This window comes from Streptomyces sp. NPDC002845, assembly GCF_053591955.1.
The window spans coordinates 1-49,004 of record NZ_JBSFUU010000075.1; the positions used below are offsets into that span (position 1 = coordinate 1).

Annotated in this window: 49 protein-coding genes and 3 pseudogenes; 25 read left to right on the forward strand and 27 right to left on the reverse strand. The window is 69.9% G+C overall.

The window, feature by feature from the left end:
• Positions 1-124: 124 nt before the first annotated feature.
• Positions 125-397 (forward strand): annotated as a pseudogene (locus ACWD3C_RS37270) (tetratricopeptide repeat protein); the annotation flags it as partial.
• Here ACWD3C_RS37270 and ACWD3C_RS37275 read toward each other — a convergent pair.
• Complete coding sequence (locus ACWD3C_RS37275; RefSeq protein WP_451151167.1) at positions 394-894, reverse strand: ATP-binding protein; 501 nt, start codon at positions 892-894, stop codon at positions 394-396. The pseudogene ACWD3C_RS37270 and the gene ACWD3C_RS37275 sit on opposite strands and share 4 nt — an antisense overlap.
• Before the next feature lie 221 nt (positions 895-1,115).
• Here ACWD3C_RS37275 and ACWD3C_RS37280 point away from each other — a divergent pair, with 221 nt between their 5' ends.
• Both ACWD3C_RS37280 and ACWD3C_RS37285 read left to right on the forward strand, forming a co-directional pair.
• On the forward strand, positions 1,116-1,967 hold the full coding sequence (locus ACWD3C_RS37280) for a helix-turn-helix domain-containing protein (RefSeq protein WP_451151169.1): 852 nt from the start codon (positions 1,116-1,118) through the stop codon (positions 1,965-1,967).
• A gap of 18 nt (positions 1,968-1,985) precedes the next feature.
• On the forward strand, positions 1,986-2,177 hold the full coding sequence (locus ACWD3C_RS37285; RefSeq protein ID WP_451151171.1) for a hypothetical protein: 192 nt from the start codon (positions 1,986-1,988) through the stop codon (positions 2,175-2,177).
• A 15-nt stretch (positions 2,178-2,192) separates the two neighbouring features.
• Here ACWD3C_RS37285 and ACWD3C_RS37290 read toward each other — a convergent pair whose 3' ends face one another.
• On the reverse strand, positions 2,193-2,627 hold the full coding sequence (locus ACWD3C_RS37290) for a PPOX class F420-dependent oxidoreductase (RefSeq protein WP_451151260.1): 435 nt from the start codon (positions 2,625-2,627) through the stop codon (positions 2,193-2,195).
• A gap of 127 nt (positions 2,628-2,754) precedes the next feature.
• Between ACWD3C_RS37290 and ACWD3C_RS37295 the strand changes: the two genes are divergently transcribed.
• Complete coding sequence (locus ACWD3C_RS37295) at positions 2,755-3,588, forward strand: helix-turn-helix domain-containing protein (RefSeq protein ID WP_451151173.1); 834 nt, start codon at positions 2,755-2,757, stop codon at positions 3,586-3,588.
• A 111-nt stretch (positions 3,589-3,699) separates the two neighbouring features.
• Here ACWD3C_RS37295 and ACWD3C_RS37300 read toward each other — a convergent pair whose 3' ends face one another.
• Positions 3,700-4,725 carry an ATP-dependent 6-phosphofructokinase gene (locus ACWD3C_RS37300; RefSeq protein ID WP_451151175.1) on the reverse strand — a complete coding sequence of 342 codons (1,026 nt, stop codon included), beginning with the start codon at positions 4,723-4,725 and terminating at the stop codon, positions 3,700-3,702.
• A 356-nt stretch (positions 4,726-5,081) separates the two neighbouring features.
• Between ACWD3C_RS37300 and pta the strand changes: the two genes are divergently transcribed.
• The 3 genes from pta (at position 5,082) to pyk (ending at position 10,068) form a co-directional block, all read left to right on the forward strand.
• Positions 5,082-7,157, forward strand: coding sequence for a phosphate acetyltransferase (gene pta / locus ACWD3C_RS37305; protein ID WP_451151177.1), 2,076 nt, complete (start codon positions 5,082-5,084; stop codon positions 7,155-7,157).
• A gap of 106 nt (positions 7,158-7,263) precedes the next feature.
• Complete coding sequence (locus ACWD3C_RS37310; protein WP_451151179.1) at positions 7,264-8,469, forward strand: acetate kinase; 1,206 nt, start codon at positions 7,264-7,266, stop codon at positions 8,467-8,469.
• A gap of 168 nt (positions 8,470-8,637) precedes the next feature.
• Positions 8,638-10,068, forward strand: a complete 1,431-nt coding sequence (pyk, locus tag ACWD3C_RS37315; protein ID WP_451151181.1) for a pyruvate kinase — start codon at positions 8,638-8,640, stop codon at positions 10,066-10,068.
• A 116-nt stretch (positions 10,069-10,184) separates the two neighbouring features.
• Here pyk and ACWD3C_RS37320 read toward each other — a convergent pair whose 3' ends face one another.
• The 4 genes from ACWD3C_RS37320 to ACWD3C_RS37335 all read right to left on the reverse strand — a co-directional run bounded on the left by ACWD3C_RS37320 (position 10,185) and on the right by ACWD3C_RS37335 (position 14,679).
• Positions 10,185-11,636, reverse strand: a complete 1,452-nt coding sequence (locus tag ACWD3C_RS37320) for a hypothetical protein (protein ID WP_451151183.1) — start codon at positions 11,634-11,636, stop codon at positions 10,185-10,187.
• Positions 11,626-12,246: a DUF6114 domain-containing protein gene (locus ACWD3C_RS37325; RefSeq protein ID WP_451151185.1), complete on the reverse strand. Its 621-nt coding sequence runs from the start codon at positions 12,244-12,246 to the stop codon at positions 11,626-11,628. Before ACWD3C_RS37325 ends, ACWD3C_RS37320 begins: the two co-directional genes overlap by 11 nt.
• Positions 12,247-12,403: 157 nt before the next feature.
• Positions 12,404-13,039, reverse strand: a complete 636-nt coding sequence (locus ACWD3C_RS37330) for a DUF6230 family protein (protein WP_451151187.1) — start codon at positions 13,037-13,039, stop codon at positions 12,404-12,406.
• A gap of 659 nt (positions 13,040-13,698) precedes the next feature.
• Entirely contained in the window at positions 13,699-14,679 is a 981-nt protein-coding gene (locus tag ACWD3C_RS37335; RefSeq protein ID WP_451151189.1) for a tetratricopeptide repeat protein, read from the reverse strand.
• A gap of 205 nt (positions 14,680-14,884) precedes the next feature.
• On the opposite strand from ACWD3C_RS37335, the gene ACWD3C_RS37340 reads away from it, so the two are divergent.
• Positions 14,885-15,541, forward strand: a complete 657-nt coding sequence (locus ACWD3C_RS37340; RefSeq protein WP_451151191.1) for a TetR/AcrR family transcriptional regulator — start codon at positions 14,885-14,887, stop codon at positions 15,539-15,541.
• Positions 15,542-15,835: 294 nt separating this feature from the next.
• Here the strand turns inward: ACWD3C_RS37340 and ACWD3C_RS37345 are convergent, their stop codons facing one another.
• Positions 15,836-16,165, reverse strand: a complete 330-nt coding sequence (locus tag ACWD3C_RS37345) for an ATP-binding protein (RefSeq protein ID WP_451151193.1) — start codon at positions 16,163-16,165, stop codon at positions 15,836-15,838.
• A gap of 143 nt (positions 16,166-16,308) precedes the next feature.
• Between ACWD3C_RS37345 and ACWD3C_RS37350 the strand changes: the two genes are divergently transcribed.
• Together ACWD3C_RS37350 and ACWD3C_RS37355 are read left to right on the forward strand one after the other, a co-directional pair.
• Positions 16,309-17,190, forward strand: coding sequence for a helix-turn-helix domain-containing protein (locus ACWD3C_RS37350; RefSeq protein ID WP_451151195.1), 882 nt, complete (start codon positions 16,309-16,311; stop codon positions 17,188-17,190).
• Between the two features lie 11 nt (positions 17,191-17,201).
• A complete protein-coding gene (locus tag ACWD3C_RS37355; RefSeq protein WP_451151197.1) occupies positions 17,202-17,435 on the forward strand; it encodes a DUF397 domain-containing protein in 234 nt (77 codons plus the stop codon).
• Here the strand turns inward: ACWD3C_RS37355 and ACWD3C_RS37360 are convergent.
• The 9 genes from ACWD3C_RS37360 to ACWD3C_RS37400 form a co-directional block, all read right to left on the reverse strand.
• Entirely contained in the window at positions 17,356-18,093 is a 738-nt protein-coding gene (locus ACWD3C_RS37360) for a tyrosine-type recombinase/integrase (protein WP_451151199.1), read from the reverse strand. The genes ACWD3C_RS37355 and ACWD3C_RS37360 overlap by 80 nt on opposite strands.
• Before the next feature lie 60 nt (positions 18,094-18,153).
• Positions 18,154-19,854 carry an acyl-CoA mutase large subunit family protein gene (locus ACWD3C_RS37365; RefSeq protein ID WP_451151201.1) on the reverse strand — a complete coding sequence of 567 codons (1,701 nt, stop codon included), beginning with the start codon at positions 19,852-19,854 and terminating at the stop codon, positions 18,154-18,156.
• 85 nt (positions 19,855-19,939) lie between these two features.
• Positions 19,940-20,278: a DUF3817 domain-containing protein gene (locus ACWD3C_RS37370; RefSeq protein ID WP_451151203.1), complete on the reverse strand. Its 339-nt coding sequence runs from the start codon at positions 20,276-20,278 to the stop codon at positions 19,940-19,942.
• A gap of 156 nt (positions 20,279-20,434) precedes the next feature.
• Positions 20,435-20,947, reverse strand: a complete 513-nt coding sequence (locus ACWD3C_RS37375) for a MarR family winged helix-turn-helix transcriptional regulator (protein ID WP_451151205.1) — start codon at positions 20,945-20,947, stop codon at positions 20,435-20,437.
• 99 nt (positions 20,948-21,046) lie between these two features.
• Positions 21,047-21,679 carry a TetR/AcrR family transcriptional regulator gene (locus ACWD3C_RS37380; RefSeq protein ID WP_451151207.1) on the reverse strand — a complete coding sequence of 211 codons (633 nt, stop codon included), beginning with the start codon at positions 21,677-21,679 and terminating at the stop codon, positions 21,047-21,049.
• Positions 21,676-22,356, reverse strand: coding sequence for a DUF4166 domain-containing protein (locus tag ACWD3C_RS37385; protein ID WP_451151209.1), 681 nt, complete (start codon positions 22,354-22,356; stop codon positions 21,676-21,678). Before ACWD3C_RS37385 ends, ACWD3C_RS37380 begins: the two co-directional genes overlap by 4 nt.
• Complete coding sequence (locus tag ACWD3C_RS37390; RefSeq protein ID WP_451151211.1) at positions 22,353-23,117, reverse strand: hypothetical protein; 765 nt, start codon at positions 23,115-23,117, stop codon at positions 22,353-22,355. The genes ACWD3C_RS37385 and ACWD3C_RS37390 overlap by 4 nt, the downstream gene beginning before the upstream one ends.
• Positions 23,118-23,311: 194 nt before the next feature.
• Complete coding sequence (locus ACWD3C_RS37395; RefSeq protein WP_361279343.1) at positions 23,312-23,605, reverse strand: MTH1187 family thiamine-binding protein; 294 nt, start codon at positions 23,603-23,605, stop codon at positions 23,312-23,314.
• Positions 23,602-23,955, reverse strand: a complete 354-nt coding sequence (locus tag ACWD3C_RS37400) for a DUF3817 domain-containing protein (RefSeq protein ID WP_451151214.1) — start codon at positions 23,953-23,955, stop codon at positions 23,602-23,604. The genes ACWD3C_RS37395 and ACWD3C_RS37400 overlap by 4 nt, the downstream gene beginning before the upstream one ends.
• A 189-nt stretch (positions 23,956-24,144) precedes the next feature.
• On the opposite strand from ACWD3C_RS37400, the gene ACWD3C_RS37405 reads away from it, so the two are divergent.
• The 4 genes from ACWD3C_RS37405 to ACWD3C_RS37420 all read left to right on the forward strand — a co-directional run bounded on the left by ACWD3C_RS37405 (position 24,145) and on the right by ACWD3C_RS37420 (position 26,802).
• Positions 24,145-24,777 (forward strand): AIM24 family protein, encoded by a 633-nt coding sequence (locus ACWD3C_RS37405; protein WP_451151216.1) that lies wholly within the window; start codon positions 24,145-24,147, stop codon positions 24,775-24,777.
• Between the two features lies 1 nt (position 24,778).
• A complete protein-coding gene (locus ACWD3C_RS37410) occupies positions 24,779-25,429 on the forward strand; it encodes an AIM24 family protein (RefSeq protein WP_451151218.1) in 651 nt (216 codons plus the stop codon).
• A complete protein-coding gene (locus ACWD3C_RS37415; RefSeq protein WP_451151220.1) occupies positions 25,426-26,229 on the forward strand; it encodes an AIM24 family protein in 804 nt (267 codons plus the stop codon). The genes ACWD3C_RS37410 and ACWD3C_RS37415 overlap by 4 nt, the downstream gene beginning before the upstream one ends.
• A gap of 96 nt (positions 26,230-26,325) precedes the next feature.
• Positions 26,326-26,802, forward strand: a complete 477-nt coding sequence (locus ACWD3C_RS37420) for a MarR family winged helix-turn-helix transcriptional regulator (RefSeq protein WP_451151222.1) — start codon at positions 26,326-26,328, stop codon at positions 26,800-26,802.
• Between the two features lie 13 nt (positions 26,803-26,815).
• Here ACWD3C_RS37420 and ACWD3C_RS37425 read toward each other — a convergent pair.
• Positions 26,816-26,996: pseudogene (locus tag ACWD3C_RS37425) on the reverse strand (ATP-binding protein); the annotation flags it as partial.
• A gap of 104 nt (positions 26,997-27,100) precedes the next feature.
• On the opposite strand from ACWD3C_RS37425, the gene ACWD3C_RS37430 reads away from it, so the two are divergent.
• Complete coding sequence (locus ACWD3C_RS37430) at positions 27,101-27,316, forward strand: hypothetical protein (protein WP_451151224.1); 216 nt, start codon at positions 27,101-27,103, stop codon at positions 27,314-27,316.
• A 398-nt stretch (positions 27,317-27,714) separates the two neighbouring features.
• Here ACWD3C_RS37430 and meaB read toward each other — a convergent pair whose 3' ends face one another.
• Both meaB and ACWD3C_RS37440 read right to left on the reverse strand, forming a co-directional pair.
• Complete coding sequence (gene meaB / locus ACWD3C_RS37435) at positions 27,715-28,671, reverse strand: methylmalonyl Co-A mutase-associated GTPase MeaB (RefSeq protein WP_451151226.1); 957 nt, start codon at positions 28,669-28,671, stop codon at positions 27,715-27,717.
• A 91-nt stretch (positions 28,672-28,762) separates the two neighbouring features.
• Positions 28,763-29,965 carry an acetyl-CoA C-acetyltransferase gene (locus ACWD3C_RS37440; RefSeq protein ID WP_451151228.1) on the reverse strand — a complete coding sequence of 401 codons (1,203 nt, stop codon included), beginning with the start codon at positions 29,963-29,965 and terminating at the stop codon, positions 28,763-28,765.
• Between the two features lie 148 nt (positions 29,966-30,113).
• On the opposite strand from ACWD3C_RS37440, the gene mce reads away from it, so the two are divergent.
• From mce to ACWD3C_RS37475, 7 genes are all read left to right on the forward strand, one after another.
• The gene (gene mce / locus ACWD3C_RS37445; RefSeq protein WP_451151230.1) at positions 30,114-30,554 is read left to right on the forward strand and encodes a methylmalonyl-CoA epimerase; all 441 of its coding nucleotides are present in this window, start codon (positions 30,114-30,116) and stop codon (positions 30,552-30,554) included.
• A 301-nt stretch (positions 30,555-30,855) separates the two neighbouring features.
• Positions 30,856-34,704: a polarized growth protein Scy gene (gene scy, locus ACWD3C_RS37450; protein WP_451151232.1), complete on the forward strand. Its 3,849-nt coding sequence runs from the start codon at positions 30,856-30,858 to the stop codon at positions 34,702-34,704.
• A 184-nt stretch (positions 34,705-34,888) separates the two neighbouring features.
• On the forward strand, positions 34,889-35,827 hold the full coding sequence (locus tag ACWD3C_RS37455) for a cellulose-binding protein (RefSeq protein WP_451151234.1): 939 nt from the start codon (positions 34,889-34,891) through the stop codon (positions 35,825-35,827).
• Positions 35,828-35,904: 77 nt separating this feature from the next.
• Positions 35,905-36,855 (forward strand): ATP-binding cassette domain-containing protein, encoded by a 951-nt coding sequence (locus ACWD3C_RS37460; protein ID WP_451151236.1) that lies wholly within the window; start codon positions 35,905-35,907, stop codon positions 36,853-36,855.
• A 2-nt stretch (positions 36,856-36,857) separates the two neighbouring features.
• Positions 36,858-37,628 carry an ABC transporter permease gene (locus tag ACWD3C_RS37465; protein WP_451151238.1) on the forward strand — a complete coding sequence of 257 codons (771 nt, stop codon included), beginning with the start codon at positions 36,858-36,860 and terminating at the stop codon, positions 37,626-37,628.
• 306 nt (positions 37,629-37,934) lie between these two features.
• Positions 37,935-39,116, forward strand: a complete 1,182-nt coding sequence (locus tag ACWD3C_RS37470; RefSeq protein WP_451151240.1) for an ABC transporter ATP-binding protein — start codon at positions 37,935-37,937, stop codon at positions 39,114-39,116.
• The gene (locus ACWD3C_RS37475) at positions 39,113-39,955 is read left to right on the forward strand and encodes an ABC transporter permease (protein ID WP_451151242.1); all 843 of its coding nucleotides are present in this window, start codon (positions 39,113-39,115) and stop codon (positions 39,953-39,955) included. The genes ACWD3C_RS37470 and ACWD3C_RS37475 overlap by 4 nt, the downstream gene beginning before the upstream one ends.
• Positions 39,956-40,100: 145 nt before the next feature.
• On the opposite strand, the gene ACWD3C_RS37480 is transcribed toward ACWD3C_RS37475, so the two are convergent.
• Positions 40,101-40,445, reverse strand: a complete 345-nt coding sequence (locus ACWD3C_RS37480; protein WP_451151244.1) for an ATP/GTP-binding protein — start codon at positions 40,443-40,445, stop codon at positions 40,101-40,103.
• 235 nt (positions 40,446-40,680) lie between these two features.
• On the opposite strand from ACWD3C_RS37480, the gene ACWD3C_RS37485 reads away from it, so the two are divergent.
• Positions 40,681-41,709 (forward strand): LLM class flavin-dependent oxidoreductase, encoded by a 1,029-nt coding sequence (locus ACWD3C_RS37485; RefSeq protein ID WP_451151246.1) that lies wholly within the window; start codon positions 40,681-40,683, stop codon positions 41,707-41,709.
• 137 nt (positions 41,710-41,846) lie between these two features.
• On the opposite strand, the gene ACWD3C_RS37490 is transcribed toward ACWD3C_RS37485, so the two are convergent.
• Entirely contained in the window at positions 41,847-42,239 is a 393-nt protein-coding gene (locus ACWD3C_RS37490) for an SCO5389 family protein (RefSeq protein ID WP_451151248.1), read from the reverse strand.
• A gap of 331 nt (positions 42,240-42,570) precedes the next feature.
• On the opposite strand from ACWD3C_RS37490, the gene nucS reads away from it, so the two are divergent.
• Positions 42,571-43,242 (forward strand): endonuclease NucS, encoded by a 672-nt coding sequence (nucS, locus tag ACWD3C_RS37495; protein ID WP_451151250.1) that lies wholly within the window; start codon positions 42,571-42,573, stop codon positions 43,240-43,242.
• A 69-nt stretch (positions 43,243-43,311) separates the two neighbouring features.
• Here the strand turns inward: nucS and ACWD3C_RS37500 are convergent, their stop codons facing one another.
• From ACWD3C_RS37500 to ACWD3C_RS37510, 3 genes are all read right to left on the reverse strand, one after another.
• The gene (locus ACWD3C_RS37500; RefSeq protein ID WP_451151252.1) at positions 43,312-45,897 is read right to left on the reverse strand and encodes an ATP-binding protein; all 2,586 of its coding nucleotides are present in this window, start codon (positions 45,895-45,897) and stop codon (positions 43,312-43,314) included.
• Positions 45,898-46,181: 284 nt separating this feature from the next.
• Positions 46,182-46,505: an STAS domain-containing protein gene (locus ACWD3C_RS37505; RefSeq protein WP_020136551.1), complete on the reverse strand. Its 324-nt coding sequence runs from the start codon at positions 46,503-46,505 to the stop codon at positions 46,182-46,184.
• Positions 46,506-46,687: 182 nt separating this feature from the next.
• Positions 46,688-47,536, reverse strand: coding sequence for a 3-hydroxyacyl-CoA dehydrogenase family protein (locus tag ACWD3C_RS37510; protein ID WP_451151254.1), 849 nt, complete (start codon positions 47,534-47,536; stop codon positions 46,688-46,690).
• 233 nt (positions 47,537-47,769) lie between these two features.
• Here ACWD3C_RS37510 and ACWD3C_RS37515 point away from each other — a divergent pair, with 233 nt between their 5' ends.
• Positions 47,770-48,342: a cob(I)yrinic acid a,c-diamide adenosyltransferase gene (locus tag ACWD3C_RS37515; protein WP_451151256.1), complete on the forward strand. Its 573-nt coding sequence runs from the start codon at positions 47,770-47,772 to the stop codon at positions 48,340-48,342.
• Between the two features lie 4 nt (positions 48,343-48,346).
• On the opposite strand, the gene ACWD3C_RS37520 is transcribed toward ACWD3C_RS37515, so the two are convergent.
• Together ACWD3C_RS37520 and ACWD3C_RS37525 are read right to left on the reverse strand one after the other, a co-directional pair.
• On the reverse strand, positions 48,347-48,541 hold the full coding sequence (locus ACWD3C_RS37520) for a DUF5708 family protein (protein WP_451151258.1): 195 nt from the start codon (positions 48,539-48,541) through the stop codon (positions 48,347-48,349).
• Positions 48,538-48,912 (reverse strand): annotated as a pseudogene (locus ACWD3C_RS37525) (hypothetical protein); the annotation flags it as partial. The gene ACWD3C_RS37520 and the pseudogene ACWD3C_RS37525, both read right to left, overlap by 4 nt.
• Between the last annotated feature and the right edge of the window lie 92 nt (positions 48,913-49,004).

Sequence of the window (49,004 nt, forward strand, 5' to 3'; positions counted from 1 at the left end):
TCACAAACGTTCATGATCGCGGTGGCCGTCCTCATGCCCTCACCCACCCCGGCAAGGCGCTGACCAGTGCAGACGTCGGAACTACAGCTGCCGTGACCGATCCGGCGAGGGCCAGACGTGGCAAGCTCTCGGCTGTGCTCTGCGACTGATGGGGCAGCTAGAGGAGGCGATCGAGGCGCAGAACAAGGCCCTGGAGATCTGCCGCAGGTTCAACGATTGCTTCACGGAAGGCCGTGCCCTCCAAGAACTGGCCTGTTCCCACGTGTCTTCCGGTCACTTCGCCGATGCGCGCGCCTTCTGCCTCCAGGCGGCCGAAGCCTTCACCCGCGCCAACGTCCCCACCGAAGCCGCCCAAGCCCGCGCCTGGGCCGCCGCACTCGACGAGCCCGACCCCTAACCCACGTACCCCCGAGCCCCGTCCATCGGCAACACCGCCCACATCCGCGTCCCACCCCCCGGCTCCCGAGCCGCCCCGAAACCCCACTCCCCCTCACACGCCCGCACCACACACCCCAACACACGCAACGCCGCCCGCCGCCGCGCGTCGCAGGCCGCCGCGAGCCGGGGATGGGTGTGCCGCGCGTGACCGTCGTAGAGGATCACCCGCAACGCCCCGTCCCGGAACCGCAGCGACAGGTACACCTCGGCGCCGGGCGTGAACCGCCAGGCGCAGCCGACGAGTTCGGCGACCACCTGCACCGCCGGGTCGGCCATGTCGTCCGCCCCGTGCGCCGCCAGCACAGACCGGGTCGCCGCCCGCGCGACCCGCGAGCTCACGGGCCCGGCGGACAACGTGAAGCTGTACGCGAGTGTCTCGGGCGAGGGCGGAGCGGCCTCGATGTCCGGCCACTCGGTGAAAACGGGACAGGTGGACGCAGGAACCAGTACGGACATGGACAAGCAACTCCCTTGGCTTCAAGCCGATCTGACGGCCACGCGGGCAGGCTCACGCAACGCGTTACGGCCACACCCTGCCGTAAGCGAACTGTCACCGACTGTAGGACTTGAAGGGGGACGTGTGCCACCTAGACAAACCTATTGCCTCCGCCGAATTGGACCCACCCAACGCGCACAGTGCAAACTGACCCCCGACCAACCGGGGAGAAAGATCACCGATGCCGACAAGGCCCGCACCGACGGAACGCCAGAAGCGCCTGGGCGCCGAGCTGCGCAGGATGCGTCTGGCGGCCGGCCAGACCACGGAGTACGCCGCCGGACTGCTGGGGCTGGACCGTACGAAGGTGTCCAACATGGAGTCGGGCGTCCGGGCCACCTCGCCGGAGCGCATCCGGATACTCGCGAGCAACTACGAGTGCGCGGACGAGGGGTACATCGAGGCGCTGGTCGCCATGGCCGATGTACGCAAGCGGGGCTGGTGGCAGCAGTACAGGGGCACCCTGCCCCAAGGACTGCTGGACGTCGCCGAGTTGGAGTGGTTCGCCACCCGGCTGCGGAGCTACCAGACCGTGCACATCCCGGGGCTTCTGCAACTCGGCGAGTACGCCCGCGCCATCTTCGCCGCCGCGCTCCCGCCCCTGCCCAGGTCTGAGGTCGAACTCCGCGTCGTGCAACGCCTGCGGCGGCAGCAGGTACTCGACCGCGAGGGTCCCGTCGAGTACGTCGCGTACGTCCACGAGTGGGCCCTGCGCATGCAGTTCGGCGGGCGCCGTGCCATGCGCGAGCAGCTACAGCACCTCTGCCAGACCTCCGAGCGCGAGAACGTCGAGCTGCGCGTGCTCCCCGTTGAGGCCGGGGCCTTCCCCGGTGCCGGACACGCGGTGCTCTACGCCCACGGGGCGGTCCCCCATCTCGACACCGTGCAACTGGACTCCGCCCACGGTGGCGAGTTCACCCACTCAGAGGCTCAGCTCGCCAAGTACCGGGCCCACATGGACTGGTGGCACACCCATACGCTGAGCCCGAAGGACTCGCGGGAGCTGATCCACTCCATCGCCCGCCAACTCTGACGCACCGGAGAAGCCGCCATGCCTGACATCACCTGGGAAGAACCCTTCTGCGCCGAGGGAAACAACTGCTTCCGCATAGGCACCGACCCCAACGGCAACGCCTACATAGCCATCGCCGGCCACGAAGGCCACTACCTCACCGACACCCGAGAAGCCCTCCGCACCCTCATCCTCGACATCAAGGCCGGAAAGGCAGACCACCTTCTGTAGCCGAAGGCACAGCACTCACTCCGGCAACACCCCGGGACGGAACGGCTCCACCCCCACCACCCGCCGCACCCTCACCGGCTCGATCAACAACATCACCCGCCGCTCCCCGGGCAGGAGCCACGGATAACGCTCCTCCCCGATGTACTTCTGCGTCAGCCGGTCCATGGCCCGTTCCGCCTCCTCCCCCTCCACGAAGCGGACGACCCGCCCCCGTATCTCGGCCCGGTCGTAGGGGTTCTCGGAGTCGTGATGCGAAAGGGAAACGTACGGATTGCGCCGAAGATTCTCCTCCTTCACGCGCCCGATCGACGTGTTGACCATGACGTACTCGCCCTCGATGTCCACCCACATCGGCGACACCTGCGGAGCACCATCCGCCCCCACGGTGGCCAGGTGCCAGAAGTTGGGGGCGAGCAGCCGCTCCCGAATGTGCCCACTGAGCTTGTCCACTTTGCCCTCGCCATTGCTGACCACGCGACACCACTCCTCCGACCGAACCGCCACCTGATCGTCCACGACCAGCCCTACCCACCGCCCCCGAGCCGCACCCACCCGTAGGTTCCTACGACCCGTGATTGTGGCCGAACAGACCGTAGTCACCGCAGCCCCACCCCCATACGTTGTGCGCGTGCACCGACGCTCAGCCCACCACGGGCACCCACAGCAGCCGCAACCCGCACAGAACCCACAGCACTCACCGCAACAACCACCGCAGGACGCACAACAACCCGCCCCGCCCTTCAACGCCCCCGCCGCCCGCAGACTCCGCACAGCCCTCGGTATGGGACCCGAGCACGTGGCATACGGAATGCGCACCTCGTACGGGCTCCCCTACGTCACCCCGGACCTGGTCATGGCCTGGGAGCACGGGACAGTCGCCCCGAGCAGCCCCGAACTCACCGCACTCGCGGGGGTGTTGTGGTGCACGCAGGGTGAACTGATAGGCGCGCCCCGGACGTTGCGCGAACACCGCCTGGCCTGTGGCCTCGCCGCCGAGGACGTCGCCCGTGACGTCGGCCTCGACCTCCTCGCGTATCTGCGCATGGAGGAGACCAACCAGTGGCGGGGCAACGACCGCCAGGCCTCCGCTCTCGCCGAGGTGCTCGGCCTCTCGCTCCCCGACCTCGTCGCCGTCACCGGGCGCGAGGCGAAGCTCGGCGAACTCCTCCGCAGCGCGGTCACCACCCGCTGGCAGGCGTACACGCGACCGGCCGCCAAGCTGCTGTCACTGGACCGGCACTTCCTGGAGGGCGTCCTCCAGGAGATGCACACCGACTACCAGGGCCGCACGACCGCCAGTCTCACCTGGGCCAACGGCACCGCCGCGACCGACTCGAGCGACGCCGGACGCGAGTACCTGGAACAAATCGTCGAGCACTTCTGGACACTGGTCCAGCGAACGACGTACTAGGCATAAGACGACGTACTAGAGGCCCCCCAGACCCTCAGAAACCCCCAAGGGCCCGCCCCAAAACCCCCAGAACCCCCAGAACCTCCAGAATCCCGAGAACCCCCAAAACCCCTAGAACACCGACTCCGCCTCATCCATACGATCCTTCGACACCGTCTTCAACTCGGTCACCGCCTCCGCCAGCGGCACCATCACGATGTCCGTCCCCCGAAGCGCGGTCATCCTGCCGAACTCACCCCGGTGGGCGGCCTCCACCGCGTGCCAGCCGAACCGTGTCGCCAGGACCCGGTCGTACGCGGTCGGGGTGCCGCCCCGCTGGACGTGGCCGAGAATGACCGGCTTGGCCTCCTTGCCGAGGCGCCGCTCCAGCTCGTACGCCAGTGCCGTACCGATGCCTTGGAAGCGCTCGTGCCCGAACTGGTCGATCTCGCCCTTGCCGTAGTCCATCGTGCTCTCGGCCGGGTGGGCGCCCTCGGCGACACAGATCACCGCGAACTTCTTGCCCCGCGCGAAGCGCTCCTCGACCATCTTCACGAGGTGGGCCGGGTCGAACGGACGCTCGGGCAGGCAGATCCCGTGGGCGCCCGCCGCCATGCCCGACTCCAGGGCGATCCAGCCCGCGTGGCGGCCCATGACCTCGACGACCATCACCCGTTGGTGGGACTCGGCAGTCGTCTTCAGGCGGTCCATGGCCTCCGTGGCGACCCCCACCGCCGTGTCGAAGCCGAAGGTGCGGTCCGTGGACGAGATGTCGTTGTCGATCGTCTTCGGGACGCCGACCACCGGCAGACCGGCGTCCGCCAGCATCCGCGCCGCCGTCAGGGTCCCCTCGCCGCCGATCGGGATCAGCGCGTCGATGCCGAACCGGTGGGCCATGTCCTGCGCGTTCTCGCAGGCCTCCTGGAGGCGGCCGCGCTGGAGGCGGGAGGAACCGAGGATCGTGCCGCCGCGCGCCAGGATGCCGCTGACCTCGTTGAGGTCGAGCGTGCGGTAGTGGCCGTCGAGCAGGCCGGCGTAACCGTCCTCGAAGCCGATGACCTCGTCGTCGTAGTGCGTGACCGCTCGGTGCACGACCGACCGGATCACTGCGTTCAGGCCCGGACAGTCGCCGCCTGCGGTGAGAACTCCGATGCGCATCGTGCTGTGTCTCCTGCTCGTCCTGCTCGGTGCTGGTACTGATGAGCCAGTCCGATTGTTTCACGGCTCACAGGGCACTGCGGTTTCCACTCGGTCGATCCCGACGCCCGCCCTCGGGCCCTCTCCGGCCTCTTCCGCTCCCCTCCACTCGCCTCCCCTCGCCTCCCCTCGCCTCCCCTCCGCCCCCTCCACTCGCGCCATCCTGACGGGCGCCTTATCCAGCTGCAGAGGTATTGTCAAGAGGGTTCCGGCCACCGCGTCGGGTGATTTTTGCGCCCCCGCCCCAGGCATGAACCACACACGAACCAACCACGAACCACCCACAAATCAGACATGAAACGGAACGGAGAGCACGCGTGACGCGCAGCGTGTACGTGACCGGGATCGACCGCGGCGACGGCCGCCAGGTCGTGGAGCTGGGGGTCATGGAGCTCCTGACCCGTCAGGTCGACCGGGTGGGGGTGTTCCGCCCGCTCGTCCACCACACCCCCGACCGGCTCTTCGAACTGCTGCGCGCCCGCTACCGCCTCTCCCAGGACCCGACGACGGTCTACGGCCTGGAGTACGAGGCGGCCTCGGCCCTCCAGGCGGAGCGGGGGACGGACGAGCTGGTGTCCACGCTCGTCGACCGTTTTCATCGCGTCGCACGTGACTACGACGTCGTCCTCGTCCTCGGCACCGACTACGCCGACACCCAGTTCCCGGACGAGCTCGCGCTGAACGCACGCCTGGCGAACGAGTTCGGGGCGTCCGTCATCCCCGTCGTCGGCGGGCGCAAGCAGACCGCCGAGTCCGTCCGCGCCGAGACGCGCAACGCGTACCGCGCGTACGACGGACTCGGCTGTGACGTCCTCGCCATGGTCGTGAACCGGGCGGCGCGGGAGGACCGCGCGGAGATAGCCGAGCGGCTCGACTCCCGCCTGCCCGTGCCCAGTTACGTACTCCCCGACGAGCCCGCCCTCGCCGCGCCGACCGTCGCGCAGATCACCAGCGCCCTCGGCGGCAAGGTCCTCCTCGGCGACGACTCGGGGCTCGCGCGCGACGCGCTGGGCTTCGTCTTCGGCGGGGCGATGCTGCCGAACTTCCTCAACGCCCTGACCCCCGGCTGCCTGGTCGTCACCCCCGGTGACCGCGCGGACCTCGTCGTCGGCGCCCTCGCCGCCCACAGCGCGGGCACCCCGCCGATAGCCGGGTTGCTGCTCACCCTCGACGAGCGGCCCAGCGAGGAGATCCTCACCCTCGCCGCCCGGCTCGCCCCGGGCACCCCGGTGATCTCGGTGGCCGGCCTCAGCTTCCCCACCGCGGAGCGACTCTTCGCCCTGGAAGGCAAGTTGAACGCCGCCACGCCGCGCAAGGCGGAGGTCGCCCTCGGGCTCTTCGAGCGGTACGTCGACACCACCGGCCTCCTCGACCGCGTCTCCGCGCCCAGCACCGACCGCGTGACGCCCATGATGTTCGAGCACAAGCTCCTGGAGCAGGCCCGCTCCGACAAGCGCCGCGTCGTCCTTCCCGAGGGCACCGAGGAGCGCGTACTGCACGCCGCCGAGGTGCTGCTGCGCCGCGGGGTCTGTGACCTCAGCCTCCTCGGGCCCGTCGACCAGATCCGCAAGAAGGCCGCCGACCTGGGCGTCGACCTCGGCGGCAGCCAGCTGATCGACCCGCAGACCTCCGAGCTGCGCGACCGCTTCGCCGAGAAGTACGCCGAGTACCGCGCCCACCGGGGCGTCAGCGTCGAGCTGGCGTACGACGTGGTGTCGGATGTGAACTACTTCGGCACGCTCATGGTTCAGGAGGGGCTCGCCGACGGCATGGTGTCGGGGTCCGTGCACTCCACGGCCGCCACCATCCGTCCCGCCTTCGAGATCATCAAGACGAAGCCGGACTCCAAGATCGTCAGCTCCGTCTTCTTCATGTGCCTCGCCGACAAGGTCCTCGTCTACGGCGACTGCGCGGTGAACCCCGACCCGAACGCCGAGCAGCTCGCCGACATCGCCACCCAGTCGGCGGCCACCGCCCAGCAGTTCGGGGTCGAGCCGCGGATCGCGATGCTGTCGTACTCGACGGGTACGTCCGGGACGGGCGCCGACGTCGACAAGGTGCGCGAGGCGACCGAGATCGTGCGCTCCGGGCGGCCCGACCTGAAGATCGAGGGGCCGATTCAGTACGACGCCGCCGTGGAGCCGTCGGTCGCCGCGACCAAGCTGCCGGGGTCCGAAGTCGCCGGTCAGGCCAGCGTGTTGATCTTCCCGGACCTCAACACCGGCAACAACACCTACAAGGCCGTACAGCGCTCGGCCGGCGCGATCGCGGTCGGGCCGGTGCTGCAGGGGCTGCGCAAGCCGGTCAACGACCTGTCCCGCGGCGCGCTCGTGCAGGACATCGTCAACACCGTCGCCATCACCGCCATCCAGGCCCAGACGTCCACCAAGTGACGTACGAGAGGCCGCATTTCCCGGGCCTGTATCGATATGCGGCTACCGCCGCGTGGCCCCACCCCCGGCCGAAAAGACCCAGCCACCCGACAGAAAGCACAGCCCCGTGAGTGCCACCCGCGTCCTCGTCCTCAACTCCGGCTCCTCGTCGGTGAAGTACCAGCTGCTCGACATGCGCGACAGCAGCCGGCTGGCCATCGGCCTCGTCGAGCGCATCGGGGAGGAGAACTCCCGGATCAAGCACACCCTCGTCACGACGGACGAGTCCCGCGAGCGGACGTGGCCCATCGCCGACCACGAGGCCGCCCTCAAGGCCGTCGCCGAGGAACTGGCCCTGGACGGGCTGGGGCTCGACTCCCCCGAGCTGGCGGCCATCGGCCACCGGGTGGTGCACGGCGGCAAGCACTTCACCGAGCCCACCGTGATCGACGGCGCCGTACTCGCCGAGATCGAGCGGCTCATCCCAGTCGCGCCGCTGCACAACCCGGCCAACCTCACCGGGATACGTACGGCCCGGGCGCTGCGGCCCGATCTGCCGCAGGTCGCCGTCTTCGACACGGCGTTCCACACGACGATGCCGGAGTCGGCGGCGCGCTACGCGATCGACGTGAGGACCGCCGACGAGCACCGCATCCGGCGGTACGGGTTCCACGGGACCTCGCACGCGTACGTCTCCCGGGCCACGGCGGAGCTGCTGGGCAGGGCGCCGGAGGACGTCAACGTCATCGTGCTGCACCTGGGCAACGGGGCGTCCGCGTCGGCCGTACGGGGCGGGAAGTGTGTGGACACCTCCATGGGGTTGACGCCCTTGGAGGGGCTCGTGATGGGTACACGGTCGGGTGACATGGATCCGGCGGTCATCTTTCATTTGATGCGCGTTGGCGGAATGTCCACGGACGAGATCGACACTCTCCTCAACAAGAAGAGCGGTCTGATCGGACTGTGCGGCGACAACGACATGCGGGAGATCCGGCGGCGTGTCGACGCGGGTGACGAGCAGGCGCGACTCGCCTTCGACATCTACATTCACCGTCTGAAGAAGTACATCGGCGCCTATTACGCCGTGCTCGGCCGCGTGGACGCGGTCGCGTTCACCGCCGGGGTGGGCGAGAACGCCGCCCCGGTGCGCGAGGCCGCGATCGCGGGCTTGGAGGAGCTGGGCCTCGCGGTCGACGCCGGGCTCAACGCCGTACGCGGTGACGGGGCGCGGCTGATCTCGCCGGCGTCCGCGCGGGTGGCGGTCGCGGTGGTGCCGACCGACGAGGAACTGGAGATAGCGACACAGACGTACGCGCTCGTAGAAGGACGATAGAAGGCTGGACGACAGAAGGCTGGTAGAAGGCTGGTGGGAGGCTCGGAGAGGGCTGATGGAGACGGTTTCGGGGAGGTCCCGGCAATCTCACCTGAGCGGCATTCCGCCCTTTTGTAGCTTCCACCAGCCGGAATATTCCGTAGCGAAACAAACCGATAGGATCGCCCCATGCGCCGTTCGAAAATCGTCTGTACTCTCGGCCCCGCGGTCGACTCCCACGAGCAGCTTGTCGCGCTGATCGACGCCGGCATGAACGTGGCCCGCTTCAACTTCAGCCACGGCACGCACGCCGAGCACCAGGGTCGCTACGACCGGGTCCGCGCCGCCGCCGCCGAGACCGGCAGGGCCATCGGTGTCCTCGCCGACCTGCAGGGCCCGAAGATCCGTCTGGAGACCTTCGCAGAAGGTCCGGTCGAGCTGGTGCGCGGTGACGAGTTCACCATCACCACCGAGGACGTGCCGGGTGACAGGACCATCTGCGGTACGACGTACAAGGGCCTGCCGGGCGATGTCACGGCCGGCGACCAGGTGCTGATCAACGACGGCAACGTCGAGCTGAAGGTCACCGAGGTCGACGGGTCGCGGGTGCGGACGGTCGTCGTCGAGGGCGGTGTCATCTCCGACCACAAGGGCATCAACCTGCCCGGCGCGGCCGTGAACGTGCCCGCGCTGTCGGAGAAGGACGTCGAGGACCTGCGGTTCGCGCTGCGCATGGGCTGCGACCTGGTGGCGCTGTCCTTCGTGCGGGACGCCCATGACGTCCAGGACGTGCACAAGGTGATGGACGAGGTGGGCCGGCGCGTCCCCGTCATCGCCAAGGTGGAGAAGCCGCAGGCCGTCGAGAACATGGACGACGTGGTCATGGCCTTCGACGGCGTGATGGTGGCCCGCGGTGACCTGGCCGTGGAGTACCCGCTCGAAAAGGTCCCGATGGTGCAGAAGCGGCTCATCGAGCTGTGCCGCCGCAACGCCAAGCCGGTGATCGTGGCGACCCAGATGATGGAGTCGATGATCACCAACTCCCGTCCCACGCGCGCCGAGGCCTCCGACGTGGCCAACGCGATCCTGGACGGCGCCGACGCGGTCATGCTGTCCGCCGAGTCGTCGGTGGGCGCGTACCCGATCGAGACCGTGAAGACGATGTCGAAGATCGTCCGGGCGGCGGAGCAGGAGCTGCTGTCGAAGGGCCTGCAGCCCTTGGTCCCGGGCAAGAAGCCGCGTACGCAGGGCGGTTCGGTCGCCCGCGCCGCCTGCGAGATCGCCGACTTCCTCGGCGGCAAGGGCCTGGTGGCGTTCACCCAGTCCGGCGACACCGCCCGCCGGCTCTCCCGCTACCGCGCGATCCAGCCGATCATCGCGTACACCACCGACGAGTCCACCCGGAACCAGCTGGCTCTCAGCTGGGGTGTCGACTCCCACGTCGTGCCGTTCGTGAACAGCACCGACGCGATGGTCGACCTGGTCGACCAGGAGATGATCAGGCTCCGCCTGTTCGACGAGGGCGACATCGTGATCATCACCGCCGGCTCCCCGCCCGGGGTTCCGGGGACGACGAACATGGTCCGGGTGCACCACCTCGGTGGCGGGGCTCGCGACTGACGGTCGGCCCTTCGTCCGTGGTCCGTAGTCCGTAGTCCGTACGACGCTGAGGGCGCCCCCTGTGACAGGGGGCGCCCTCCAGCGTCTGCGGCTCCCGGACGGGTCTGATCGACTGCTCAGTCGGTCATGTACTGGTGCAGCCCCGGCACGGTGAGCGTGCCGCCGAACTGGCCGGCCTGGACGACCCTCACCTTGGTGAAGTAGATGATCGGGATGTCCAGCGGCGGCGGGTGCTCCGGGCTGAACGTCACCGGTATCAGGCCGAGCAGGTTGCCGGAGATGGACTCGGTGTACATGACCGTGTCGCCGTCACGGATGGTGGACGTGGAGCCCTTGGCCGCCTGCACGTGGTGCGTGACTCCGGCCTGCTTGTCCTGCACCGTCTGGTGCAGATCGCCGATGTCGGTGCCGTCGGAGATGACGTACTTCAGGACTTCCTTGACGGTGCCGTTGGCGGTCTTCACCTTGACGACGCCCTCGTAGGAGGCGCCCTTGAGCAGCAGCGAACTGGCGTCCAGGTACCAGGGGTCGTCGGGCAGAGGCGGGATGCCCTGCTCGACGCCGCCCTCGTCGTCGGTGGCGGTCGGGCAGTCGTCCGGGTCCGTGGTGGAGGTCGCGGAGGGGCTGGCGGTGGCGGCGGAGGCGGTTGCCTTCTCGGCTGCCTCGTCAGCCGCCTTCCCGACTTCGTTCCCGGCCTCCTGCACCGGGTCCTCGGCCGTCGCCCCGGACTCCTTCTCCTTGTCCGCCGTGTCCTTGGCCGCGGTGTCGTCGGCCGTCCCGGCGGCCTTGTCGGCCGCTTCCTTCGCGTCCTCGGCCTTGTCGGCGGGGTCCTCCGCGGCCGGGGCCGACGGGGTGGCCGACGGGCTCGGGGTCTCCGCGGGGCTCTCGGACTCCTCATCGTCGGGCGTGAAGATGTCCTTGATCGCCTCGCCGATCTCCTCCAGGACGTTGCCACCGCCGTCCGACGGAGAAGGCGTCGCCGTGGACGGGTCGCCGCCGCTGGAGGGGGACTTGGTGGCTGTCTCGGACGGCGTGGGCTCGGCCTTGTCGTCGGAACCTGAATCCGACGAAGAGTCCTCACCCGAGGAGCCCGCGGAATCCGAGGAATCAGAGGAGTCCGAAGAGGGCGTGTCCGCGGGCTTGTCGTCCGAGGAGTCGGAGCCCGAGCCGGAACCCGAGTCCGAGCCGGAGCCGGAGCCGGAGTCCGCGCCCGAATCCGAAGAGTCCTCCTCGTCCTTCGTCCCGTCGTCCGCCGAGGCGGAGGGCGACGGCGTGGCCGACGCGTCCTCGCCGATCTCGGCGTCCTCCAGAGCCGCGACGCAGTCCTTGTACTCCTCCGCCGTCAGGCTCTTGGACGCCTCCTGGACCGGGTCGTCGGCAATGGCGAGCGTCGGCGTGAAGCCCATCCCCATGAGGACCGCGGTCGGCATCGCCGCCAGGGCTATCGCCTTGCCGGCCGGCATGTGGAACCTGGTGAACAGCGGCTTCCGGGGTGCCGCGTGCCGCGGTCCGGATCTCGCACGGGACTCTCCCACCGAAGTCCCGTCGGTCACCTCGTCAGTCGGCACTGTGCCTCCCGTTCGTCCCGTTCGTCGGGGTCGTACCTGACAGATCGTCGGCCTCGCCGTTCGCCGCCCCGTTCACGGCTCCAGCGGCCGCCGGCTCCGGGGCGCCGTCCGGGTCCCGGGGACCCTGGAGGTCCTGGGGAGCCTGCGGGTCCTTGGGACCATGCGAGTCCTGGGGAGGCGCCGCCGACGGAGCGGCCGCGACCGGCGGTTCCTCGCTGCCGGGCACCCAGGACACGGCCATCGCGCCGCCGATCAGGGCGAGCAGGAAGCCGATGAAGAAACCGCCGAGGTTGGAGACCGGGAGGGACACCAGCCCCAGGAGGATCGCGGCGACACCGGCGAAGGTCCGCACGTGCCGCTGGAACCACAGGCTGACTCCGAGTACGACCAGCAGCACCCCGATGATGAGCGACCCGGCGCCGCCCGTCGTCGCCATGGCCAGCGTGAGATGGCCGAGCTGAAGGTCCGCGTACGGGAAGTACATGATCGGGAAGCCGCCGAGCAGGACGAACAACCCGGCCCAGAAGGGACGCGTGCCCCTCCAGTCGCGGAAGCGCCGCCGGAGGACGCGGAGATAGTCTTCGTTCTGCCCCGTTGACTCGGCGCTCATGGACAACAGCTCCCTGGAACGGCTTGCTGTGAGAAGTTCGCGTACGGGAAAGGGGTATGCGCGAAGGGCGCGTCCGTGCACATACGCGGTTCTCGTTATGTACGAGATGAACGGGCGGGCGAAGAAGCCGAGACCCCCTCACCCGCCCAGGGAGTGCCTAGTAGCACTCGTTGACGCCCTTGTGCAGCGTCATCCTCAAGTTGCTCAGCTTGAAGGTTCCGGCGGTGGTCGCCCACGCCGTCTGCTTCACGTTGGTCAGCGTCGCGGTGTCGGACTGCTGGCCGAACCCGAAGGGGTTGGCCTGCTCGCCGCCGCCCTTCATGCCCGGACCCTTGCTGGCGTCCTTGGCGGCCACACCGATGTCGATGTTGCGGAAGACCGCGTCGGCCGAGAGTTCCTCGACGTCGATGTACAGGTTGTCGGCTTCGACCTTCTTGCCACCCGTACCGGCGGTCAGCTTGAGGCTGACGCTGCCGATGAGCGGGATGCCCGGTGTGACAACCGACTGGCACATGTTGGTGATCTCCGCGCGCTTGAACGCGGAGACGGCAACGGGATGCGCCGTCTTCTCACCCTTGAGGGTGTAGCCCTCGTCGAGGGCCCCGTACTGAGAGAACCCCGTACCGTCGAGCCGGTCCGCCGTCACCTTGAACGACTGCCCCGACACGCTGAACGACGCCGCGAGAGCACCCTGCGCGAGGGCGACACCTATCGCTGCCGTCGCGGCGACGCTGGGCACCATGACCACAGCGAACCGCTTCCATCTGGTCCCGCCACGCACTTGGGACTCCATATTTCCTCCTTCTCGGACGTACATCTCCTGACCCTGACTTGGCCCCTGGAACAGCGGCTCAGCCGGGCAGGGATGGGAGAAGTGCTACGTCCCCGGGAAGGGGAGCGCCCGCGCTCGGCGGCGCGAACCGCGCCCGAATCACCGGCGATCACCCCCGAGCGACAACCACTGGTCGCGCCTGACACACATCACGCACAACCTGCTGGACAGGCTCCGCCGGTCGGGCAGAGACCCCCCTGTCCAAGAGCCGGCGCCACTGCCGCCGGCTCTACTCGGTGGGGACCCAGAAAACCCGTTGACCCGACTGGCTGGCGGGGCACGGGAATGGACCGAGCGACGCCGATCGTGGTCCATTCTCGCCGCCCCCGCAAGGGGGTTCGTTACTCGCTAGTAACGGACGGATAACCGAACAACACCCCGACGACACCGGACAACAACTCAGGGTTGCGTCAAGCGAGTCGACACATCCGTGGATGTCCGGACGGAATCCGACAGATCTACCCCCCTGGCTTACTCCAAGTAACAGCGGCCGCGATTACCAAGATTTGGTAAAGCGCGGCCGCAGTGTCACTCTGTCGCCAAATCCCTTTACCCGAGCACCACCGGCCCCGGCGTTTAGGAACTGGTCAGGGACCGGGTGGACCGGGTGGGGCCGCCCGTCAGAACAGCGCCCGCGCCAGCGCCCGGCGCGCCGCGGTCACCCGCGGATCGTCGGCACCCACGACCTCGAACAGCTCAAGTAGCCGCAGCCGTACGGCATCCCGGTCGTCCCCGGCCGTCCGCTGCACCGCGTCGATGAGCCGCCCGAACGCGTCCTCCACATGCCCGCCCACAAGGTCCAGGTCGGCGGCCGCGATCTGCGCGGCGACGTCGGCGGGGTTATCGGCGGCCGTCTTGCGCACCACCTGCGGGTCCGCACCCTGCACCCGCTGGAGCAACTCGGCCTGGGCGAGGCCCAGTTTGGCCTCGGTGTTGCCCGGGTCGTCGCTCAGCACATTCTTGTACGCCTGGACGGCACCGCCCAAGTCACCCGCGTCCAGGGCCTGTACGGCGGCTTCGAGCAGGTGGTCGTAGGGGCCGGCCGGGGCCTGCGGGGCCGGTTCGACGGCGGCGCCGGGCTCCGCGTCCGGGTTCACCGTCAGACCCGTCAGACCGAAGCGCTGCTCGGCGACCTGCACGAGCTGGTCGAGGGTGCCGCGGATCTGCTCCTCGGGGGCGGCGCCCTGGAAGAGAGGCAGGGCTTGCCCGGCCACAACGGCGAACACAGCCGGGATGCCCTGCACCCCGAACTGCTGCATCAGCATCTGATTGGCGTCGACGTCGATCTTCGCGAGGACGAACCGCCCGTTGTACTCGACGGCCAGCCGCTCCAGCACCGGGCTCAGCTGCTTGCAGGGCTGGCACCACTCGGCCCAGAAGTCGATGACGACGGGCACCTCGGTGGACCGCTGCAGGACGTCCCGCTCGAACCCGGCCTCGTCGACGTCGATCACGAGGTCGGCCGGGGAGACGCCCCCTCCCCCGCCACCCTGCCGGGTCGCTTCAGCGCGCGCCTGCTCCGCCTTCGCCTTGGCCTCCTGGGCCGCCTTCACCGCGGCGAGGTCGACGACTCCGCTCATGGACATGTTCCGTGGCTGCATGCGTCTATCCTCCCCCCTCGACGCGCACGTGTGAAAACGCCGCGAAACCCCGACTGCCTACACAGCCCTTTCGATACGCCCCGTAGCGTATCTGCCTCGGGGTACTCCGCGAAACCACGCACCGGTGATCTCCCTCACGGCTCCCCGGCAAACATGCGCTACGACAGCAAACACGCCCCACGAGAACCCCGGCTATGTTCGACGAATGCAGAGCCGCGCCTCCTCCCCATCGACCCCATCCCCATCCCCATCCGCCCCACGCCCTACAGGTCGCCCGCGCAGCGCCGCCGCGGACACGGCCATCCTGGAGGCGACGCGCGCGGCCCTGGTGGAACTGGGCTGGTCCAAGCTGACGCTCGGCGACGTGGCGACCCGGGCGGGCGTCGCCAAGACGACGCTGTACCGGCGGTGGGCAGGAAAGAACGAGCTCGTGGTCGACGCGGTCGCGGTGCTTTTCGACGAGCTCGAACTGCCCGACCGGGGAAGCCTCGCCGCCGATGTGGAGGGCGTGGTCCTGCAGTTCGCCGCGCTGCTGGAGCGTCCGGAGACCAGGACCGCACTGATGGCCGTGGTCGCCGAGTCGACCAGCGATGCCGCTCTGCGCGACCGCATCCGCTCGTCGATCGTCGACCGCCAGAAACACCTCGTCATAGAGGGTCGCGCCCGCGCCCAGGCCCGAGGTGAGCTGCCGATGGAGAACGACCCGGAGACAGCGGCCCGCGGTTCGGACCTGATCTTCGACGTGATCGCAGGCGCGGTGGTCCATCGCACCCTGGTGAGCTCAAGGCCCGTCGACGCGGACTGGGCCCGCGACTTCACCCGCCTCCTGCTGAGCGGGCTGACCTCAACCTCACCCACCTGAGCTCCTTCCGCCGCCACGCGTCAGCCCCGAACGAACTGCACGTCGCGGGCGGCGTTCCTCCCGCGTTCCTCGCCGTCGGGATACGCCCGCAGCCCCCGCTCCTTGATCCTGGTCGAAGATCTTCTCCGCGTCGGCCTCGATCAGGCCCGGGGCTTCACCAGGCTCCTTCTGAACGGCCTGACCTCATCCGCGACAGCCCGACGTCCCGCCTGTTCAGCTTCTCACCCGGCCAGCTCGCACCAGACCAGCTTTCCGCGCACGCTGGGCGCCCCAAGGGAGTAATGCCCCCACCGATCAGCCAGCTCTTCCACGATCCCCATCCCGCGCCCCCCCTTCACGGTCCGCCCCGCACGGGCGCGGCGCCCGGGGCGGCTCACTGCTGGTGTCCCACACGGAGAGGCGCAGCCACTTCCCCGACCTCTTCACCCGGAGACAGGCGGGGCCGGGCGCGTGCACATGCGCGTTGGTGACCAGCTCACTTACCAACAGCTCGGCGGTGACCAGGAGTTCACCGAGTCCGTGTGCCCGGAGGATCAACCGCAGAGCACCTCGTGCAACGCCGACGGCCAAGGGATTGTGCGGGAGGTTGATGCTGTACTCCCAGTCGTCCTCGTCGTTGTTCATGAGGCCTCCGCTCAAGGGAAGATTCACAACTCGGCTGCGCACAGCACGCGTTGATTGCGATACTGACGGTAGGCATGGGGGATCAGAAATTCCACCTCACACCTCGAAAGAGTGAAGGTCAACTTCAGGAAAGGGATGGGATCTTGGCACTCCGAACCAGGATCAGCGAGCGACAGCGACGCCTCGCGGCCGAGCTGCGCCGACTGCGCGAAGCCCGTGGTATCAGCTCAAACGAGGCCGCTGAGGCCGCCGGGTTCAGGGCATCCTTCCTGAGTAAGGTCGAGGCCGGCCGCACCGCCATCGCGACCGACCGACTTCTCAGGCTGTGCGAGCACTATGGGGTCACTTATGACTCCTATCTCGAGGCCTTGGTCGCCATGTCCGAATCCAGCGGCAAGGGATGGTGGAGCGCCTACCAGGAACGGGTCACTCAGTACGCGCTCAACCTCGCGGAACTGGAGGCCGAAGCAGTCGGCCTCTGCTCGTACGAGCCTCTGCTCATCCCTGGTCTGTTGCAGACCGACGAGTACATCCGGGCTCTGTTCGGGGATGTGCAGCCCAAGCACGCCACGTCCGAGGACGCCATCGCCTTCCGGCTGGAGCGCCAGAGGGTCCTCACGGGTCAGACGGCCCCCACCGTGCACGCGGTAATCCATGAGGCCGCCCTGCGCATGCACTATGGCGGTTCCGCTGTCATGCGCAGGCAGTTGCTGCATCTCATCGAGCTGGCGAGGCTGCCGAACGTGACCATCCAGATCTTCCCGTTCCGCACCCGGACATACCCTGGCGTCAGCACTCCGCTTCTGTACGCGGCACCACACGTGGAGGAACTGGCCACCGTCGTCCTGGACCATCCAGCCGAGCCGATCTACCGTGACACGCAGGAACACCTGTCCCAATACCGCTCGCTCTTCGGCCGGTTGAAGGAATCCGCACTCGCACCAGTCGATCCAAGTGCCGCGCCCGAGGCCCATGCGGTACCGGACTCACTGACGCTGATCCAGCACCTCCTGTACGACCTCTAGAAGGGCCCGAAGTGCTCCACCTCTCCTGGCAGAAGTCCTCGTTCAGCAGCGACGAGTCCAACAACTGCCTCTACCTCGCCGCCACCCCCGACGGCACCCTCCGTCTCCGCGAGAGCGACACCCCGCACGACATCATCGCCACCACACCCGCCCGCCTGGGCCACCTCATACGGGCGCTGAAAGCAGACCGCTCGCCACTGCCGCCGCACGCAGCAGGTCATGCGGATAGCGGTGCGGCATCTTGATGCCCGTGCGGTTGGTGAAGAGGGGACCGCCGTGCGTACTGTCCCGGGGCGGGCGGCGGCGCGGCAGGTAGGCGTTGACGGTCTCGGCGACCAGGGTCGGCAGGGTCACCAGGCGGTGCCCGCCCTCGGAGTACGGCAGCCGCAGCGTGTCGGCGCCCCCGCCGATGTCCCGCACAGTGATGAGGTCGTCGAGGCTGATGGCGAGGACCGCGCCGGCGCGCAACCCGAGGCCGAGTTGCAGGTAGCCGCAGGCGCGGTCCTGGTGAAGGCAGGGCGAATCCCGTCGGCCGCGCTCGTCGAACGCGGCCAGCAGCACGGCGATCTGCCACGGGTCGAGGCCCGCCGGAGTCAACTGGGCCGGATTCGTCAGACGGGGCCGGCGGGCCGCCAGGTTGTACACAACGGCGTCCCTGCTGACCGCGTACGCGTAGAAGGAACGGACCGCGGAGACGCGCCGGGCCGTGGCGCTGTGCGGTGCCCCGGGCTGATGGGCCCACAGGGCGATGTGCTGGGCGGCGACCCGGTCCCAGGGAAGCCCTGCCTCACGGCAGTGCTGGAACCAGTCGCCGGCATGTTCCCGGTAGTTCTCTCGCGTACGCGGGGGATACACGGTCGCCCCCAGCCACGGCTCCAGCAGTTCGTACGGATCCCAGCCCACAGTGCCCTCCTCCGCCGCCCATCCTGGCACGTGGCCTTCGGCACCGTGGCCGGTGTCGCCTCAGAAGCCGGCCGGCTCGGTGTACACCCCCCACTCGTCCCGCAGCGCGTCGCAGATCTCGCCCAGGGTCGCCTCCGCGCGTACGGCGTCCAGCATCGGGCCGATCATGTTCGAGCCGTTCCGCGCGGCCGTGAGCATGCCGTCCAGGGCCGTGCGGACGGCCGTGTCGTCGCGGGCCGCCCTGCGGGTGGAGAGCACGCGCACCTGCTCCCGCTCGACCTCGTGGCTGACCCGCAGGATCTCCAGGTCTCCGGTCACGGAACCGTGGTGGACGTTCACGCCGACGACCCTCTTGTCGCCCTTCTCCAGGGCCTGCTGGTAGCGGAAAGCCGACTCGGCGATCTCGCCGGTGAACCAGCCGTCCTCGATGCCGCGCAGGATGCCGGAGGTGATCGGGCCGACGGGGTGCCGGCCGTCGGGATGCGCCCGCAGCCCCCGCTCCCTGATCTGGTCGAAGATCCGTTCCGCGTCCGCCTCGATCCGGTCCGTCAACTGCTCGACGAACCAGGAACCGCCCAGCGGGTCGGCCACGTTGGCGACACCCGTCTCCTCCATCAGCACCTGCTGGGTACGCAGCGCGATCTCCGCCGCCTGCTCGCTCGGCAGCGCGAGCGTCTCGTCCAGGGCGTTGGTGTGGAGGGAGTTCGTACCGCCCAGCACCGCCGCGAGCGCCTCCACGGCCGTACGGACGACGTTGTTGTACGGCTGCTGGGCCGTCAGCGAGACACCCGCCGTCTGCGTGTGGAAACGCAGCCACTGCGCCTTCTCCGACCGCGCCCCGTACACGTCCCGCATCCAGCGCGCCCAGATCCGCCGCGCCGCCCGGAACTTGGCGATCTCCTCGAAGAAGTCGACGTGCGCGTCGAAGAAGAAGGAGAGGCCCGGCGCGAAGACATCGACATCGAGCCCGCGCGAGAGACCCAGCTCCACATACCCGAACCCGTCCGCCAGCGTGTACGCCAGCTCCTGCGCGGCCGTCGAACCCGCCTCGCGGATGTGATAGCCGGACACGGACAGCGGCTTGTACGCGGGGATCTTCGTCGCGCAGTGCTCCATCAGGTCCCCGATGAGGCGAAGGTGCGGCTCGGGCTGGAAGAGCCACTCCTTCTGCGCGATGTACTCCTTGAAGATGTCGGTCTGGAGTGTGCCGTTCAACAGCCCCGGGTCCACGCCCTGCCGCTCGGCCGCGACCAGGTACATGCAGAACACCGGGACCGCGGGCCCCGAGATCGTCATGGACGTCGTCACGTCGCCCAGCGGGATGTCCTTGAAGAGGACCTCCATGTCGGCCGCGGAGTCGATCGCGACCCCGCAGTGCCCGACCTCGCCGAGCGCGCGCGGGTCGTCGGAGTCGCGCCCCATCAGCGTGGGCATGTCGAAGGCCACGGAGAGCCCGCCCCCGCCGTTGGCGAGGATCGACTTGTAGCGCTCGTTGGTCTGCTCGGCGTTCCCGAACCCGGCGAACTGCCGGATGGTCCACGTCCGCCCTCGGTAGCCGGTCGCGTAGAGCCCCCGCGTGAACGGGTACTCCCCGGGCCAGCCGATCCGCTCGAACCCGTCGTACGTGTCTCCGGGCCGCGGTCCGTACACGGGCTCCACCGGGTCACCGGAGAGCGTCGTGAAGTCGGCCTCACGCTTGCGTGAGGCGTCGTAGCGGGCCTGCCAGCGACGGCGGCCTTCCTCGATGGCGTCAGCGTCCATGACTCCAATTTACTAGGACGTCCTAGTAAATGTCGATGGGAAACCGCCGCACACGTATTCGTACGGCGGTGAAAGCCCTACTGGATCACGCCTTGGCGACCGCGGGCGAGTCCTCCGCGATCTTCGACTCCAGCTCGTGACTGACCTTGCGCTCGACCACGAATGCCGCAGTGGGAATGGTCCCCGCCAGCAGCACCCACAGCTGCTTGCCGACCGGCCACTTCGCCTTGGAACCGAGGTCGAAGGCGAAGACCAGGTAGACGACGTACAGCCAGCCGTGCGCGATGCTGACGACGCGCGTGAAGTCCGCGGCACCGTCCAGGTCGAGCACGTACTTGCCGACCATCCCGAGGGTCAGCAGGACCAGCAGCACACCGGTGACATAGGCCATGACGCGGTAGCGAGTCAGCACGGACTTTTTCATGCGTACGAGCCTAACCGGCCCGAAAATCCCCGCGCGGGCGGGGAGCAGCGTCATGACGCGGTCGTGGGCAAGCACGCTTCAGGACCATCCCACGGGACCATCCCCACGTCGGCGGGGAGCACCGCAACCGACCCACCGCAAGAGTACGCGCACGCCTCAGTCCGCGTCCTGGAAATCCCCAGCCGCCACCCGCAAGGGCCGGAGCATCGCAAAAATCTCGGCGCACTCCTCGCCGTCGTACGCCCCCAGCCCGAAGTCCATCGCCATCAGGTCGCGGGTGGCCGCGTCGCAGACCTCGCGGCCCTTCTCGGTGATGGAGGCGAGGGTGCCGCGGCCGTCGTTGGGGTTGGGGCGCTTGTCGACGAGGCCGGATCTGACCAGGCGGTCCACGGTGTTCGTCACCGACGTGGGGTGCACCATGAGGCGCTCGCCGATCTTGGACATCGGCAGCTCGCCCTTCTGCGAGAAGGTGAGCAGCACCAGCGCCTCATAGCGCGCGAAGGTCAGCCCGTACGGCTTGACCACCGCGTCGACCTCGGCGAGCAGGATCTGCTGCGCGCGCATGATCGAGGTGATCGCGGCCATGGACGGCACGTTTCCCCAGCGCTGCTTCCAGTGTTCGTCGGCGCGGGCGATGGGATCGAACGAGAGGCTGAGGGGCTTCGACACGGCAAAGACCTTACCGGCCGGTCACATGCCGGTCAGCCCCGTCTCGCTTTTCGGGCGGCGGGGGCGAGAACAAAGCCCGTACCCCAGTCGGCGGCAGGCTCAGCGTTGGGACGCTCGCCGCAGCTGGTGCCGTACCGCACGTTGGGCGACCGGCCCGAGGGACTCCAGGGCGGCGACCAGGGTCGCGAGGTGCTGAAGGGCGGCGAGGGCGGAGTGGGCGCCCTCGGGGTCGACGCCCTCGTACAGCTCGATGCCGACGAAGGACGCGGCGACGGCCCGGGCCAGCCCCGAGGGGTCGGCGAAGTCGCCCAGGGGGCTGCCCGCGAGGACCCGCGTGAGGATCTTCTCGATCTCCGTGATCCAGAGGTCCAGCCCCGCCACCGTGGCGGGAGCCAGCCGCGGCTGGGTCTGGGCCCCGGCGAGCAGCTGACCGAGGACGGCCACGTGCCCCTCGGCCCGCTCCTCCTCGTGCATCTCCCGCCCGAACTCCAACAGCTCGGCCAGCGAACCGATCTCCGACAGACGGGGCCGGTAACGCGCCACCCGCTGCTCCGCCCCGTGCCGGCACGCCGCCGCCAGCAACTCGTCCACGGACCCGAAGTGGTAGAAGACGAGCGCCTGGTTCACCCCCGCCGATGCCGCGATCGTCCGCGCGGACGTCTTCGCGATCCCCTGCTCGACGAGCGTCCGCAACGCCCCCTCCAGCAACTTGACCTTCGTCGCCTCGCTCACGCCCGCGCCTCCTCGCGGACGGGCCGCAGGCCGGGGCGTACGCCACACGCGCGGACATCCATGTACGAGGCCGCGAAGGACCCCTCGTACCCGAACAGCGGACCGAAGTGCCGGTTCACCACCCGTACCCGGATCCGAAAGCGCCCCGTCGACTCGTCGAACGACTCCCTCACCTCCGCGTCCCCGCCGATGAGTTCGGGTACGCGTACGTCCACCGGCCCCTCCCGGAACCGGTGCTCACCGGAGCGGATGAGCAGCGAACCGTCGGGCTCCGCGCCGAAGTGCAGGTCACTGGCGAGGTGCTGATGCGTGCCGAGGTAGTCCAGGACACGGTCGCCCTTGGGGCTCAGGACCATCTGGGCGTCGAATCGGCGGGAGCGGCCGGGGAGTTGGAAGGTGCGCACGAAGGTCACCGTCTCACGGCCGAAGCCGTCGACGTACGGGATGTTCTCGATCGTGAAGGGCACGGCGCGGCCCGTGCGGGGGACGAGGATGTTGCGGGTGCCGCCCAGGAGCAGGAACGGCTTGACGAAGCCCCGGCCGTGCCAGACGCGGTCCATCACCCCGCGGCCGACGCATGCCTCACCGCTCGCCAGGCCCACGGAGAAGCGGCGCCGCAGTTCCGGATGGAGGCGGTCGAAGTCGGCGCCCATCACCGTACGGAAGATCGAGGTCATGACCGGCGCTCCAGGGTCGTGAGAAGTCGGGGGGTACGCGCGCGCGTGGGCGGGGTCCGAAGGCAGCGGCGGGCCGCCGGGGTGCCGGGCAGGGGTGGCACGACGAGGGCTGCCAGGACGGCGAGGACCGCGAGTACCGGGGTCGCGAACAGCGTGAGCGGGGCCAGCGGGCCCGCCGTGCCCACGAGCGCCCCGTACGCCAGGCCGGAGCCCGCAAGGGCGATCACCAGGGTCCGTACGGCCAGTTCGGCCAGCCATCGGCGCAGCGCCCGCTCGGGGGTGACGCCCCGCTCCAGCCACAGCCTGAGCCGGTCGAAGGACCAGGCCGTGGCCCAGCCCATGAGGGGGCGGAACAGCAGCCGGTCGGCCACGGCGCCGAAGCGGCCCCAGCGCGGGCGGTAGTCGTAGCCGGTGAGGAAGCGGACACCGTCCCCGTCCGGGACGTACCGCCAGTAGCCGCTGCCCTCGGCGAGGAGCGACAGGGGGTGCGGTGAGGCGAAGCGGAGGGCGGAGGTGCGGGTGCCGTCGGGGCGTTCCTTCTCCCCGGCGGACATGCCCGTTCCGGCGACGGTCAGGAAGGGCAGCACGCGCGTGGCGTACCGGAAGCGCTGTGGCTCGCTCTCCGCGCGCGGGAGGTAGTCGATCTCCGTGAAGCGCAGGTCCCAGCGCTGGTGCCGCGCGGGCTCCTGGGTGCGCGCCCAGAGGTCGTCGAGGTCGGCGCGTATGTGCGCCTCCACGTACAGACCGTTCGGCCCTTTCATCGCAAACCCCCATGCCGACGGCACCTTTTGAGCGACTGCTCAACATCGCCGATGGGCAGACTACATGCTTTTGAGCGGTTGCTCAAATGGCGGGCACAAGAAAACCCCGGCCCGGAAGGGCCGGGGTTTTCCTCTTACGGGCTCTACGGGGTTTCCTCGACAGGGTCTTCCTCGACGAGGTCGTCCTCGCGCACTCAGGCGGACAAGTGCCGCTCCACCGTCTCCACCTTCGACGTGAGGCCGTCCGTCACTCCGGGGCGGATGTCCGCCTTCAGGACGAGCGACACCCGGGGCGCCCGCTCCTCGACGGCGGCGACGGCGCGCTTCACGACGTCCATGACCTCGTCCCAGTCGCCCTCGACCGAGGTGAACATCGCGTCGGTGCGATGGGGCAGGCCCGACTCACGGACGACGCGCACGGCGTCGGCGACGTACTCCCCGACGTCCTCGCCGACGCCGAGGGGCGTCACGGAGAAGGCGACGATCATGCGCCGACGGTCCCTTCCTTGCGAACGCGGGAGGCGATCGCGGCGTCGACCGCGTTCTCGGCCTCACGCTTGAGCATGCGCTCGGCGAAGAAGCCGCCGGCGGGCAGGACGGAGAGGACGAAGTAGAGGGCCGCCCGCCCGAGGGGCCACTTGGCGCGGTTCCAGGCGTCGGCCCAGAAGATCACGTACAGGATGAAGAGGATGCCGTGGATCATGCCCATCACGGGCACCGCGTTGAACTCCGTGGTCCGCTTCAGCACCGAGCAGACGAGCAGGAGGAGGAAGGAGACGGCCTCGGGGGCGGAGACGAGGCGCAGACGGCGGAGGGCGGAGGCGGTCTTGATGTCCACGGGTCGGGTCACCTTCGGTGGGGTCGGCGAGTCGGCACGCTTTGTGAACGTACGCACAAGCGTTTGGCCCATTGTGGCATCCGGCCCAGCGGCCCCCTTCCGGTACCCCTAAGGGGCCGATCAGGGTCGAGATCCACCCACAGGCTCTGTCCCCGTGACCTATCGGACAGCTACCTTCACCCCGTGGCGATGTTCCGACTTCAAGGCAGCAAGGTGCTCGCCGTCGACATGACCGGGGACGCCGTGAAGGCGAAAAACGGCTCGATGGTCGCGTACGACGGGCAGATGGCGTTCAAGAAACTGAGCGGCGGTGGTGAGGGGATCCGCGGGATGGTGACGCGGCGCCTCACCGGTGAACAGATGACGGTGATGGAGGTTAAGGGGAACGGGACGTGCTGGTTCGCGGACCGGGCCTCCGACATCAACCTCGTGAGTCTCCAGGGGGACAAGCTGTACGTGGAGTCGAGCAACCTGCTCGCGGCGGACGGCGGACTGCGCACGGGTACGTCCTTCACGGGGCTGCGTGGCGCCTCGCAGGGCAACGGGCTGTTCACGACGACCGTCGAGGGCCACGGGCAGGCGGCAATCATGTCCGACGGCCCGATGGTCGTGCTGCGGGTGAGCCGGCAGTACCCGCTGACCGTGGACCCGGGCGCGTATGTCGCGCACCAGGGCGATGTCCGGCAGTCCTTCCAGTCCGGTGTGACGTTCCGCACGCTCATGGGTGAGGGCGGCGGCGAGGCCTTCCAGATCCGCTTCGAGGGCGACGGCCTGGTGTACATCCAGCCGAGCGAGCGGAACACGATCGCGGGGGACGTGTGACATGCCTTTCCGTGAGATCAACTCCAAGATGATCGAAGCGACGGTCGTGCCCGGCCAGCGGCTGTTCAGCCAGCGCGGCGCGATGCTCGCCTACAAGGGCGAGGTGTCCTTCACCCCGAACATGCAGGGCGGCCAGGGCGGGGTCATGTCGATGATCGGCCGCCGGGTCGCGAACGAGGCCACCCCGCTGATGACCGTCGAGGGCAGCGGCACGGTCCTCTTCGGGCACGGCGGCCACCACATCGAGGTGATCAACCTCTCCGGGGACACCCTGTACGTCGAGGCCGACCGTCTGCTCGCCTTCGACGGCACGCTGGAGCAGGGCACGATGTTCATGGGCTCGCAGGGCGGGGTCATGGGCATGGTCCGGGGCCAGGTGACAGGCCAGGGCCTGTTCACCACCACCCTCAAGGGCCACGGCGCGGTCGCCGTCATGGCGCACGGCGGGGTCATCGAGGTCCCGATCACCCCGCAGCGCCCGGTCCATGTCGACCCGCAGGCGTACGTGGCCCACCACGGCGACGTGCGCAACAAGCTGTCCACCGCGCTCGGCTGGCGCGACATGGTGGGCCGAGGCTCGGGCGAGGCGTTCCAGCTGGAGCTGAGCGGCAGTGGCGCGGTGTACGTCCAGGCGTCGGAGGAGAAGCTGTGAGCACGTACGGAACTCCGGGCGCCGGTCCCGTGGTCCACGACCCGATGACGCTGCCGAGCGACGACAACGTCGACAGTTACACCTTCTGCGTGGAGCTCAAGGGGAGCCAGTGGTTCCTGCAGAAGGGGAAGATGATCGCGTACTACGGGTCGATGGAGTTCAACGGCATCGGCCACGGGCGCCTCGACCGTCTCGTCCGTACGTCGTTCCATTCGCCTCTGCACGCGAGTGACTGGGTCGTGGCGGAGGGCTCGGGCAAGATGCTCCTCGCCGACCGGGCCTTCGACGTGAATTCGTACGACCTGGAGGACGGCAACCTGACCATTCGCTCAGGCAACCTCCTCGCATTTCAGCCAAGTCTGTCCCTGAAGCAGTCGATCGTTCCGGGTTTTCTCACCTTGATCGGAACCGGGAAGTTCGTGGCGGCGTCCAACGGGCCTGTGGTGTTCATGGAGCCCCCGATCCGGGTCGACCCGCAGGCGCTGGTCGGCTGGGCCGACTGCCCCTCGCCCTGCCACCACTACGACCACGGGTACATGACGGGCGTGCTGGGCGGTCTACGTGCGATGACGGGCATCGGCGGGACCTCCGGGGAAGAGCACCAGTTCGAGTTCGTCGGGGCGGGCACCGTCCTGCTCCAGTCCTCCGAGGCGCTCATGGCCGAGCAGGCCACGGGAGTCGTGCCGCACGAGCCCGGCGTACCGGGCGGCGGCGGGGTACCCGGCTCGCACGGACAGCAGGCCGGGGCACCGCGTCTTCCCGGACAGCTGGGGGACCTCCAGCGTCGCTTCGGGCTGTGAGCGGTAGTCTGCGGAGTGTGACTTCGAACGTGTGCACACAAGTCGCACCAAAACCCTCACTAGTTCGCCTTTCAACATCTTAGGTAGACTTCATTCATGGAGACCGAGACGGCCACGCGCTGGCTGACCGATGCGGAGCAGTGCGCCTGGCGCACCCACCTGGAGGTCAACAGGCTTTTGACCCACCAGCTCGAAAGAGACCTCCAGCCGTTCGGCCTGACAATGAACGACTACGAGATCCTGGTGAATCTCTCCGAGTCGGAGGGCCTACGGATGCGGATGAGCGACCTCGCGTCCGCCACCCTCCAGTCCAAGAGCCGCCTCTCGCACCAGATCACACGCATGGAGAACGCGAACCTGGTACGGCGGGAGAACTGCGAGTCCGACCGCCGGGGGCTGTATGCCGTGCTCACCGAGCACGGCATGGAGACGATGAAGAAGGTCGCGCCCCATCATGTGGCGTCTGTGCGGCAGCACTTCATCGACCTGCTGTCCCCCGAGGCCCTGGCGGAGCTCGACAGGGACCTCAAGCCGATCGCGGAGCATCTGCGCAGTCAGCGTGGACGCCCGTAGGTCACGGACCCGGCTACTGAGCGCCGGGCAGGCGGAGTTCGAACAGGGCTCCGCCTGTCGGCGCTTCGCGGACGGTGAGCGTGCCGCCGTGCCGTACGGCGACGTCGCGGGCGATGGCGAGACCCAGCCCCGCGCCGCCGCCGTCACGGCTACGGGCCTCGTCGAGGCGTACGAACCCGCTCGAAGATCCCCTCCCGGTCGCCCTCGGGCACCCCGTCCGCGTCATCGGCGACCCCGGCCACGGCCCACCGACCGTCCCGCCGCACGGTCACGGCCACCGCCGAGCTCGCCATCGAGCGTGGCCGTGCCGCTGGTGAACTCGGTCTCCGTGTCGATCTCGCCGGATTCGACGGAGGCAGCCGTCGTCGGAGTCGCCCTCACCCGCGTCATCGGCGTCGTCGCCGGGTCCTCGCCGGGGTCCGTCGTGCCGGCCGACGTCTGCGGCCGTACCCCCAGGGGCTCCGCCCCTTCGACCCCGCTGGGACTGCCGCCCCAGACCCCGCTTCGGCCCTGAACGGGCCTCGTCCTCAAACGCCGGACGGGCTGGATGTTGCCGACCGGCGCCGGGAAGCGACCGTGGGCAGGCACCCCAGCAGCGTCGCCCCCAGCGGGTGGGCGGGGGTTGGAGATGGCCGTACCTGCCCTCAAGCACCGGACCGGCCGAATGATGCCGACCCGCATCGCGAAACGCAGCGTCGGGAAGCTCCGCGCCAGGAGCATTCCGAGGCCGGCCTCCTGGCCGACCGAGTCGGGTGGTGGGTGGGCGAAGGCCCGGAGGTCTGGGGGCGGAGCCCCCAGCGGGTGGGCGAAGGCCCGGAGGTCTGGGGGCGGAGCCCCCAGCGGGTGGGCGGAGGTTCGGGACGGCCGTACCCGCCCTCCAACGCCGACGGGCTCAGTGCGTACGTGCCGGCCTCAGCCCCGCGTCAGCCCCGTCACCAACTCGTCCGCCGCCCGGTAGGGATCCAGTTCCCCCGCCACGATCCGCTCCGCCAGCGAACCCAGTCGGCGGTCGCCGTGCAGGTCGGCGATTCGCTCGCGCAGGGCCGTGACGGCGATGGTCTCCACCTCGACGGCGGCGCGGGTCAGCCGGCGTTCGGTCAGTACTCCCCGCTCCTCCATCCACGCCCGGTGCTTCTCCAGCGCCTCGACGACCTCGTCGATGCCCTCCGCGCGCGCGGCGACCGTCTTCACGATCGGCGGACGCCAGTCGCCGGGGCTGCGGGACTCGCCGAGGCCGAGCATGTGGTTGAGCTCGCGGGCGGTGGCGTCGGCACCGTCGCGGTCGGCCTTGTTGACGACGTAGACGTCGCCGATCTCCAGGATTCCGGCCTTGGCCGCCTGGATGCCGTCGCCCATGCCAGGGGCCAGGAGGACGACCGAGGTGTCGGCCTGGGACGCGATCTCCACCTCCGACTGGCCGACACCGACCGTCTCGACCAGGATCACGTCGCAGCCCGCCGCGTCCAGGACGCGGAGCGCCTGCGGGGCCGCCCAGGCCAGGCCGCCCAGGTGGCCCCGGGTCGCCATCGAGCGGATGTAGACGCCGGGGTCGGAGGCGTGCTCCGACATCCGGACGCGGTCGCCGAGCAGGGCGCCGCCCGAGAACGGCGAGGACGGGTCGACGGCCAGGACGCCGACCCGCTTGCCCTGCTTGCGGTACGCCGTCACCAGCGCCGACGTCGATGTCGACTTGCCGACACCCGGTGATCCCGTCAGGCCCACCACATACGCTCCGCCGGTCAGCGGGGCCAGCGTCGCCATGACCTCCCTGAGCTGCGGGGACGCCCCCTCCACCAGGGAGATCAGCCGGGCCACGGCCCGCGGCCGGCCCTCCCTCGCCTGGGCCACCAGTGTGGAGACGTCCTGCATCACAGCTCCGTTCCGAGTAGATCCGAATAGATCCGAATAGATCCCAGTAGACCCGAGTAGACCCGAGTGGAGACGTACGAAGTACGGCTTCTCAGGCCTTGGGTACCCGCACGATCAGCGCGTCACCCTGCCCGCCGCCACCGCACAGCGCGGCCGCGCCGACGCCACCACCCCGGCGCTTCAGCTCCAGGGCGAGATGGAGTACGAGACGGGCGCCCGACATGCCGATCGGGTGCCCGAGGGCGATCGCGCCACCGTTGACGTTCACCTTTTCCGTGGAAACACCAAGGTCGTTCATTGACTGGACGGCGACGGCGGCGAAAGCCTCGTTGATCTCGATGAGGTCGAGGTCCGAGACCTCCAGGCCCTCCTTCTTCAGGGCGTGCCGGATGGCGTTGGACGGCTGCGACTGCAGAGAGTTGTCCGGGCCGGCGACGTTTCCGTGGGCGCCGATCTCGGCGATCCACTCCAGGCCGAGTTCCTGCGCCTTGGCCTTGCTCATCACGACCACGGCCGCCGCACCGTCCGAGATCTGGGAGGAGGAACCGGCCGTGATCGTGCCGTCCTTCGTGAACGCGGGGCGCAGCTTGGCGAGGGACTCGGCGGTCGTCTCGCCGCGGATGCCTTCGTCCTGGCTGAAAACGACCGGGTCGCCCTTGCGCTGCGGGATCTCGACCGGGGTGATCTCGGCCTCGAAGACGCCGTTCTTCTGCGCGGCGGCGGCCCGCTGGTGGGAGAGGGCGGCCACCGCGTCCTGCTCCTCGCGCCCGAGAGCGAGCCGGGTGTTGTGCTTCTCGGTCGACTCGCCCATGGCGATGTTCTCGAAGACGTCGGTCAGGCCGTCGTACGCCATCGCGTCGAGCATCTGCACCGCGCCGTACTTGAAGCCCTCGCGGGACTTCGGCAGCAGATGGGGGGCGTTCGTCATCGACTCCTGGCCGCCGGCCACCACGATGTCGAACTCGCCGGCGCGGATCAGCTGGTCCGCGAGCGCGATCGCGTCGAGGCCCGACAGGCACACCTTGTTGACCGTGAGCGCCGGGACGCTCATCGGGATGCCCGCCTTGACCGCGGCCTGGCGTGCCGGGATCTGCCCTGCCCCGGCCTGGAGCACCTGGCCCATGATCACGTACTGCACCTGGTCGCCACCGATCCCCGCACGGTCGAGGGCCGCCTTGATCGCGAAGCCTCCGAGGTCGGCTCCGGAGAAGGACTTCAGCGAGCCCAGCAACCTCCCCATGGGTGTACGGGCGCCCGCGACGATCACCGAGGTACTGCTGTTCGTTCCAGACATGAGGTGCGATCCCCTTCCAGCTTGGAAAGCCGAGGAGTGAACGAGGGTTTACTTCGAATGTACTGAGGGGTAGTCCATCGCGTCATCGGGCCGACGGTGTGATCGCGCGCACGTTGCGTAACCACCTCCGGAGCGCTGCACTAACACCATGCTGACGCGAATCGACCACATCGGGATCGCCTGCTTCGACCTCGACAAGACAGTCGAGTTCTACCGGGCCACGTACGGCTTCGAGGTGTTCCACTCCGAGGTCAACGAGGAGCAGGGCGTGCGCGAGGCCATGTTGAAGATCAACAATACGGACGACGGGGGTGCCTCCTACCTCCAGCTCCTCGAACCCACCCGCGAGGACTCCACCGTCGCGAAGTGGCTGGCGAAGAACGGGGAGGGGGTGCACCACATCGCTTTCGGCACGGCAGACGTCGACGGCGACGCCGCCGAGATCCGCGGCAAGGGCGTACGCGTCCTGTACGAGGAGCCACGGCGCGGCTCCATGGGGTCGCGGATCACGTTCCTGCACCCCAAGGATTGCCATGGCGTACTGACAGAACTGGTCACTTCGGCGCCAGTTGAGTCACCTGAGCACTGACCCGCGTACATATGGGCCGGTAGGGTTGGGAGCGGCCGCCACCTCGTGCGGGAGGCGGCCGAGGTCCTGCCGCCTTCCGACGACAGGACCATGGGCCTGCGGTCGATGGCGTTCCCTGGGTTTTCCCTCGGTGTCGCCTTCCGACGGCAGGGTCCAAGGGCCGGGGTCCAGGTTTCGGGGGACGAGGGTGAGGGCGCCAGCCCCACCGTTGATCTGACACCATTCCCCGGGGGCCCCGTTCGGCGGATGGACGTGGCTCGTTTGGAGAAGCTTGCGACCAGGGGACGGATGGGACCGCGCAGTGCGGGGCTACGAACGCCAGGAGCGAGAGCCGGCGGCTGACGTCGACCACCTCTCTCGGTTCGAGGCCGAGATGGAGCGGCTGAAGACCGAGCGGGAAAAGGCGATTCAGCACGCCGAGGACCTCGGCTACCAGGTCGAGGTGCTGCGCGCCAAGCTGCACGAGGCGCGCCGCACCCTCATGTCCCGGCCCGCGTTCGACGGGTCCGACATCGGCTACCAGGCCGAGCAGATGCTCCGCAACGCCCAGATGCAGGCCGACCAGCTGCGCGCCGACGCCGAGCGCGAGCTGAGCCAGGCCCGCGCGCAGACCCAGCGCATCCTCCAGGAGCACGCCGAGCAGGCCGCCCGGCTGCAGGCCGAGCTGCACGCGGAGGCCGTGTCCCGCCGCCAGCAGCTGGACCAGGAGCTGGCCGAGCGCCGGCAGACCGTCGAGTCGCACGTCAACGAGAACGTGTCGTGGGCCGAGCAGCTGCGCGCCCGCTCCGAGCAGCAGGCCCGCCGTCTCCTCGACGAGTCCCGCGCCGAGGCCGACCAGGCGCTGGCCGCCGCCCGCGCCGAGGCCGAGCGGATCGCGTCCGAGGCCAGGCAGCGGGTCGAGGGCGACGCGGAGGCGGCCCGGTCCGAGGCCGACCAGATCCTGCGCCGGGCCCGCGCGGAGGCCGAGCGGCTGCTGAACGCGGCCTCCACGCAGGCCCAGGAGGCCACCGAGCACGCCGAGCAGTTGCGCTCGTCCTCGGCCACCGAGTCGGACAGCGCCCGCCGCCAGGCCTCCGAGCTGAGCCGGGCCGCCGAGCAGCGGATGACGGAGGCCGAGTCGGCGCTGCGCGAGGCACGGGCCGAGGCGGACAAGGTGGTCGCCGAGGCGAAGGAGGCCGCCGCCAAGGCCCTGGCGAGCGCCGAGTCGACGAACGAGCAGCGCACGCGGACGGCGAAGGAACAGGTCGCCCGGCTGGTCGGCGAGGCCACCAAGGAGGCGGAGGCCACCAAGGCGTCCGCCGAGGAGGTGGTGGCGGACGCCAAGGCGGAGGCCGAGAAGCTCCTCGCCGAGGCGGCCGAGAAGGCGCGCTCCATCACCGCCGAGGAGACCGCCTCCCAGCTCGCCAAGACGGCCAAGACCGCCGAGGACGTCCTCAACAAGGCGTCGGAGGACGCCAAGAACACCACCAAGGCCGCCGCCGAGGAGGCCGAGCGGATCCGCAGCGAGGCGGAGGCCGAGGCCGACCGGCTGCGCGCGGAGGCGCACGACATCGCCGAGCAGCTCAAGGGCGCGGCGAAGGACGACACCAAGGAGTACCGCGCCAAGACGGTCGAGCTGCAGGAGGAGGCGCGCCGGCTGCGCGGCGAGGCCGAGCAGCTGCGGGCGGACGCGGTCGCCGAGGGCGAGAAGATCCGCTCCGAGGCCCGGCGCGAAGCCGTCCAGCAGATCGAGGAGGCGGCGAAGACCGCCGAGGAACTGCTCGCCAAGGCCAAGGCCGATGCCGATGAGCTGCGTACGACGGCCACGACGGACAGCGAGAAGGTCCGCACCGAGGCCATCGAGCGGGCCACGACGCTGCGCCGGCAGGCCGAGGAGACCCTCGACCGCACCCGCAAGGAGGCCGAGCGGCACCGCGCGGAGGCCGTCGAGCAGTCCGAGGCGGTCAGGGAAGAGGCCGAGCAGGCGGCGCGGGACCTGCGTGAGGAGACCGAGCGCGCGGTCGAGGCCCGGCAGGCGGAGGCCGCCGAGGAGCTGGACCGGCTGCGCGCCGAGGCCGAGCAGCGGCTCACCTCGGCCGAGCAGGCGCTCACCGACGCCCGCGAGGAGGCCGAGCGGATCCGCCGCGAGGCCGCCGAGGAGGGCGACCGGCTGCGGTCCGAGGCCGCCGAGCGCATCCGTACGCTCCAGGCGCAGGCCGAGGCCGAGGCCGAGCGGGTGCGCACCGAGGCCGCCTCCGACGCGTCCGCCTCCCGGGCCGAGGGCGAGGCCGTCGCCGTACGCCTGCGGTCCGAGGCGGCGTCCGAGGCCGAGCGGCTGAAGGCGGAGGCGCAGGACACCGCCGACCGGATCCGCAGCGAGGCGCAGGCCGCGGCCGAGCGGCTGGCGGCCGAGAGCGCCGAGACGCTGTCCGCCGCGCAGGAGGAGGCCGCCCGGCGCCGCCGTGAGGCCGAGGAGCTCCTCGGTTCCGCCCGGCAGGAGGCCGACCAGGAGCGCGAGCGGGCCCGCGAGCAGAGCGAGGAGCTGCTGGCCTCGGCGCGCAAGCGGGTGGAGGAGGCCGAGGCCGAGGCGCTGCGGCTGGTCGAGGAGGCGGACCGGCGGGCCACCGAGATGGTGTCGGCCGCCGAACAGCACGCCCAGCAGGTACGGGACTCCGTGGCCGGGCTGCACGAGCAGGCCCAGGAGGAGATCGCCGGGCTGCGCAGCGCCGCCGAGCACGCGGCGGACCGTACGCGGCGGGAGGCCCAGGAGGAGTCGGACCGGGTCCGTGCCGACGCGTACGCGGAGCGGGAGCGGGCCGCCGAGGACGCGGCCCGTGTCCGGCGGCAGGCGTCCGAGGAGTCGGAGGCCGCCAAGTCCCTTGCCGAGCGCACGGTCGCGGAGGCGATCACCGAGGCGGAGCGGGTGCGTTCGGACGCCTCGGAGCATGCCCAGCGGGTGCGGACCCAGGCGTCGGACACCATCGCCCAGGCCGAGCAGGACGCGTCGCGCACCCGGGCGGACGCCCGCGAGGACGCCAACCGCATCCGCTCGGACGCGGCGACCCAGGCGGACACCCTCATCACCGAGGTGACGGCCGAGGCGGAGCGGCTGACGAACGAGACGGCCGCCGAGGCCGAGCGGGTGCGGACCGAGTCCGTCGCCAAGGCCGACAGGCTCGTCTCGGACGCGACGAGCGAGGCCGAGCGGCTGCGCGCGGAGGCGGCCGAGACGGTGGGCTCCGCGCGGCAGCACGCCGAGCGGGTCCGGGCCGAGGCCGAGCGCGTCGAGGCGGACGCCCTGGCCGAGGCCGAGCGGGTCACCACGGCGGCCCGCGAGGAGGCCGACCGGACGCTGGACGAGGCCCGCAAGGACGCCAACAAGCGGCGCTCCGAGGCGGCCGAGCAGGTCGACAAGCTGATCACGGAGACCGCGGCCGAGGCCGACAAGCTGCTCTCGGAGGCGCAGCAGAACGCGCACAAGACCACCGCGGACGCCGAGGGGCAGGCCGACAGCATGGTCGGCGCGGCCCGCAAGGAGGCCGACCGGCTGGTCTCGGAGGCGACCGTGGAGGGCAACTCCCTGGTGGAGAAGGCCCGTACGGACGCCGACGACCTGCTGGTCGGCGCGCGCCGGGACGCGACCGCGATAAGGGAGCGCGCCGAGGAGCTGCGCGACCGCATCACGTCCGAGATCGAGGAACTGCACGAGCGGGCCCGCCGTGAGGCCACCGAGACGATGAAGAACGCGGGCGACCGCTGCGACGCGCTGATCAAGGCCTCCGAGGAGCAGTTGGAGAAGGCTCAGGCGAAGGCGAAGGATCTGGTCTCGGAGGCCAACTCCGAGGCGGGCAAGGTCCGTATCGCCGCCGTGAAGAAGGCCGAGGGTCTCCTGAAGGAGGCCGAGCAGAAGAAGAACACGCTCATCCGCGAGGCCGAGGAGCTCAAGGCCGAGGCCGTCCGCGAGGCCAGGCGCACGGTCGAGGAGGGCAAGCGCGAGCTGGAGGTCCTGGTGCGGCGCCGCGAGGACATCAATGCGGAGATTTCCCGTGTCCAGGACGTGCTGGAAGCGTTGGAGTCTTTTGAGGCTCCGTCGAGCGGCAAGGACTCAGGCGTCAAGGCGGGCGCCGCCGCGGGTGCGACCCGATCGGGTGGCAAAGCGTCAGACAGCTAGCCAGAAGGGCCGATCCGTGCTTGCCGGGGACCTCGTTTACAACGTTTCTGGCAAGCTTTCCGCCGCTTCGCCACTCAAAAGGGGTGTCATTCTCCAGATCAAACGCGCATCTGCTCGATGACACGCCGCTTCGCCCCCTAGGATTCCACCTATCACCTCACCGGTCTCATTCGACAGGAACCCCATGAGCGACACTTCCCCCTACGGCTTCGAGCTTGTGCGGCGTGGATACGACCGCGCTCAGGTGGACGAACGTATCTCCAAGCTCGTCTCCGACCGTGACAGCGCTCTCGCCCGCATCACCGCTCTGGAGAAGCGCATCGAGGAACTCCACCTCGAAACGCAGAACGCCCAGGCAGCGGTCACCGACGCCGAGCCGTCCTACGCCGGCCTCGGCGCCCGCGTCGAGAAGATCCTCCGCCTCGCCGAGGAGGAGGCGAAGGACCTGCGCGAGGAGGCCCGGCGCGCTGCCGAGCAGCACCGCGAGCTCGCCGAGTCCGCGGCCCAGCAGGTGCGCAACGACGCCGAGTCGTTCGCCGCGGACCGCAAGGCCAAGGCGGAGGACGAGGGCGTCCGGATCGTCGAGAAGGCCAAGAGCGACGCCTCCGCGCTGCGTACCGAGGCCCAGAAGGACGCGCAGTCCAAGCGCGAGGAGGCCGACGCCCTCTTCGAGGAGACCCGCGCCAAGGCCGCGCAGGCCGCCGCCGACTTCGAGACGAACCTCGCCAAGCGCCGCGAGCAGTCCGAGCGCGACCTCGCCTCGCGTCAGGCCAAGGCCGAGAAGCGCCTCGCCGAGATCGAGCACCGCGCCGAGCAGCTCCGCCTGGAGGCCGAGAAGCTCCGCACCGACGCCGAGCGCCGTGCCCGCCAGACGGTGGAGACGGCTCAGCGCCAGGCCGAGGACATCGTGGCCGACGCCAACGCCAAGGCCGACCGGATCCGTTCGGAATCCGAGCGCGAGCTGGCCGCCCTCACCAACCGCCGCGACTCGATCAACGCCCAGCTCACGAACGTCCGCGAGATGCTCGCGACGCTCACGGGCGCCGCGGTGGCCGCGGCCGGCCAGCCGGCCGGGGACGACGAGCCGATCACCCGTGGGGTTCCGGCGCAGCAGTCCCGGTAACACCTGAGCACATCCCCGTGCGAAGCCCCCTGCCGCTTCCGGTGGCAGGGGGCTTTGTCACGTTTTAGCGTGGCCACATGATCGAGATCGAGGGGCTGGCCAAGCGGTACGGCGAGAAGATGGCGGTCAACCACCTCACGTTCACCGTCAGACCGGGCATCGTGACCGGGTTCCTCGGGCCGAACGGCGCCGGGAAGTCGACCACGATGCGGATGATGCTCGGCCTCGACCGGCCGACCGCGGGCGACGTCCGCATCGACGGCAGGCACTACGACCGGCTCAGGGACCCGCTGAAGTACATCGGCGCCCTCCTCGACGCCAAGGCCGTCCACGGCGGCCGCAGCGCCTTCAACCACCTTCTGTGCCTCGCCCAGAGCAACGGCATCCCCCGGGCCCGCGTGCACGAGGTCCTCGACACCGTCGGCCTGACCGCCGTGGCCCGCAAGAAGTCCAAGGGCTTCTCCTTCGGCATGTGCCAACGGCTCGGCATCGCGGCCGCGCTCCTCGGCGACCCCCGGGTGCTGCTCTTCGACGAGCCGGTCAACGGCCTCGACCCCGAGGGCATCCACTGGATCCGCACCCTCATGAAATCCCTGGCCGTGCAGGGCCGTACGGTCTTCGTCTCCTCCCACCTCATGAGCGAGATGGCGCTGACCGCCGACCACCTCGTCGTCATCGGCCAGGGCCGGCTGCTCGCCGACACCTCCATGGTGGAATTCATCCGGCGCAACTCACGGTCGTACGTCCGTATCCGCACCCCGCAGCGGGAAGGGCTGCTCGATGCGCTGTACGGGGCGGGGATCACGGTCGTCCAAACGGGCGGCGGCGTGCTCGAAGTGGACAACGGAAAGCCCGAGCACATCGGCGAGCTGGCCGCGCGGCACCACATCGTGCTGCACGAGCTGAGCCCCCAACAGGCCTCGCTGGAGGAGGCGTTCATGCGGCTGACGGCCGAGTCGGTGGAGTACCACGCGCACACCGGGGCTCCGCCTCAGGAGTGGGGCGACGGCTGGAAGAAGGGGGCCTGAGCATGGCGGCGACCCAGGTGATCCGGTCCGAGTGGACCAAGATCCGTTCCGTGGCCTCCACCGTGTGGACGCTCTCCCTCGCCGTGGTCGTCACCCTCGCGCTCGGCATGCTGATCTCGGCGCTGTCGAGGAACGAGTTCGACAACCTGAGCCGGCGGGACCAGCTCTCCTTCGACCCGACGTTCATCAGCTTCGCCGGCATGAGCCTCGGTCAGCTCGCGATGATCGTGTTCGGGGTGCTCGTCGTCTCGAACGAGTACAGCACGGGCATGATCCGTACGTCCCTGGCCGCCGTCCCGCAGCGGGGCACGTTCCTCTTCAGCAAGCTCGCGGTGGCGACGCTGCTCGCCTTCGTGGTCGGCCTCGCGACCAGCTTCGCGGCCTTCCTCCTCGGGCAGGCGATGCTCGGCTCGCACAAGGCCTCGATCGGCGACCCCGGGGTCCTGCGCGCCGTCATCGGCGGCGGGCTCTACATGACCCTCATCGCCCTGTTCTCCATGGGCGTCGCGGCGATGCTCCGCAGCCCGATGCTCTCCCTCGGCATCCTCATGCCGTTCTTCTTCCTGATCTCCAGCATCCTCGGCAACGTCGACGCCACGAAGAAGATCGGCCGCTACCTGCCCGACCAGGCCGGCAGCAAGATCATGCAGGTGGTCACCCCGACCGACAACGACACGCCGTACGGGCCCTGGGGCGGGCTGGGAATCATGGTGCTGTGGGTGGTGGGGGCTCTGGCCGGGGGGTATGTGCTCCTCAAGAGACGGGATGCGTAGACGCTCCGCTCGGGGGACGGTGCGGGGCGCATTGCCGGTGTACGGGGATGAGTTGCCCGTGTCGCGGGGGTGCGGCGCCCTGCCGTCGCCGGACGGGTCGCCGTCCGTGCGTACCGGACCGGAAGTCGGCACCCCGCGCGCCCCTGACCAGGCACGACGCGTTCCTGACAAAGATCGGTGCGCTTCCCCTGCCTGACCTGCGCACTTTTACTTTCCTTTGACTGGAACCGTCGGCGCCCCGATATCCTCCTAACTCTTACGGGGGCGTGCGCCCCGACGTCCTGAACCTTTCGATGGGTGCGGAGCATGATCGAGGCAGTCGGCCTGACGAAGCGCTACGGCGCCAAGACAGCCGTGTACAACCTTTCCTTCCAGGTCAGGCCGGGCGCCGTCACCGGCTTCCTCGGGCCGAACGGCTCGGGCAAGTCGACGACGATGCGGATGATCCTCGGCCTGGACAACCCCACGGCGGGGTCGGTGACAGTCAGCGGCTACCCGTACCGGAGGCTCCCGAACGCACCCCGACAGGTCGGCGCCCTGCTCGACGCCAAGGCCGTGCACGGGGGCCGCAGCGCCCGCAGCCACCTGCTCTGCCTGGCGCAGCTGTCGGGCATCCCGGCCCGGCGTGTCGACGAGGTGCTCGGTGTCGTCGGTCTGCAGGACGTGGCCCGGAAGCGGTCCAAGGGGTTCTCGCTCGGCATGGGCCAGCGGCTCGGCATCGCGGCCGCGCTCCTCGGCGACCCTCAGGTGCTGCTCTTCGACGAGCCGGTCAACGGCCTCGACCCCGAGGGCATCCTCTGGGTGCGCAACCTGATGAAGTCCCTCGCGGCGGAGGGCCGTACGGTCTTCGTCTCCTCCCACCTCATGAGCGAGATGGCGCTGACCGCCGACCACCTCATCGTGATCGGTCGCGGGCAGCTGCTCGCCGACATGACCATCACGGACTTCATCTCCGCCAACTCCGCCGACTTCGCGCGCGTACGCACGCCCGACACCGAGCCGCAGCTGCGCGAGAAGCTGACGACCGCGATCACCGAGGCGGGCGGGCACGTGCTCCCCGAGGTGGACGGCGCGCTGCGCGTCACCGGGCTGCCGCTGCCCCGCATCAGCGACATCGCGCACGAGTCCGACGTACGCCTGTGGGAGCTGTCGCCCCACCAGGCCTCGCTGGAGGAGGCGTACATGCGGATGACACAGGGCGCGGTCGACTACCGCTCGACGATCGACCAGCGGTCCGGGCTCCAGCAACCGCTGCCGCCCGGCACGCAGCCGCCGATGCCGGTTCCGGGGCAGGGCCAGCCGGGCTGGTACGCCCCGCCGCCGCCCCAGCAGGGCGGCCAGCCCTTCACGATGCCCCAGGGCCAGCCGCCGGCCGGTCCGTACGGCGCCCCGGCTCCGGCCGCGCCGAACCCGTACGCCGCTCCCGCCGCCCCCGCCGCTCCTGCCCCCGCGCCCGCCGACCTGAACAAGCCCGAGGACGCCCGATGAGCACGCCCCAGCCTCCCGTGACCCAGCAGCCCGCGCCCGACTGGCAGGCGGCGCCCGGCGCCTCGTACACCTCCCCGATCCCGGTGACCCGCACCCACCTCGGGCACGCGCTCGCCTCCGAGTGGACGAAGATCAAGTCGGTCCGTTCGACGATGTGGACGCTGGGCATCTTCCTGCTCCTGGTCATCGGCATCGGCTTCCTCGTCGCCGTACAGACCACCGCCGGGGACTACGCCGAGGTCCCGTACACCATCCCGGCCTTCTTCGGTCTGGTCCTCGGGCAGATCTGCCTGATCACACTGGGCGTGCTGGTGATCTCGTCGGAGTACGGCACGGGCATGATCCGTACGACGTTCACGGCCTCGCCGCAGCGGCACCGGGTGCTCACCGCCAAGCTGCTGATCTTCTTCGTCGTCGCGTTCGTGGTGTCGGCCTTCGCCATCGGGCTGGTCGGCCTGTTCACGTCGGGCATGCACGGCGGCTCGTCGGAGGTCCCGTGGGGCGGCACGGTCGTCAAGGGCGCCCTCTACGTCTCGCTGCTCGGCGTCCTCGCGCTCGCGGTGGGTTCGATGCTGCGGCACTCGGCGGGCGCGATCACCGCGATGCTCGGTGTCGTCCTGGTGCCCGCGATCCTGCCCGCGTTCCTGCTGATCTCGGAGAGCATGCGCACGATCGGCGAGAAGATGCTGGACTACAACGCCCCCAACTCCCTCGCCCAGATCTTCTCCCTGGGCACCGAGGAAGGCGGGACCGGCGGCCCCCAACTGGTCCTGCTCGCGGGCGTGACGGCCGCGGCCATCATCGGCGCGTTCGTACTGCTGGAGCGCCGGGACGTCTGACCCGGGCCAAACGCTCCGCTGGAAGTCCGGTGCATCACCTGCGGGCCCGTCGTGGCTGGTCGCGCCCACGCGGCGGAGCCGCATATCGATACAGCCCCGTGCCCCGTACGGGGCGCGGTACCGCATCGTACTTCGCCAAGGCCGCTTAGAACCGTGGTGCGTTACGGGACCGCTGCACCCGCGAGGTGCGGCGGTCCTTCGCGTTCCAGCAGGCCTTGTGCCAGTGGCGGCGGTCGTCGACGCCGGAGTGCTGGGGCCAGGCGACGACGTGCGGCATGCCGGAGGGGATCATCTGGTCGCAGCCCGGGCAGCGGTACGTCTTGCCCTGGGCACTCGCGCCCGCCACATGACGTACGTTCCAGTCCTCGCCCCGCCAGTACTCGGTGGACTGCCAGCCGCCGTAACGGTCGGGCCGGTCGGAGGTGTCCGTAGACGCACTCCGGCCGGACGAAGAACCGGCGCCCTTGGGTCGGTTGCGGCGCGGGGACACAGAACACCTCACGGGGGTATCGCGGAGAGCACGGGCTGCCGTCCAGCCTACGCGGGCGACACCAGGGGTAGCCGTACCTCAGGAACCGCTTCAGAACCTCTCCGCACCCACCCCGCCCGGCGCATTCTCCAGACAATCCGCAAATCTCCTCGCAAGGCCGTGTCTTCGGCACGTGTCACGCGGTTATGCCGGGTGGGGGAGCTCCGGGTCGGAGCCCGAGAAAGCAGGAAGTGCGATGCACGTAGGAAGTTTTGTACTGGCGGCCCAGTTCCCGGGACAGGGCCAAGGGGAGGCGCTGCACCGCGCGGTGCGGTCGGCGGAGGTCGCCGAGGAGGCGGGGCTCGACTCGGTATGGCTGGCCGAGCACCACTTCGTGCCGTACGGGACGTGCCCGTCGGCGATCACACTCGCCGCGTTACTGCTCGGACGCACCCGGCGCATCCGGGTCGGCACGGCGGTCAGCGTCCTGCCCACCACCCACCCCGTCACCCTCGGCGAGCAGGCCGCACTCCTGCATGTGACCTCCGGCGGCCGCTTCTCGCTGGGCGTGGGCCGCGGGGGTCCCTGGGTCGACCTGGAGGTGTTCGGGGCGGGGATCGAGGCGTACGAGAAGGGGTTCCCGGAGTCACTCGATCTGCTGGTGCGCTGGCTGCGCGAACCGTCGGTGGCGGCCGAGGGGGAACGGTTCAGCTTCCGTGAAGTCCCGGTCGTCCCGCGCCCGTCGGAGGACCTGAGCGACGCCCCCGGGCCCGAGGTCGTCGTCGCCTGCACCTCCCCCGCCAGCGTCCGGCTCGCGGCCGAGCGTGGGTTGTCGATGCTGCTGGGGATGCACGTCGGCGACGAGGAGAAGGCCGAGATGGTGGCAATGTGGCGCGATTGCGCTCGTGCGGCGGGGCGTTCGGGAGACGAGATCGCCGCTGCCGCCCATGTCTCGGCCGGCGTCTGCCAGATCGCCGACCGGCGTATCGACGCGGTCGAGGCACTCGCCAAGGCGATGCCGGGGTGGTTGATGCAGGGGCTGGACGCCCATGTCACGATCGACGGCCGCGACCGCGCGATGCGCGACCCGGTGGCGTACACCGAACTCCTCTGCGGGCTGCACCCGGTGGGGACCCCGCGTCTGTGCGCCGACCGGCTGGCCGCCACGTCCGAGCGAACCGGCGTCTCACGGTTCGCCCTCCTCGTCGAGGGGTCGGGGGACCTGGCCGCCACGGAGGAGAACGTACGGCGGTTGGGCGCCGAGGTACTTCCTCACCTCGGCTGAAGCCCCTGTGACCCACCCGTCACCGACCGAACAACCGTCCCCACAAAGGCCGCCGCAGACGAACGGCGGGAGCTTGCCGCCCCGGTACCTGAATGCACCTCCCGCGGACGGGGCGGCAAGCATGCGGCATCACCGCTTCAGCAGTCCCGGAACTCCGGCGACTGGTTCAGCAGCTGACTGCGGACCGAGGTGAAGCGCGCCAGCGTGTCGTCCACCGAGTCGTCCAGCGGGAACACCGCCACCCGGTGGCAGTTCTGAAAGGCCAGCCGAACACCGAAGTGCCGCTGCAGCGCACCGCGTATCGCGTCACTCGCGAGCGCACGCAGCAGCTGGCCACGTGCCTGCTCGTCCGGCGGCGGCGTCTGGTTGTCGGCGAACCTTCCGCCGTCGACCTTCAGCTGGGCCACCAGGGAGCTGATCATCTCCCAGGCATAGGGCAGGGAGGTCCGGACGCAGTCGACGAAGGCGGCTTCGTCGACCTCGCCTCGCTCGGCCTGTTCGAGTAGGGCCGGTGAGACGTCGAGCGACATGGGTTCTCCTCTCGCACCCCCACGGCAGCAGGGGTTGACGGACGGGGCGGGGAATTCGCGATACCGAACACGCTGTGTATACGCACCGCGACCTCCGGCATATACGTTAAGCAACCGGCGGTGACCGCACCAGGAGGAAGCGCGCACAGTGGAGGCCCCTTGTGAACACAATCAGCCATTGCTGAACGGTGGTTGCCAGCGGCACATGCCGGGTGCCCGACGAGCGCCGATGTGCGCCCTACGGAGAGTTGTGGTCCCTCGCGCCGGGCAGTGGGGCCCAAGGGGTGGGCGAATCGCGTACACCCACATGAGTCGAGTAGCGTTGCCGACCATGCGTCTCGTCATTGCCCGATGCTCCGTGGACTACGCCGGGCGGCTCACCGCCCACCTCCCCTCGGCCCCCCGCCTCATCCTGGTGAAGGCGGACGGCAGCGTCTCGATCCACGCGGACGACCGGGCCTACAAGCCCCTCAACTGGATGTCGCCGCCCTGCACTCTGAAGGAGGGCACCGGGGACGAGGACGGCATCTGGACCGTCATCAACAAGGCGGGCGAGAAGCTCATCATCACGATGGAAGAAGTCCTCCACGACTCCTCACACGAACTCGGCGTCGACCCCGGCCTGATCAAGGACGGCGTGGAGGCACACCTTCAGGAACTGCTCGCCGACCGCATCGAGACCCTCGGCGAGGGCTACACCCTCATCCGCCGCGAGTACATGACCGCCATCGGCCCCGTCGACATCCTGTGCCGGGACGCCGAGGGCGCGACCGTCGCCGTGGAGATCAAGCGGCGCGGCGAGATCGACGGCGTGGAGCAGCTCACGCGTTATCTGGAGCTGTTGAACCGCGACCCGCACCTCGCGCCGGTCCGCGGCGTCTTCGCCGCCCAGGAGATCAAGCCCCAGGCCCGCGTCCTCGCCACCGACCGCGGCATCGGCTGCACGGTCCTCGACTACGACGCCCTGCGCGGCATCGAGGACGACAAGCTGCGGCTGTTCTGAGGGGCGGCAACGCCCGTACGGCCACGACCGAGGGCCGGGTCCGGCGACGGACCCGGCCCTCGGCTCTGCTCAGATCACCGACCCGCTCGGCGCATCCGCGCTGTTCTCCGGTGCGCTCGCCGGACTGCTGGACGCCGCGGGCTCGCTGGAGACCGGCTGACTCGTCACGGGCTCGCTAGCCGTGGTGGAGGTCTCCGGCTCGGACTCACTCTCGGTCGGCGTGGGTGTGGGCGTCGGCGTGGGTGTCGGCGTGGGTGTGGGTGTCGTCTCGTCGGGCGGTTCCTCAGTCTCAGAATCCGTGTCCGACGGTGTAGGAGGGCTTGACGGCGACGTCGCGGGCGGTTTGGTCGGCGATGTCGTTGGATCGTCCGGCTTCTCAGTCCCACTCGGGTCGTCAGAAGGCCCGCCGCCCGACGGCGACGGCGTCGGATCGTCCGACATGCCGTGCTCCCCGTCCGCCCCCGGATCCGTGGGCGTACTCGCCACGCTCACGTCGCCGTCGCCGTCCCCGCCGGAGTCACCGCCCGCTTCACCGCCCCGCTCCGCGGGGTCCGCGCCCAGGCCGCCGTCGTTGATGCCGGGGGTGGCCGAGGGGTCGACGCCGACGCTGTTGGACGGCGGGGGCTCGGCGCTGTCGGAGGTGGCGCCGAGGGTCACCACGGTGCCCAGGACGGCGGCCAGGAGCGCGCCGGCACCCACGGCGGCCAGGTTGCGCCGGGCGCTGTCGACCAGGCCCTTGACGGGACCGGCGGACTTGCGGGCGGCCCCGGGCTCGCTGTGGTGGGTGATCAGGGCCGGGGCGTTGCCCGAGGGCGGGGTGAAGGTCGTCGGGACGAAGCCGGACGGTACGCCGCCGGGGGGCGGCGCCGACTCCTCGTGCCGGGCGTCCGGGACCTCCTCGCCCGCGGCCGTGCGGCCCCCGGGCGGGGTCGCCCCGGAGCGGTCGGCGACCAGGGCCAGGGCACGGCGGCCCGCGACCGTGCCGCGCTTGTCGGCGAGGGCGCCGCGCAGCCCGATGGACGCCTCCAACTCGGCGCGGGCCCGGTCGAGTTGCCCGCTGCAGAGCGCGAGGATGCCCAACTCATGGTGGAAATAGGCCTGTTCGCCGACCTCACCGGCGAGCCGCGCGGCCTCGGCGCCTGCCCGCAGCACCCGCTCCCAGGCGCTCCAGTGCAGCCCCGCGGCGAACGCGGGCGCCGCCTGCCGGGCCAGCTGGACGGCGGCGGCGCTCTCCTCGTCCTCGCCCGGCGGTGTCGTCAGGGGCACGAGCACGGCCAGCGCGGTGAGCACGGCGTCGGCCTCGGCGGCGACCCGCTCGGGTGTGACCGACGGGTGTCCGGCCCACCAGGCGTAGTGCTGGGCGGCGGTGACGGCCCGCTCCTCGGCGCCGTCCGCGTATCCGGCGGCCTCCAGCTGGGCCTGCACCCCGGCCGCGAGCCGGTAGCGCGAGCCGACCGGCGAGACCAGGGCGCAGCCGGCCAGCTCGGCCAGGGCCGCGTCGGCGTGGGTGTCGCCCACCAGCGCGGGCAGGTGGGCCTGGTGCGGCACCTCACCGCCGAGCGCGACGGCGAAGCGCAGGGTCTCGCGCGCCGACGGGCTGAGCTGGGAGGCGAGCAGCGAGGCGGGTGCGGCCCCCTCGGCGAGCGAGGGCAGCGGTACGTCGTGGCCGTCCCCGGCGTCGAAGGGCGCGTCGACGGGCGCCTCCTCGAAGACGCCGTACTCGTCGAAGGCGTCCGCGCCGGCCCGCAGCCGGTCGCGTTGCCGCAGCAGCGCCCCGGCCTGCATGAACCGCAGCGGCAGGCCCTCGGACTCGAACCAGAGGTCGCCCGCCCAGTTCGACTCGTCCTCGCCGAGCACCCGCCCGACGGCGCGCTCCAGCAGCTCCAGGCTGCCCGCCCGGTCGAAGCCGCCGAGGGCCACCTCTTCGAGGTGCGCGTCGGCGGGCGGCGCGGGTACGTCGAGGGCCGCGCTGATCAGGAAGGCGCACTCGGGGGTCGCGTCGAGCAGTTCGCCGAGTGCGGGGCCGCCGAACTCCAGGTCGTCGAGGACGACGACGGCGCCGATCTCCCGCACCGTTTCGAGCAACTGGTCGTGCCCGGGCCGGAACAGCGGCACGTTGTAGACGGCGGCGAAGAGGTCGTGCAGCAGGTCGTCCGCCGTACGGCCGAAGCCGCTCAGACGGATGACGCCGTCGGGCGCCAGGTCCGCGCAGTCCTCGGCGACGGCGTCGAGGAGCGTGGTGCGGCCGGAGCCCGCGGCGCCGACGAGGCGTACGGAACGGCCGCGGGCGAGGCACCTGACGAGCCGCTGACGCTCCTCGTCGCGCTCCACCAGTGGCAGCCGGGGCAGTGTCGGCCCCGGTGGCACGGGCGGCTGCGCGGCGCGGGCGGTCTCGGCGCGCTCCTGAGCCGTGTACTTCACGGGCCGCACGGGCAGCTCGCCGGGCGGGCAGTTCTCTATCTCGCTGCCGTCGACGGGGTTGACGGTGAGCAGGAAGTCGCCCGAGACGAGTTGGACGGTACGGGCGAGCGCCGGAGTCGGCTGGCCGAAATCCGGTGTCAGGGAATCACGCAGGGAATCACGTGGCGGGCGCGGGCGAGGCGCCCGGCCGTCGTCGTGGCCGCTCTCTTCGGGTTCCCGGTTCGTCGGGTCCATTGGTCCTAGCCCCCAAAAGCGTCGTGTGCCTGGGTTACCCTCCCGGCCTTGCCGCACACTGCGCTGTCGCTTCTGGTCCGGTGCCCGCTCGAGGGTTGCTGGCGGCGGGCAGCCAAACCTTAAACTTTCGCACAGTATCGCCGACAGTCCGGGGTACCGCGCCGCCCGGGACATCACAGTCTCGTGAGAATTGCGAGTGAGGCGCATTTCGCGCCATGGAGCGACGGCACCCCACACACATCACGTCAGCCCGCCGAGTCATACGTGCGAGCCCGGCCCCCCGTTCACACCCGCGGCAGCGACTCCACGCCAATACCCCCCTCGATCGCCAGGATGCGGTGCAGCCGGGTGGCCACCAGCAGGCGCTGCATCTGGGGTGGTACGTCGCGCAGCACCAGCCGCCGTCCGCACCTCCCCGCCCGCCGGTGGGCCCCCATGATCACGCCGAGTCCGGTGGCGTCCCAGGAGTCCAGTTCTGACAGGTCGAGCACCAGGTCGCCGGCTCCGTCGTCGACGGCCGAGTGCAGGACCGTACGGGCGTCCGCCGCGCTGCGTACGTCGAGGCGGCCCCCGACGACCAGCTCGGCGTGGTCGCCCCTGATGTACATAAGCGCTCCCGTGAGTGCGTCTCGTACTCTGCGTTGGCCGGTGTGTTTCAGGTGATGCAACGTCTGACGGCGTGGGGGCCGGTCAGGTTGCCGTCTGTGAGCGAACCGATACCGAATTCACCTCAAGGGGTGATACCCGAGAGTCGCGTACGGTTCAAAGTGACGCCCGTGCCGCCGTGACGTCAGTGCTTGTAGAAGCCCTGTCCGCTCTTGCGTCCGATGTCCCCGGCGTCGACCATCCGGCGCATCAGCTCCGGCGGGGCGAACTTCTCGTCCTGGGACTCGGTGTAGATGTTGCCGGTGGCGTGCAGCAGGATGTCGACGCCGGTCAGGTCCGCCGTGGCCAGCGGGCCCATCGCGTGGCCGAAGCCCAGCTTGCAGGCGAGGTCGATGTCCTCGGCGGTGGCGACGCCCGACTCGTACAGCTTGGCCGCCTCGACGACGAGCGCGGAGATGAGACGGGTCGTCACGAACCCCGCCACATCCCGGTTGACGACGATGCAGGTCTTGCCGACGGACTCGGCGAACTCGCGGGCGGTGGCGAGGGCCTCGTCGCTCGTCTTGTAGCCGCGCACCAGCTCGCACAGCTGCATCATCGGCACCGGCGAGAAGAAGTGCGTACCGACGACCCGCTCCGGGCGCTCGGCGACGGCCGCGATCTTGGTGATCGGGATGGCGGACGTGTTCGAGGCGAGCACGGCGTCGTCCCGCACGATCTTGTCGAGCGCGCGGAAGATCTCGTGCTTGACCTCCAGCTTCTCGAACACGGCCTCGACGACGATGTCCGCGTCGGCGGCGGCGTCGAGGTCGGTCGTCGCGGTGATCCGGGCCAGGGCGGCCTCGGCGTCCTCCGCCCCCAGCTTGCCCTTGCCGACGAACTTGTCGTACGAGGCCTTGATCCCGTCGGTGCCACGGGTGAGCGCCTCGTCGGTGACATCGCGCAGGACAACATCCCAGCCCGCCTGCGCGGAGACCTGTGCGATACCGGACCCCATGAGCCCGGCGCCGATGACGGCCAGCTTCCGTGCCACTGTGCGACTCCCCTGGTACACGCTGTTGACGTATTGCCTCTCGGGCGGACATTAGCGCTCGTGAGGCGCCGTGTGACCGGTTAGTAATGCGCGTCACGTCTCAAATGACGGACATCACACCGGCAGCACCCATTCCGGCGCCCGTACGGCGTAGTTGAGCGCCTTCTCGCCCGGCTGCCGGACCCGTGCCGCCCCGTGCTGCCGGACGGCCGGGACGTAACTACGCTGGCCATATGGTCAATCTGACGCGCATCTACACCAGGACCGGCGACCAGGGCACCACGAACCTCGGTGACATGAGCCGAGTACCCAAGACCGACCTGCGCATCGCGGCGTACGCGGACGCCAACGAGGCGAACGCGGTGATCGGCACGGCGATCGCACTGGGCGGGCTGGACGAGGAGGTCGTCAAGGTCCTCACCCGCGTACAGAACGATCTCTTCGACGTCGGAGCGGATCTCTCCACCCCCGTCGTCGAGAACCCCGAGTTCCCGCCGCTGCGCGTCGAGCAGTTCTACGTCGACAAGCTGGAGGCCGACTGCGACCGCTTCAACGAGCGTCTGGAGAAGCTCCGGTCGTTCATTCTGCCGGGGGGTACGCCCGGTGCCGCGCTGCTGCACCAGGCCTGCACGGTGGTACGGCGGGCCGAGCGCTCGACGTGGGCGGCGCTGGAGGCCCACGGGGACGTCATGAACCCCCTCACCGCCACCTACCTCAACCGGCTGTCGGACCTGCTGTTCATCCTGGCCCGCACGGCCAACAAGGATGTGGGGGACGTGCTCTGGGTGCCGGGCGGGGAGCGCTGAGGCCCTAACGGCCGGCCGATGTACGGGCCGCCTGGTACAGGCCCGTCGCGACAAGCGCGCCGCCGAGGCACATCATGACCACCCCGACATTCGTCAGGGTGACGACAGGCGTCTCCACTCCGTCGGTGAACAGCCACAGCAGCAGGCCGGTCACGAGGGTGACGACACCCTCCAGCAGGTTCTTCGTCGCCTGGCTCATCGCCTGACCTCCTCCTTCGATTCCCTAGACTCCTTCGACTCCTTCGACGCCGCGACCCGGTGGTCCCTCTCGGGGACGGCCGGGGCTTTCTTCGGCCAGACGAAGTACGCGAGGGCGACCAGTCCGTGGATGCCGACGGCCCTGAGCGCCGCCCCTTGAAAGGCCCGCAGCGACGAGATGTCCCCGTCGTCGCCGACGTACCAGACCGCGCCCTGGAGCAGCGCGCACGCCACAGCCGCCGCCAGGAGCGTACGGAGCCACAGGCGGGCCTCGTGGCGGGCGCGCGGCATGCCGTAGCGCGGTGGTCCCACCGGCTTGGGCGCGCCGGCCAGGCGGTGGGCCGCGTGGCCGTCGAGCCAGCGGATCGTGTACTGATCTTAAATTCCTGAGGTAGACCTGGCGACAGCTGATGATCCATCAGGTATGCCGGTGGTATGCGGTACGCGACGGGTGGCGGGCTGAC

Bases quoted from the DNA above. Each gene is read 5' to 3' on its own strand.
- ACWD3C_RS37275 (WP_451151167.1), bottom strand. From the start codon at position 894: ATGTCCGTACTGGTTCCTGCGTCCACCTGTCCCGTTTTCACCGAGTGG.
- ACWD3C_RS37280 (WP_451151169.1), top strand. From the start codon at position 1,116: ATGCCGACAAGGCCCGCACCGACGGAACGCCAGAAGCGCCTGGGCGCC.
- ACWD3C_RS37285 (WP_451151171.1), top strand. From the start codon at position 1,986: ATGCCTGACATCACCTGGGAAGAACCCTTCTGCGCCGAGGGAAACAAC.
- ACWD3C_RS37300 (WP_451151175.1), bottom strand. From the start codon at position 4,725: ATGCGCATCGGAGTTCTCACCGCAGGCGGCGACTGTCCGGGCCTGAAC.
- pyk (WP_451151181.1), top strand. From the start codon at position 8,638: ATGCGCCGTTCGAAAATCGTCTGTACTCTCGGCCCCGCGGTCGACTCC.
- ACWD3C_RS37325 (WP_451151185.1), bottom strand. From the start codon at position 12,246: ATGAGCGCCGAGTCAACGGGGCAGAACGAAGACTATCTCCGCGTCCTC.
- ACWD3C_RS37330 (WP_451151187.1), bottom strand. From the start codon at position 13,039: ATGGAGTCCCAAGTGCGTGGCGGGACCAGATGGAAGCGGTTCGCTGTG.
- ACWD3C_RS37335 (WP_451151189.1), bottom strand. From the start codon at position 14,679: ATGCAGCCACGGAACATGTCCATGAGCGGAGTCGTCGACCTCGCCGCG.
- ACWD3C_RS37340 (WP_451151191.1), top strand. From the start codon at position 14,885: ATGCAGAGCCGCGCCTCCTCCCCATCGACCCCATCCCCATCCCCATCC.
- ACWD3C_RS37345 (WP_451151193.1), bottom strand. From the start codon at position 16,165: ATGAACAACGACGAGGACGACTGGGAGTACAGCATCAACCTCCCGCAC.
- ACWD3C_RS37365 (WP_451151201.1), bottom strand. From the start codon at position 19,854: ATGGACGCTGACGCCATCGAGGAAGGCCGCCGTCGCTGGCAGGCCCGC.
- ACWD3C_RS37370 (WP_451151203.1), bottom strand. From the start codon at position 20,278: ATGAAAAAGTCCGTGCTGACTCGCTACCGCGTCATGGCCTATGTCACC.
- ACWD3C_RS37385 (WP_451151209.1), bottom strand. From the start codon at position 22,356: ATGACCTCGATCTTCCGTACGGTGATGGGCGCCGACTTCGACCGCCTC.
- ACWD3C_RS37390 (WP_451151211.1), bottom strand. From the start codon at position 23,117: ATGAAAGGGCCGAACGGTCTGTACGTGGAGGCGCACATACGCGCCGAC.
- ACWD3C_RS37395 (WP_361279343.1), bottom strand. From the start codon at position 23,605: ATGATCGTCGCCTTCTCCGTGACGCCCCTCGGCGTCGGCGAGGACGTC.
- ACWD3C_RS37405 (WP_451151216.1), top strand. From the start codon at position 24,145: ATGTTCCGACTTCAAGGCAGCAAGGTGCTCGCCGTCGACATGACCGGG.
- ACWD3C_RS37410 (WP_451151218.1), top strand. From the start codon at position 24,779: ATGCCTTTCCGTGAGATCAACTCCAAGATGATCGAAGCGACGGTCGTG.
- ACWD3C_RS37420 (WP_451151222.1), top strand. From the start codon at position 26,326: ATGGAGACCGAGACGGCCACGCGCTGGCTGACCGATGCGGAGCAGTGC.
- meaB (WP_451151226.1), bottom strand. From the start codon at position 28,671: ATGCAGGACGTCTCCACACTGGTGGCCCAGGCGAGGGAGGGCCGGCCG.
- ACWD3C_RS37440 (WP_451151228.1), bottom strand. From the start codon at position 29,965: ATGTCTGGAACGAACAGCAGTACCTCGGTGATCGTCGCGGGCGCCCGT.
- mce (WP_451151230.1), top strand. From the start codon at position 30,114: ATGCTGACGCGAATCGACCACATCGGGATCGCCTGCTTCGACCTCGAC.
- ACWD3C_RS37455 (WP_451151234.1), top strand. From the start codon at position 34,889: ATGAGCGACACTTCCCCCTACGGCTTCGAGCTTGTGCGGCGTGGATAC.
- ACWD3C_RS37460 (WP_451151236.1), top strand. From the start codon at position 35,905: ATGATCGAGATCGAGGGGCTGGCCAAGCGGTACGGCGAGAAGATGGCG.
- ACWD3C_RS37465 (WP_451151238.1), top strand. From the start codon at position 36,858: ATGGCGGCGACCCAGGTGATCCGGTCCGAGTGGACCAAGATCCGTTCC.
- ACWD3C_RS37470 (WP_451151240.1), top strand. From the start codon at position 37,935: ATGATCGAGGCAGTCGGCCTGACGAAGCGCTACGGCGCCAAGACAGCC.
- ACWD3C_RS37475 (WP_451151242.1), top strand. From the start codon at position 39,113: ATGAGCACGCCCCAGCCTCCCGTGACCCAGCAGCCCGCGCCCGACTGG.
- ACWD3C_RS37485 (WP_451151246.1), top strand. From the start codon at position 40,681: ATGCACGTAGGAAGTTTTGTACTGGCGGCCCAGTTCCCGGGACAGGGC.
- ACWD3C_RS37490 (WP_451151248.1), bottom strand. From the start codon at position 42,239: ATGTCGCTCGACGTCTCACCGGCCCTACTCGAACAGGCCGAGCGAGGC.
- nucS (WP_451151250.1), top strand. From the start codon at position 42,571: ATGCGTCTCGTCATTGCCCGATGCTCCGTGGACTACGCCGGGCGGCTC.
- ACWD3C_RS37500 (WP_451151252.1), bottom strand. From the start codon at position 45,897: ATGGACCCGACGAACCGGGAACCCGAAGAGAGCGGCCACGACGACGGC.
- ACWD3C_RS37505 (WP_020136551.1), bottom strand. From the start codon at position 46,505: ATGTACATCAGGGGCGACCACGCCGAGCTGGTCGTCGGGGGCCGCCTC.
- ACWD3C_RS37515 (WP_451151256.1), top strand. From the start codon at position 47,770: ATGGTCAATCTGACGCGCATCTACACCAGGACCGGCGACCAGGGCACC.
- ACWD3C_RS37520 (WP_451151258.1), bottom strand. From the start codon at position 48,541: ATGAGCCAGGCGACGAAGAACCTGCTGGAGGGTGTCGTCACCCTCGTG.